Source organism: Mogibacterium sp. CM50 (genome assembly GCF_000293155.1).
Classification (GTDB): domain Bacteria; phylum Bacillota; class Clostridia; order Peptostreptococcales; family Anaerovoracaceae; genus Mogibacterium; species Mogibacterium timidum.
In genome coordinates this window covers 1-57,671 of the sequence record NZ_ALNL01000035.1, presented here as the reverse complement: position 1 = coordinate 57,671, position 57,671 = coordinate 1, and the positions used below count along the sequence as shown (strand labels likewise).

Sequence of the window (57,671 nt, the reverse complement as noted above, 5' to 3'; positions counted from 1 at the left end):
AGCGACTTCCTCTTCCAGCACCACAGATTCACATTCGATGCCGTATTTAGCCGCCCTCTTGATTATTGCTCCCTCGTAATATTTCTCTCCGTCGTCCTCGCCAATTCTAAAAGTGGCAATCTTAGGCACATTGCCGGACTTCTTCAATGAATCTACCCTTGATATGATATCCCGGTCGATGGCGTCCCTTACGGGCGCGCCTTTTAGTAGTGTGTGCATATCTAATGTATCCTCCATTTTTGACGCATAAAGCGTTTATCATTATATCATAACGACAAAAGAATTAGTACATTCTTTAAGCTTACCGACAAAAACGTTACAACATAAAATTATGTGATAACACTTTTATGTTTAGCGATTTACACTCTGTTTTAACATTTAGTACAGCAATCATACTATAGTCATGAATTTATTTTTCCATATTGTTCTCCGCCTGAACAAATTCTATTTGTCCAAGGCTGCCTTTGCTAAAGCATCTGCCAGGTCATTGTATCTATCACCGGAATGTCCCTTAACCTTGATAAATCTGATGCTCATCGACTGTCTTGCCTTCCGGATATACGCCTTGTAAGCTCTGGTCATCTCGAGATTAGCCTTCCACTCGTCATCGGCCCACTTCCCGACACCCATATAATCGTGGTATATCGTCACGCTGTCAATTCCGTGTTCACGGCAGTACTCGATTGCAAGCTCTGCGCCTTTGATCTCGCCTGCAACGTTTCTAAGCTTGCCGCCTGCTTCATCAGTGTAGAGCTTGCTAAGCTCTACCTTCTCATCTCCGGTCAGAATTACAGCTCCGGATGCATAATATCCGGTTGCTACATCATAGCTGCCATCAACATAGGCGATTACGCCATCATTAACGGAAGCACGTGAAGGGGAGTTCCCAGTCGCCGATGAGTTTGAACGAGAAGTTCCCATAGCAGTCAATATTTCGCTGCCGACAAAGGCTTCTGCCTCCGACAGCCGTGCAAAGCCCTTATACTCTGCGCCGGAATATCCGTCTACCTGAGCCTTACATTCATCCCACGTGCTGTATATACCGGGAACTCTTCCTGTCCTTACTGCGTAAAACTGCTTCTTGCCCACCTTGCTTCCCTCGCTCGCTTCAAATTTTCTAAGAAAAGACTTCCTATGAATCGGGGACAGTCCGACACTGCGCAAGCCTTCGTAATGAGCAGCTGTTCCATATCCCTTGTTGCTGGCAAAAGCATAGCCGGGATATTTCTCGTCCATCTCCCTCATATATGAATCCCTCGCTACCTTGGCAACGATCGAAGCAGCTGCAATAGAATAGCAGGTCGCATCTCCCCTTATGATAGCCTTCTCCGGTATGCCCTCTTCCTTTAGGTCGACAGCATCAACCAGCAGCATATCAATTTTCTCGTCTTCTGCCAGCTTCGACTTGACCTCGATGATAGCCCTGTGCATCGCCAGCTTAGTGGCGTTTAGGATGTTGAGATCGTCGATTTCTCGTGCAGTTGCAGTCCCTATACCATAAGACTTTGCAGACTCACGAATCAGCCTGTCGAGCTTCTCGCGCTGCTTTTCTGAGACCTTTTTGGAATCATCTATCCCGGGTACATTGAACTCTTCAGGCAGCACCACGCAGGCTGCATACACAGGGCCTGCGAGGGGACCCCTTCCCACCTCATCGATTCCCGCGATATTTTTTATACCCGATGCATGGAGTTCATCTTCTATCTGCTTGAGCTCCTTCATTCTCTGCAGCTTCCGTTCTTCTCGTTCTTGCTTAGTCATATAAACTCACCAGCTATCCGTATCTATCTGTGTTCAGGCCTCTCGAGAGAGATTTTGCCAATCAGTCCCGCTCGAAATTCATCGAGTACGGCCCGTCCGGTTCTCTCGTAGTCAATGCGTCCACCGGAAAGCATGAATCCGCGCTTCTTGGCTATTGCCTCCATATCGGCCAAAACGGGATTTATCGGCTCCCCATATTCGTCATATTTCTCTTCATCGTCATCCATCAAGCCATCCAGCTTATATCTCGCGATTAGCTCGTCAGGATAATTCGCTCTCAACACCTTGAGAAGCTCAAAGGCAAGATCCTGCACGTTGAGAATCTCATCCTTTATGCTTCCGCAGAATGCCAGATTGAGTCCAACGCCGGGCTCTTCAAACTTAGGCCAGAGAATTCCCGGCGTGTCGAGCAGCTGCATTCCGTTGGCAAGCGTTACCCACTGTTTGCCTTTTGTAACACCCGGTCTATCGCCGGTCTTTGCACTCTTCCTACCTATCAGGCGATTGATAAAAGATGATTTACCGACATTCGGAACCCCGACAATCATCATGCGCAGCGGTCTCTTGAGAGCACGTTCCCTGTCTCTCTCCTGTTGATATTTATCCAGTATCGTATAAAATGCTTTTATATTATCACCGTTTCTGGAATCCACTGGCAGTGCGATGATACCGTTTCGACCCAAAAACGCTTTCCACTCCATCGTTACGCTTTCATCGGCCAAGTCGAACTTACCGAGGATCACGACACGCTTTTTACCCGCTACGAGCTCCTCAATAATGGGATTGCGGCTCGATAAAGGGATTCTGCTATCCACGATTTCAACCACAAGGTCCACTGTTTTGAGATTCTCCTGTATGAGCTCGCGAGTCTTCTTCATGTGACCCGGATACCAGTTGATGTTTCTAATCATGTTATCACCTAAGATGTTTTCATTTAAGAAAAATGCACACCGCAGCATCTGCCGAGGTATGCATCGTTATCCCTGCTTGTAAAGCCCAAGCTACTTTGCTTTCTTGATTTTTGCAGCCTTACCTGTTCTCTCACGCATGTAATTAAGCTTAGCTCTTCTAACACGACCCTTCTTAACTACCTCGATCTTGTCAACCTTAGGTGAGTGCATCGGGAAAGTCTTCTCAACACCGATTCCCTGCGCAAGTCTTCTTACAGTAAATGTCTGCGAAATACCGCCGTTCTGCTTCTTGAGTACGTATCCCTCGAATACCTGAATTCTCTCTCTCTGGCCCTCGACAATCTTAACGTGTACTCTTACAGTATCACCGATGTTAAATTCAGGAACATCGTTCTTCTTATATTCCTGTGTAACCTGATCTAAAATGTTCATCGTTATTCCTCCTCCCTCTCAAAGACGTTCGTAGCGTGTCTCTTCTTCAAACGCAGCTCGTTACTTGCATCGCCAGAGGACCGTCCGTAATAACTTTTGTATGATACCACAGCCCTGCTTGTATTGCAAGGGTTAAAAGCCTTATACTCAAAAATGCAGGTGCCCGTACAGTTGCAGATACAATCGTAATAATTTGTAAAAATTTTAATACTTGCAAATGAAAGGTCATGCGTAACAAATATATTGCTGCTATGGTCATGACGTTTCAATGACCACAGCAGCTTTCTCCAACACTTCACAGCCTATAACTCTAAGTTATTGCTTATGATTAACTGAAGCTTTTAAACTTGATTGAATCAATAATGCATGTAACTTCATCATCATCTATGAACTTTTTAACATCTGTTTTTTTGTCCTTAGGGAGCACCTTAACCTGAAGCTTCTTATCACCATCGCCATGATGTATGTCAATGATATATAAATAGCCCAATAGCTTATCTTTTTCTTTCCCAACATACCCTCTCTCTTCAAACCTCACCGCCTTACGTCCACCAATTTTAACAAGCTTATAATCTTTTTTGCCCTTCTCTAATACTTTCAAATAGTCATCAAAGTTAGGATTATCTTTATCAAGGTCAGGGTATTCGTCCTGAAAATAAATGCTTGTATTGTACACATATGGCTCAATACTAAAATATAATTCTGCCTTATCGCCTTTTAGCGAAAAATCATAATGATAATCATACATCCCAAACGACTTCTTTTTATTATCATTAAACTTATAACCATGATCCTTTGGGACTTCCAGAGTCACCTTATAATTCTCATCATATGTGTGGGACATACTCTCCGTCTTTACCCCGCAGCCGGTGAGTATGATGGATATAGATAAAGCACACATTGCTATTGTGGCAAACAGTTTTTTATTTACTTTCATATTGGCACATCCTGCAATCCAGCCTAAATATCAAGGAGAGCGATCATTGCCAAGCACGCCTTTCGGCAGCATCAGCAGTCTCTGTATATTTTGAGCCATAATCTAGTGCAGTGGAAACTGCATCTTGAGTTTTCATCTTAAGATTCTCCTGAGCTTGACCTACTGCAGCAGAATCTTTTTGCAAGAACGACTTTGCTAATCCACCTAAAGCCTTAACCGTTTCTGCCTGTGCCTTCATGTCAGCTCTTTCCTGTCCTGTTCCCGTGAAAGCTTCCTTAATGCTGCCACCAAATGTTTCGCTAGGTCTTCCGAACAACTCATTTAGATGATCTTTTGCACGACCGGCAGCCAGAGCATCATCAGTATCTTTTTCGAAAGAAATACGTATAAGAGCAACATAAGGATGAACCTTGCCGCTTGGAGGAAGTGGATCCTTAAATCCATCAGCAGTGTATTCACTCTTTAGAAAAATATCGAGCCCCACCTCCGAATACTTTTTACCACTATCAGAATTATTTTTTACCTGATAATAAGCAAAGTCTTTAATCTGATCATACCTGAATAATTCTTTTTGATTTTTCTTGCTGTATTTCGGTGTAATTGCTTCGAACATATCTATTGAATCGATGAATATAATACCGTTATATGCATTGATGATCCTATTCACACCACCCTTACCGAGTGGCTCAACTTCAGATTTATAAAGCTTATCCTGTTTCTGCATATACTCCATATGCTCAGTCAGGAAGTCCTTTGTGTACCTGGAAACATCAATATATGCACTGCAATTTTTCTCACATTCACTACAGATATGATTTCCATCATTCAGCTTTTTGCCTTTGATAAAGCCAACTTCTTTTCCGCAAAAAGTGCAAGCATTCTTTGAAAAAAAGCTCATAACAAACTTCTTTCATAAGTTCTTTGTAATTTAGTGACACGCTCGTTAAGTTATATTCCACCATGATACTAAGCGTTGTTTATACCTAAGTTACAAGGATCTCGCACAGTTATCATTCTGTTATTAATCTCTCCATGGTCAAACTATGGTCAGAGAGGATCAGATTATTTAAAATCTGTAAAATCATCAACGTCGTCAATCATACCTTTTATTTTAGACACGCTCCCAACCACCGACGAAAGGCTATCAGCTTTTACACCAGGCAACAGGTCTTTGACATTACTGCCTTTTACCGAATTGTTGTTAACACCTTCTATGTATTCATCCTTAAGCCCTCGCCTATGCTCAGTAAATTCATCTACCATCGAAATATTGCTCATCTCCTTGACTGTTTCCTTCTCATAAGTGTGACGTGCACCTGCATTCCTATACCTTGAGTACATTGCAGCAAAGAAGATTGCACCCGGTAAGAGAAGCGCCCAGCGATAATCAGAATCCCATTTCACCAAGTCACTTCCGAGTAATATCGCCAAAACGCCTCCGAATAACTCAATTATTATCGACACTATCCACAGTTTAGTCATATTGATAGGAACACTTCCCATCGTCTCCTTCGTTCTGGCATTAACCGCAACATAGTGGAGTAAGTTCTTTTTACCCTTGACCTGCATATAGCTGTACAACCATACAGGTAGATATGCGGCATTCCATGACTCACCTTTTACCTCGAAATTATCAATGTCCCAGGCAACACCTCTGTCATATTTTTCCAGGGTGTCATTCGCAGCAAATCTGGCAATATCGTTAGATTGAGTTTTTACGAGTTGTCTAATATGATCGACATTGACATCACGCTTCTGCGACGTGTACCCACGGAGATAATTAGCATTATATTCAACGCACTTATCAGTATCAAAAGGCATAATCGAGTTTATGATATTAGTTGTCTTTTCATTTGAAGAAACATTCAGCTTATCGGCACTGGCCTCAACCGTAAGATCGTCTATTGTGATATCAAAATCACGCTCAACGTGATATGCATCAGCATCATAGCGGTCCTCTTCTCTATCACCGTTCTTTACAGTGTACTTTCTAACAAGCTTTTCTCCCGTACCCGAGAGATATGAGTGAGCGTTGACATCTATAATCATATAAGGGAAATATACTCCACAGATATTTTCGGAAGTAAACTCTTTGGTAAACTGCGGATGAGCAAAAAACTTTCGTTTCCCCACAAACTCATCAATTTTCGCCTGTGCATCGACTTTAGTCACATTGAAAGGAAGTACAACATCCGGAACTGCGCCATTAGGAATGGCAGAGTTAATCGATAGCATATTTCTGCACCAGTGACACCTGGCCTGCCCTGCAGAAGCTGTGTCTATAACGACCTCGGCACCGCAGCTTTCACACTTAAGGGTTAACACATCCTCTGCATCAGCTATAATATCTGATGCCCCCTTCGAGGTATGAATTCCTTCCAATTCAGCTATATTATCAGACTGCTCAATAACCTCAGGTTCAAATACATGCCTACAGAAGTTGCATCTAAGTTTTCCTGTAGTCGGGTTAAGCTCTATGTCAGTAGCTCCGCATTTAGGACACTTAATCTGACCGTCTTTTCGTTCTTCGCCTACCTGTTCCTCAGTAGTGTTATCTTGAGAAACAACTCCCTCATTTACTGTCTCTACAAAATCTTTATCATCTATCATCTTACTTGTCTCCCTGGTTCTCGTGACTGTATCGAAAAAACAACTTATTTAAGTAAATTTAAGTAAAATCCTCGATTCTTCACAGAGGAATCAATTCCGCTTGTGGCACAGGAGAAACACTACGGTTCCTCGGTTTAAGCAGCAGTATTAGTGTATCTCTTGCTATTAGTAATATGAATTATGAATATATTAACCTCCTGTTAACCGCTTTAACCACTTCATACGACACTATATATATCATAAGAATGCTATACCACAAGCGGAAATATTGTATCAATTATAGTTAAACGATATATGTTTACTTCTCTTCTTTAAACGCCTTCGTCGCAACGGCTACTATGCCGCCCACAACTATAACAATCGCGCCTATTAAGCCCACATAAAATCCCGGTCCATAGCTAAATTCCACTTTATATCCTTTAAACTCATCCTTAAATGTGGATGTAAGTAAAGCCCAAAGACCACATTGAAGAAGTCCGAATATTATTACAGGAATTCTTTTCTTAAGTAGCACAAACAAGGTTGCCAGAATAGGAGCTATCAGAAAGAGAAAAACTGTTCCCGTTCGTCCTTGGCTCTTATATGCATTGTAGATAGAGTCACTTACATTTTCACCTAAGAAAGATGCTTTATATAGTGTCAGGAATAAGGAAATAATCGTTAACACTAAACCGACGATTACAATCAGTTGCACTCTTTTATTCTTATCCATTTCTTGTTCCTCCTACATCATTAAAATAACTTCTTTTTCATAATTCATATACTTTATAACCCGAGAAGCTGCATCTTAATTCTATCGAATTCTTCCTGTGTGATTACACCTGCATCAAGAAGCTTCTTCATCTCGATCAGCTTTGCAGTAGGATCCACAGGTTGCTGTGGCTGTTGTCCATACATTTGATCATTCGGATGTTGTCCATGCATCTGATCATTCGGCTGCTGTGGCTGTTGTCCGAAGCCCGGCTGATATGTGCCCGGATTATTAGGCTGCTGCATTCCACCCATTACGTTTCCCGCAGCACCCATTCCCATGCCCATAAACGCCATGTTGGCACCACCGCCGGTTTCTCCTGCTGCCTGCATTCCTCTGGCAACAGACTGTTGCATAAATGAATTCCCACGGGTACCCGAGAGCGCATCTGCACGCTTTACATCCTTCATCATAAGCTTTGTATCTTCATCGTATTCGATGGACATAATAGCAGTTTTTACGATTTCCAGACCTCTATCCTGACGCCACTGATATCCATCATCTACAGCCTTCGAAAGAGCCTGGGCAAAGCCAATCTGATCGCCCTGAATCCTGCTCATTCTGTTTCCTTTAGAAGGATCGTTTGTATAATTCGAAAATGCGGCAGAAAGACTTCCTACTACCTCATTAAACAATTGTTCTCCTGCAGGATTATCCATATCAGCAAAGTCAAATTCAGGCGCACCCGGTGAGACAAATACCACAGGAACAAAATTCTTTATGAACAAAATCGGATCCGCTATCTTAAGTGTATATGTCCCCCTTGTAACAGCTCCAACCTGTGTTCCGAAATATGCGTCATCCCAATAGATTTCGGATTGCGTTCCAAATCTATTATTGGGAATCTCTTTCATATTTACATAGAATATCAGCTGTTGTGTTCCCGGAACACCACCAAACTTAAATCTCTCCCACGACTGCTTTACGAGCGCATCCACGGGACTATCCCCGGCAAATATAGACTTAGCGTTAGGATTGTCATTCGTATATTCATAGCCACCGGCCTCAGTTATAATTCCTGTGATTGCGCCATCTTGAATAGTTACCAGCGCCGTACCCTCGGGAACTACTATCTTGCTGCCGTTAGTTATAATGTTTTCATTACCCTTGTAGTTAGCACCTCTGCCGTTGTTTGTTCCCATCGGAACACCGGGAAACACCCCTGCCGTTGCCGATACATTTGACTTAGGACCATAGAAGTCCTTCCACTGATCTGCCAGAGATCCTCCTATAGAGCCCTTGACTGCTTGAATAAAACCCATGGTGTACCTCCTTTTCCTTTTAAATATGCCTATCATCACGTTATGGCAAGCAAGAAACTATCTTAAGTCTATTAGAGCGTAGCTACCTCGACCTTCAGCTTCTTCATTCATACCTCTATCTTCTGCTGTATGTAACTACTCGACATATCTATTTATCTAGAGTTTAACAAAAGGAAATTCACTTGTCCACCGTAAAAATACGGGGATTTTGCAGTATACTGAAAATCCCTAATAATAAGGTCGGCGTATCTGCCTGTATCATTGAGTAGCCTGTTTAATAGAATAAGAGCAGTCATTCGTTATACGAATAGCTGCTCTTGAATATTGTTTTATTACATGTCTATTACTATATATTACTGCACCTCAATCATTCGGTGCTTTTGTTTCTTTAATCGGAAACAAATTCCCCTTTGCTGCCTGTATCGCTAATGCAGTACGGTTGAAAGGCCTGTCTTAAAAAAAACCGCTTCTGCGGGCTTTTATTACGCTCTTGGGTGTGTTCGACTATATACATCTTTGATTCTAATATTGGTTACCGATAGATAAGCAATTCCTACAGACATATCGTCAAAGCCCATCAGTTCCTGAAGAGTCTTAAGATCCCCTCCATTCTGCAAGATATGTACAGCGAAGCTGTTTCTAAGAATCTGAGGAGTCATGCGGTCTTCAATACCTATCATAGCACCATACTCCTTGAGCATCTTCCAGATACCCTGCCTTGTCAGCGGCTGCCCTCTAAAATTAATAAACACGAAGCTATCGTCTGTCACCTCCGTACGTGACAAACCCGAATACGCAGTATCCTTGTACTTGCGCAGAGCCCTCTGAGCATATGAGCCAAGTGGAACAATTCTGCTTTCACCTTCCCCATCACGCAGTGTGACGAAATTCATCTTAAGGTTGATATCCTCAAATTTGAGGCGAACTACTTCCGTAACTCTGGCACCGGTCCCGTACATGAACTCAAAAAGAGCTGTGTCTCTGATACCTTTAACTGTCTGATCCGGAAGCGCAAGCAGCTTCTCCACCTCATCTATTGACAGAAACTCAATCTGCCTCTTGTCATTCTTTGCTGATTTAATCTTGGCAAACGGGTTCTCGGCAAGCGCGCCTGCCTCAATTTCGAAATCGTAGAATGTTCTTAATGAAGAAAGCTTGCGGTTGATAGTGGCCTTGGACTTGCTATCATTATTTAAATCCAGTATGTATGCGATTGAATCGCTTTCTTTGCACTCTGCCAGTTCTCTTCCACTGTGATTTTTTAGAAACTTCTCGAATGAAATAACATCCCTTCTGTAAGCCACCAACGTATTATCGGCTTTTCCCTTTGTATCCCTGAGATACGTAATGAACTCGTTTATCATAACCTAATCCTCACTATCAAATATATGCTCATAATCTAAATAATGCCCGCATTTCTGGCAAACAGCACTCCTGCAATTGTTTTGCCATCTTCAATCTTTCCGGCCATTATTTGTCCGACAACATCTTCGGGAGTCATCTTAACAATATCAATATCTTCCGTCTCATCTAAATCGGGGTCACCCCGGTTGAGATTATGACAAGCATATATCTCCAAAATTTCTTCTGAATATCCCACACTCGGTGCTAATCTCAAAAGCTTTTTCATCCGTCCCGCAGAGTAGCCTGTTTCTTCCTTGAGTTCACGTACTGCCGCTTCCTCAAACGATTCTCCGGGATCGACCTTACCCGCCGGCAGTTCAATCACCTGTTTCTTAAGCGCCTGACGCCATTGTCTCACGAGAATAATCTTACCATCGTCAGTTATCGGTATAAGTACGGCGGCTCCACCGTGTACAACAATGTCTCTGTACGACACCTTTTCATTAACCGCCAACACCTTATCCCGTCTGATATTGAAAATCTTGCCCTCGTATACAATGTTCGACTCTAACGTCTTTTCTTCGTAAGCCATAAATATTCTTAATAATCCTCCCATTTACTAATATAATTTTATCATAAAGGATTAAACAACTCGCTCTTCGTACTAAAAAAATACAAAATGCATAAATTTTAAGCTTGGTATTATTCAAAAATGGAAATATACCCCCGCAATTGTTCGACAAAAGCAGGAGTATACCTAAATAATTGATTGTGTGTCGCTCTCTTTCACATGCGCTTCTGCGCCAGTAATAAGATACAAATAGATAGTATCATCTCCAAAATTCCCTTCAGCACAATTGTTCAGTATAGGCCTAGGTTAGCAGCGAAGGCCTGCATAAATCTGGTCTTCCATTTCTTCCAAGTATTGGCGTGAGCAAATTCATCAAAACCGCCGCCACGCACCTTGACGCTTTCAATAATCCCCTTTCTATAATAATCAGGGATTTCCTCAAGCGCCCTGTTGAGACAGTCTATCTTGACAATGGCATCGTCGATTCTGTCATCAGGTCCGGCATCTGAATCCGAACTTTCAACGAGGCTTTTGAGACGCTCCATATCCCGAATCATCCACACACATTGGTAATAAACTTCTCTAGGCAAGCTCGCGCTGCCTTTTATACGGTATTGGTATTCTTTCATATACAGCTCCTCCTTTACAACACCAGTGTACGATGAACCGCGAAAAAAATAAATGGGCCTGAGCAAACAGGTCCAATACAGTCGTTAAAAGTTATTTATATTTATGATTTTATAAACATGTATGCTTAGTTTTCCTCCGGCTGAAGATAGCTGATGTAAGGGAGTCCTCTGTACTTCTGATCGAAGTCCAGTCCGTATCCGATAATGAACAAATCATCAACAGTAAACCCGATATAGTCGGCTACGAAGCCGGTCGTGCGGCGAGATGGCTTGTCGAGCATCGTACACACCTTGATAGTTTTAGGATTTCTCTCCTTGAGCTTTTCAATAAGGAAGGTCAGCGTCGTTCCGGTATCTACGATATCCTCGATGATCAGGATATTCTTCCGGTACAGATTCATATCTGTATCCATCTTGATTTTGACAACTCCTGAGCTCGTTGTGCCGGAGCCATAACTGCTAGCTTTGATAAAGTCAATGCTGGTATCCAGCTTGAGTTCCTTGAGCAGATCACACATCCAAAGTATAGATCCCTTGAGTGTACCGATTACAATTAACTCCTCACCTTCAAAATCATTCGATATCCGCTCTGCGAGCTCCTTGGCACGCTCTCTAATCTGCTCTTCAGTGTACAGAACCTTTCCGAAGATTCCGCTCTCAGATGCCTTAATGTTAGCCATTTGTTTTCCTCCGCATAATTAGTGATCATACTCATCCAGCAGCTTCTCAAGCTCATCTAACAGCTCTTCATACCCTGTTCTCTTGAGAGCACTCACTGGAATTACCTTGTCCCCCCTGGCCATACCGAGCGTCCTGCGAATCTCCGCAAGGCTCTTGCTCCTCTGGTTTCCGGACACCTTGTCAGCCTTAGTAGCAACAACTATACCGTCCAGATTGTAGTACTTGAGATACTCGTACATCTGAACATCCTGAGTTGACGGTTTGTGCCGTATGTCTACCAGCTGTATGACTTTGAGCAAGCATTCTCTGTTCTCAAGATAGCCCTCTATCATCGTACCCCACTTCTCGGATTCAGACTTAGAAACCCTCGCATAACCGTACCCGGGAAGGTCAACTATTCTAAACTCATCATTTATCCTATAGAAGTTGATTGTCCTCGTCTTACCGGGGCTGCCACTGACTCTCGCAAGACTTTTGCGTCTCGTCAGCAAGTTGAGCAATGACGATTTGCCTACATTGGATCTTCCCGCAAAGGCAATCTCCGGAACACCCTCATCCGGATATTGAGCGGCCTTAACTGCGACAGCCTCTATTTCGGCTCTGCTAATCTGCATCTCTTAACCTCTTATCTGTTTGTTAGCTGCTTCAGCCTTCCCTGCCTTCTCTGAACAATCAAGAATAATCTCCTTAAATGCATCCTCTGCAGTCTCAAGGAACACAAACTCAAGCTTCTTGCGCACTGATGCCGGAATTTCCTCGGTATCGCGCTTGTTAGCTGCCGGAAGCAGTATTTTTCTGATGCCCTGTCTATACGCAGCCAGTACCTTTTCCTTGATCCCTCCGACCGGCAGTATTCTGCCTCTAAGCGTTATCTCTCCGGTCATTGCTACATCTCTTCTGACCTGTTTGCCAGACAGTGTTGAGAACAGAGCGGAGCACATCGTCACACCTGCAGACGGACCGTCCTTAGGAGTTGCACCCTCAGGTATGTGAACTTGTATATCGTTGTCCTTGAATACGTTATCAGGAATGTCGTACTTTGAAGCGACCGATCTGATATATCCAAGAGCAGCCTGCGCCGACTCCTTCATGACATCTCCCATCTGTCCTGTCAGTATGAGTTTGCCCGTGCCGGGCATCTTGATAGTCTCTATTTCAAGCGTCACGCCGCCGACAGCTGTCCAAGCCATCCCTGTCGTTACACCAACCTCAGGCTTGAGATCGTCGAGGTCTTCTCTAAATATCTTCTTACCTAAATACTTCTCTAGATTACGAGATGTAATCAGATACTTGTGCTTCTTATCCGTAACGATTTTTTTAGCCACCTTACGGCAGATTGCACCGATAGCACGCTCCAGATTACGAACACCGGCTTCTCTCGTATAGTAGTTGATTATATCTCTGATTGCCGACTCGGAGAACGACAGCTGAGTCCTGCGAATTGCATGCTCCTTGAGCTGCTTTGGCACCAAATATTCCTGAGCAATGTTCAGTTTCTCCTCCTCGATATAGCTGGAGAGTTCGATAACCTCCATCCTGTCGAGGAGCGGCCTTGGAATAGTCTGGACGCTATTTGCAGTAGTGATAAACATCGCCCTGGACAGATCAAAGGGAACCTCCAGATAGTGGTCCGTGAACGATTTATTCTGCTCCGGATCGAGCACCTCGAGCAGCGCAGACGCAGGATCACCCCTGAAATCATTTCCAATCTTATCTATCTCATCAAGCAGAAATAGCGGATTGTTGGTTCCAACCTCGATAAAGCTGTTGATCACTCTACCGGGAATTGCTCCAACGTAAGTCCGTCTATGACCTCTTATCTCCGCTTCATCACGAACTCCGCCCAGAGACATTCTGACAAATTCTCTGTTCGTCGCGTGCGCAATCGAACGAGCGATGGAAGTCTTGCCAACTCCCGGAGGCCCTACGAGACAGATAATCGGACCTTTTGCACCCTTTGTAAGGTGCATTACAGCCAGCTGCTCGATAATCCTCTCCTTGACCTTGGTTAGGCCATAGTGCTCTTTGTTGAGAATCTTCTCGGCTTTACGGATGTTGGTATTGGTCTTGGACTCGCTGTTCCAAGGCAGCTCCAGTACAGTCTCAATGTAAGTCCTGCTCACGTTTGCGTCAGGGCTCATCATGTTCATCTTGCGGAACTTGTTGATTTCCTTGCGAAGCTTCTCGTCTATTTTCTCATCGAGTTTAAGCTCATCCAGCTTTTCAAGCCAAGCCCTGCTCTCATCCTCAGCGTCATCATCTGTCTCACCGAGCTCTTCCTTGATAACATTGAGCTGCTCACGCAGATAGTACTCGCGCTGACCCTTGCTCATGTTCTTCATCACTCTGTTGTTGATGCGTTTAGTCAGCGCAAGCACCTGATTCTCTCTGCTGAGAGCTTCTACAAGCTGCTCTATCAGGTCGCTTACAGAGTCCAGCTCCAGCAATCCCTGTAGCACATCGTAAGTTGCATCCAGCTCACCGGCAATTATGTTGGCCAGAGCTGCAGGGTCATCCACACCGTCAATCAGCGCACGAGCTGCTGCTTCTCCGGCATTGCTCATCTCAACGTATTTATAATATGTCTGCTTGAGAACTCGGGTAAGAGCTGCGAGATTGATTTCGTCATTCTCATCTACGACTGCATCTGCCATTTCACAGTCGCAATACAGTGTATCATCCTCATCATATATTGCTGAAATTTTGACGCGATTCTCGCACTCCGCGAGCACCCGCACGTATTCCTCATGGCGCTTTACAACCTGCTTAACGCGGATAAGCACGCCTGTCATGTATATGTCTTCTTCCTTTGGGGCATTTATAGAAACGTCCTTCTGGGTCGCAACTACTAGATATTTATCTTCATTCATCGCTGCGTCTAACGACTTAAGTGACTTATCTCTTCCAATATCAAATCCCACTATTGTGTTTGGAAAGAATGTCTGTCCCCTTAGCGGTATGAACGGTATTCTCACTTTCATACTCTCCTCCTGTGTCCCTATACCACAAGACGGCATCAATACTAATGCCGCCCTGAGATGTCATTTGAAATTTTATGCATCCTTTTCTTTAACCTCAGAATCAGTTACCAGAACAGGCATCGTGCCCTTTTCTACAGTATCCTTGGTGACGATGCACTTACGCACATCATTCCTCGACGGCAATTCGTACATGACGTCTGTCATCATGCTCTCAAATATGCCGCGAAGTCCTCTGGCGCCGGTTTTAAGTTCTATCGCCTTGTTGGCAATCGCCGATACGGCATCTTCCTCAACCTCAAGCTCAATATCATCCATTGCCAACATAGTTGTGTATTGCTTGATAAGAGAATTGCGCGGCTCTCTCATGATCTTGCTGAGCGCTTCTTCGCTCAGCTCATCGAGCGCTACGATTACCGGAAGTCTTCCGATAAGCTCCGGAATAATTCCGAACTTGAGAAGATCCTCGGGCTCCACAAGCGATAGAATCTCTCGTTCGTCGATGTCATGCGCACTATTGTTAGCGGAATTGAATCCGATGATCTTGTTGCCAAGCCTACGCTTGATTATTGTTGCAAGTCCGGCGAATGCACCTCCGCAGATGAACAGTACATCCTTGGTGTTAAAATGTATGAACTCCTGCATCGGATGCTTTCTACCACCTTGTGGCGGAACGTTGGCGACAGTCCCCTCGATAATCTTGAGCAACGCCTGCTGCACGCCTTCTCCGCTAACATCTCTTGTGATTGATGTGTTCTCTGACTTGCGTGCTATCTTGTCAATCTCATCGATGTAGATAATTCCTTTTTGGGCTCTCTCCAAATCACCGTCTGCAGCCTGATACAGCCTGAGCAGGATGTTCTCCACATCCTCTCCTACATATCCGGCCTCTGTGAGCGATGTAGCATCCACAATCGCAAACGGAACATCCAGTATATGCGCCATAGTCTGTGCCAGCAGCGTCTTGCCGCTCCCCGTCGGTCCAAGCATAAGCACATTGCTCTTCTGCAGCTCCACTGCAGCCTTACCGCTGTCTGCCGAATTGTTCTCTAAATATTTTATTCTCTTATAGTGATTGTAAACGGCAACCGCCAGGCTTTTCTTAGCCTCATCCTGCTCGATTACATATTCTCCTAATTCTGCTGCAATCTCCTTCGGAGTTGGTAAAGAAGTCAGTGTCTCGTGCGCCTCCCCGGTAATTCCATCCTCCTTGAGGAGCTCGGAACACAGTTCAATACACTCGTTACAAATATTTACATCCTGACCTACTATAATTCGCCTTACCTGAGAGCTTGTCTTGCCGCAGAAGGAGCACACCAACTCATTGGGTTTATAGTTATTCTCCAAGTCCGCCTCCCGTTATTTGCCCGATTCTTCCTTTGTCAGTACCTTATCGACTAAACCGTACTCAACCGCCTCGGAAGCAGACATGAAGTTATCACGGTCTGTATCCCTGACTATAGTCTCATAAGGCTGTCCGGTTGCCTCTGACAAGATGGTGTTTAGCTTTTCCTTAGTCTTCTGCATCCATTCCGCCTGAATCTTGATATCAGACGCCTGTCCCTTGGCTCCTCCGAGCGGCTGATGAATCATAATCTCAGCGCTAGGAAGCGCAAAGCGCTTACCCTTTGTACCGGCTGCCAGGAGAACCGCGCCCATGCTGGCAGCCATGCCGAAGCAGATGGTAGCAATATCAGGCTTAACATAATTCATAGTATCGTAGATACCCGTGCCTGCCGTTACGGAGCCGCCCGGTGAATTGATATAGATATTTATATCCTTCTCGGGATCTTCGGCTTCGAGAAATAATAGCTGTGCAACAACCACGCTGGCGAGATGATCATCTATCTCCTGATCTATAAAGATAATTCTATCCTTGAGCAATCGGGAATAGATGTCATAGCTGCGTTCACCGCCGCATGTCTGCTCAACTACGTAAGGTATTAAACTCACTATATTCTCCTCCTTGTGGCAGATCTATCACAGAGGACAGCTTACTTGCTCTCCTCTTCTGCCTTCTCTTCCTTCTTTTCAACCAGCTTAGCATTATCGAACATGAAGTCGATTGCCTTGCGAGTCTTAACGTCCTCAGCGAAGAACTTCATGTTGTCCTCGCCCATTACCTTCTTAACCTGCTCAACAGTCTGGCCGTACTGTTCAGCGAACTTCCTGAGCTCATCCTCAAGTTCAGCCTCTGTTGCTTCGATGCCTTCCTTAGCTACGACTGCTCTGATGAGAATTCTCATTGCAACTCTCTTATTGGCATCCACTCTGGCTCCCTCTCTTACATCCTTCATAGTCTGTCCGAGAATCTGCATGTACTGATCGAGTGACATGCCCTGATAAGCTAGCTGCTGATTCATCTCGTTTAGCATTCTGTCTATCTCATCCTCAACCATTGAAGCCGGAACATCAACCTCGTTAGTCTCACAGAGCTTATCGAGAAGCTCATTCTTCATCTGAGTCTCGTCTCCGTCCCTGGCATTCTTCTCGAGATTCTTCTTGACGTCAGCCTTGAGCTCAGCGAGTGTCTCAAACTCACTTACGTCACTTGCAAGGTCGTCATCAATCTCCGGTAGTACCTCAACCTTGATCTCATGAATCTTAGTCTCAAATAGAGCATCCTTTCCGGCAAGATCCTTAGCGTTGTAATTTTCAGGGAATGTAACCTTAACATCTACAGTTTCTCCTGCATCCTTTCCGATTAACTGTTCTTCAAATCCCGGGATGAACTGTCCGGAACCGAGCTTGAGCTCAAAGTTTTCAGCATTACCACCGTCGAAGTGCTTTCCGTCGATTGAACCATCGAAGTCGATAACTACAGTATCTCCATCCTGAGTCTTGCGACCTTCTACAGTCTCAAGCCTGGCCTGGCTCTGTTGAATCCTCTTCAGGTCTGCATCAACGTCGGCATCTGTAACCTCCGAAGCAACCTTTGTCACCTCCAGGCCCTTGTAATTCTTAACCTCTATCTCAGGGAAGAGCTGCACAGTCGCTATTACTGTAACTTCATCGCCCTTCTTAATCTCACCAATCTCAAGCTGAGGGTTAGCAACAACCTCTAAATCGAGTTCAACCACTGCTTCAGGATATGCCTTGTTGAGCAAGCCGTTAAGAGCCTCATCGTAGAATATGTCATTTCCATAGTTGCTCTCGATGATCTTTCTTGGAGCTTTACCCTTGCGGAAACCGTCGATTGAGAACTTATCCTTGTTCTTTTTGTACGCGTCTACAATCGCATCCTCGAACTCATCAGCTGTGAAGACGACAGTGAATTTTGCGATGTTGTCTTCCTTGGAAATAAGGTTAGTGTTCATTATATAGCCTCCTAAATTTTGTTTCTAAATAATTAATGTCGATATTATGTTGTGTATATGGTTCTGCGTTGCAGTTAATCGGCAAATCCCTTCTGTAGCTTGGAAATGTTCTCCGGATTAAGATTGTACTTCTCCGCAAGCTTTCTCGCTATGTACTTGAAATCATCTTCGCTGCCGTGATACCACTCCAACTCCATTTCTGAAATCGGGACCTCACCGGATTCGCCATAAATTGTTCCAATGTCAAACGACAGTGCGCTTATCGAATCGCCCGTGTCGATTTTGAGAAGCCTTCTAATAAAATCCATCTTGACTACTTCGTGCAGCTTCTTCTTGCCTGCGGCCTTGATAAGTACGTCATACGCATCGCTTGACTCGAATGCGTCGATGTCCGGTTCAAGAGCGAATCGCTCGTCGTTGATAACCAGATTGAACTCTTCTCTCGAATGAAGCCCGGCTTCAACCCTATTGTCCCACTTTATTGTCGCGGTAATTCGGTCATTTTCATATCTGACCCTGTAGGCAATCCCTGCCTTGCGAAGATCCAAATTATCTGTGTCAAAATAAATCGCCTTCATGCTGATTTCTTCCAGGGTATTACGGTCAACGTAATCATCCAGCATAGAGTCCCCCAAAATCTTGTCAACAAGAGACGAATCATCGATGCGAAATTTAAACTCTGTTTCCATATATACTCCCAATAGCCGCCACTACGGCATTCTTCATAATATCAATTGATTCTACATAAAAGTGCTGATTTTGTCAATGCGATAGGCTGTTTGGCACATAGTTTTGAGCTTTTTTACACACTTTTAACATAAAAAATACCGCTTTCGCGGTACTATTCGTCTAGTTTCTTTAATTTAATTTTTGTATCGTACCCTTCAAATAGCGTATCTGTCATCCTCAGGAAGCTTTCCGACAGATCGCTGGCGTAAAATCTGTCCGGAAATTCGTTTTCCGATGCCAGCAGCTCACCCTCTGTTAGGATTTTTACCACATCACTGATAACCTCCGCAGATGAATTATAAAGCTTTATGTCCGGATAAAGCTTCTCGATATTGCTTGCTATCAGCGGATAATGTGTACATCCGAGGATAAGACTGTTGATTTGATTTTTCTTTACGAAGTCATCCATATAGTACCTGACCGTGAGATCCATAATCTCGTTGTCAATAATCCCATCTTCAATCAACGGTACAAGCGCCGGACACGCCAGGCTATGTGTTCTGATGCCGGGATTAAGTTCATGAATCCTCTCGGCATATACTCCGCTCCCAATCGTGACCTTGGTTCCGATGATACCGACATTATCTACTCCGTCAGCTGCAACGTGCCTGGCCGTCGGCTCTATTACTCCAACTATCGGAACATCCGGATGCAGATCCCTCAGCATGTCTAGCGCCATAGCAGTAACAGTGTTGCAGGCTATCACAATCAACTTTACATTTTTGCTAACCAGATAGTCTACAATCTGCGCGGAGAACTTGCGCACAGTTTCCGGCGACTTGGATCCGTATGGTGTCCTCGCAGTATCTCCAAAATACAAGACTTTTTCATTTGGAAGAGTTTTCTTGAGAACAGGTATGCTAGTCAGTCCGCCTAATCCCGAATCAAAGAACCCTATAGCTCTGTTGTCCATATCCTTCTCCTTGAAAAAAGAACCCTTGCCTGAGCAAGGGTAGCCTGGTGCGGATGGAGGGACTCGAACCCTCATGACTGGTGGTCACACGGACCTGAACCGTGCGCGTCTGCCAATTCCGCCACATCCGCTCATTTAATCAATAATTCAAATAGACAGGTGACATTATACAATAATATCCGCACCTTGTAAACATTAAATAATCACAGTAAAACCGCGCCGAAGCACTCAGCGCGGTAAACAATATCTAATCTATAGCAGCATATACTATTCATCTACCTCAGACATTGCTGCTTCGAAAGCCTTTACTGCGTTGTTGAATTCATCCTCGTCATCGATGTCAACGATATCAAATGTTTCAGGATCTATATCCTTGTAGCCGTAGATGTACACGTCGTCTGTACCGTCGATTGGTGCAAGTGCTATATACTCCTTCGAATCGGCCTCGAATGTTCCTAAAACATCACAATCAACTGCAGTTCCGTCATCAAACTCAAGAGTGATAATATCCTCTTCCTCTTCAATCATGTTGCGTTCTTCCTGAGACATGGTTACTCTCCTTTTCTCTATCACTGTGAGGTTAATATAACATTATTATGTTCATTTATCAATGTATTTCCGCTATTTCTTGCCAAAGTATTCAAGAATGTTTTCAGCCGCCTTACTGCTGATGGAATCGCACTCCAGCAGCTCATCGTAGCTTGCGCGCTTAATCGATTCGATATTTTTAAAATGTCTGAGCAATTCTTTTCGTCTGGCAGGACCGATCCCCGGTATTTCCTCAAGCGCAGACTTTGTCATCTCCGATGTCCGTCTGCCCCGCTGGAAGGTTATTGCAAACCTATGCACCTCTTCCTGTATTCTGCCGCAATAGCTATACAGCATCGGCTCGTCCCTGAGCTCAATCTCAGTTCCATCACCGAATATAATCGCTCTAGTTCTGTGTACGTCATCCTTCGCAAGACCGACAACCGGTATCGACATACGAAATGCAGCGACAACATTTTGTACCGCATGCACCTGTCCGAGGCCTCCATCTATGAAAAATATGTCCGGATACCTGTTGAACCCCGCATCGTTATCCTTAGCTCGCTTCAGCCTCCTATATATGACCTCCTGCAGTGAAGCGTAGTCATCACCCTCTGCGTCGGCACTCTTTATCTTGAATTTCCTGTAATCATTCCTGACAGGCTTTGCTCCCTCATACACGACCATTGCTCCTACAGTATCAAGCCCATTCATGTTGGATATATCATACGCTTCGATGCGATACTCTCTATCATCTCCATCTTCTATTATGTATGGGACAGAGCCTTCAATATCTGACGCGCGCTTAATAAGCTTGGTTATCTCATTTCTCAGATTGTCCCTCTTCTCCGCGTCCCGTTCAGCTCTTTCATCAAGCCCTTTGACAACCTGCAGAGAGTCGCTGATTGCGAGATCGAGAATAGCCTTTTTCTCGCCGCGCTCAGGAACTGTAATCTTGGTACGGTGTGCCGTATCACTCTTTGCCTTGGCATTTTCGGCGTTGGTGTTATCGAGAAGTCCCTTGACAAGGTCCTCTTCATCAATATGCTCGGTCAGCAAAATTTCCTTTGGCAGCTTTGCACTTCCCGTATAGTACTGCTTGATAAACGCCTCAATCAATTCATTCCCGGAGCCCCCGAGCTCCGGATCCGCCTCATCCATATAGTGTATTTCCCTGCCGAGGAGCTTCCCCTCTCTCACCTTGTATTGCGCAACTATCTGACTATTCTGAGCAGCAAGCGGCAGCAGGACATCCACATCCCTATCACTCGCCATAGTGGCACGCTGTGTCTCGCCAAGCGCCTTAAAAGCATTTATGTAATCTCTGTACTTTGCCGCCTCTTCATATTCAAGCTTATCGGATGCCTCCAGCATTTTCCCCTTCAAGTCTTTTATCAGCTTTGCATCCTTGCCATTCAAAATCTTGAGTATGCTCTCTATCATCTCATCATACTCGGATTTGTCTGCGGCATTAATGCAGATACCTTTGCACTTACCGATATAGTAGTTTAGGCACGGACGGACATTTGCAGGGAACTCCTTGGTCTTGCACTTCTTGACGGGATAAATCTCGTCAATCAGCTTAATTATCCTGCTTACCGCTCCGCTATCCGAATACGGTCCGAAATATTTGTTGCCGTCTCTCTTCACCTCTCGGGTTCTGACTACACGCGGGAACTCTTCGCTTACCGTAACCTCAATGTACGGATACGTCTTGCCGTCCTTAAGCAGGATGTTATACTTAGGCATGTATTTCTTGATGAGATTGCACTCCAAGATGAGTGCCTCCATCTCCGTGGCGCACGTGATATAATCAAACTCCGCAATATTCTCGACCATCGCCAGCACCTTTGGAGTGTGCTGCGAATTTTTGTGGAAATATTGCGAAACCCTGTTCCTTAACTTAATAGCCTTGCCAACGTAAATTACGTTACCAAGGCTATCCTTATGCATATAGACTCCCGGTGAAAGCGGAAGCTTTTTCAGTTCCTCTTCGATGTTAAACATTGCTTGATATTTCTAAAATCTCCAGTATATACATAGTCTATTTGTAATTCCAGTTACGCCTTTTTCTGTCTTCCTCAATCTCCAGACGCTGCCGGGCAATCTCGCGAATCTTCTCCTTGTGCTTTCTCGCTCTCATGCGCTTTCTACGACGTTTTATATTCCCGGCGCGAACAATCAGCAACACAATTATCAGCAGAATTACGCAGATTATGACAGTCATCGTATTTGAAATGTATATATACGATGGAAGCCACCCAAGGCTGACATCTTCCTTGACGACGAGATCAACAGTACCGGTTAGCTCATCAGCCACGTATATCCTGTATTCACCGACCTTGTCTCCTGCCTTTATCGGAGCTTCCACGTTGTCGAAAATAACCGATTCCGTCTTTACAAGAGAATCACTGCCCTCCGGCGGAATATATACGTAGCCCTTGCCCGAGGTATACGCCGCCAGTCTGGTCTTTGCTCCGTGCTTAATCCTGACCTTACCGATCTTGACATCCTTTTTGATTATCACCTTTTGAGTTGCCTTTTGGAACCCATAGTCGAGAAGTTTGGTCGCATCTGTAGTCGATTTACCCGGAGCTTCATCAAACAACACGACAATCAGGTTCATATCGTTCCTAATGGCACTGGCAAGGAAAACCTCCTTAGAATCCGGTTCGCTTAGCTTCGAATAGCTTCCTCCCTTAAAGCCCTTATAGGAAGAGCTGCCGGACATGAACGGATGAGTATTTTCAATAGTTTTATCCCCGTTACCGTCTGTGACCTTTACCGAGTGACGATCTTCGCCGGACATCCGCTTAATCACACCGTACTGGTTTGCAGCTTTCGCAATCTTGGCAGTATCTTCAACTGTGGAAAACTGGTCCGTATTATACGCACCAGTTGAATTTGTATATCTGGTATTGACGAGCCCCAGCTGTTGAGCCTTGGAATTCATCTGGTCGACAAAATTCGACTCAGTTCCTGCAGAATATGTGGCCAATGCCTTGGCAGACTCCACATCTCCCGACATGAGCATCGTGTACATCAAATCCTCTACCTTGACGCTCGAACCCACGGGATAAGTCGTGCCGGCGCTGTACATATCTTCAGTTATCTGGACGCTGTTCTTATATTCCTTATCATCGTGCATATTATCGATGACTACCATAGCCACCATCAGCTGCACTGTGCTCCCCGGTGGAAGCTTTCTATCCCTATGAGATGAAAATACCACCTCATTTGTAGACGCCGAAAGGACGATCGCCGACTGCGCCTGTATCTCCGGAGCAGTAACATCGCTCGTCTTAGCTTTTGCCTTTTTCTTAGATGCTGCAAAGCTTGTATTAATATTGATGGTGACCATCAATGACGACACCAAAATCATCGCCAAGACGGCCACCATAATTCTCACAAGACTTTTATTAATATTTTTTGAATTAATAATCCTGTTATTTGTTCTCATTCTCAAACTTTTCCATGTAAGCAACGAGAGTCTCAACGCCTTCCTTAGGCATTGCGTTATATATGCTTGCTCTCATTCCGCCGACAGATCTGTGACCTGCAAGGTTGATCATGCCCGCCTCCCTTGCGCCGGCAATGAACTTCTTGTCTAGGTCTGCATCGCCGGTTACAAACGTGATATTCATTAGCGATCTGTCCTCCTTAGCAACGGACGGCTTGAACATCTCGCTCTTGTCGAGATAATCGTAGAGAATCTTTGCCTTCTCAACGTCTCTCTCGTGAGTTGCCTTGACACCGCCATTTCTAAGAAGATACTTAAACACCTCGCCTGCTACATAGATTGGATAGCAAGGTGGAGTGTTGTACATCGAACCCTTCTTAGCGTGTGTTGCATAATCGAGATAGATCGGAGTATTCGCTGGAGCGTGTCCTACGAGATCCTTTCTTACTATAACGATTGTAACACCAGCTGGAGCAACATTCTTTTGAGCACCTGCGTAGATGAGACCGAATTTGGTTACATCAATCTCTTCAGATAAAATGCACGAAGACATATCCGCAACAAGCATGTGATCTCCTACGTTAGGAATCTCGTTGCAGTGTGTTCCGTAAATAGTGTTGTTGTAGCATACGTATACGTAGTCTACATCGGGTCTGATATCCTCAGGTGTAATCTTAGGGATGTATGAATACAGATCATCCTCAGAGCTTGCAACAACCTTAACATCACCAAACTTAGTAGCCTCTTCATAAGCCTTCTTAGCCCAGTTGCCGGTTACAAGGTAATCAGCCTTCCCGCTTCCTGTCATCAGGTTAATCGGTACCATCGAGAACTGTAGAGTTCCACCACCCTGAAGGAACAGAACATAATAATCATCAGGAATGTTCATAAGCTCTCTCAGGTTCTTCTCAGCATCGTCGATAATCTGCTGGAATTCTGCGGATCTGTGGCTCATCTCCATTACAGACTCACCGGTTCCCTCATAGTTCAACATCTCAGCAGCAGCCTTTTCCAGTACCTCAACAGGGAGAGTAGAAGGACCTGCAGAAAAGTTGAATACGCGTTCATTTGTAGCCATCTAAATACCTCCAAATTTGTTTCAAACTTACACGAGAATTGTAGCACTTTCAACATTGAATGTAAAGAATAATAATGCTATACTTGATTACGTAAATAGCGCATTTTTCAACACTTGCGGCACTGTTCACGCCGTAACTGTGCACGATAAATGAACTATTGAGATTGATTTGTTTTTCAGCATTATGACCACACCGTTCCCGAACGGGTGGCAAGAGGAGGTACTTAAGAATGGACAAATTTTATATCGGTACGCTCAACAACATCTCCGAGGCAGGGCTCGGCAGACTCACTGATAAGTATGAGTTGACAGAAGATATAGACAAGGCAAACGGGATCGTTGTTCGCAGCTACAAGATGCACGAGATGGATTTCTCCGACAACCTTATGGCTATAGGAAGAGCCGGCGCCGGCGTCAACAACATTCCTCTGGACAGATGTGCAGAGGACGGCATCGTTGTATTCAACGCACCCGGAGCGAATTCCAACGCGGTTAAGGAGCTGGTTATCTCAGCAATGATCATGGGAGCTAGAAATATGTACGAGGGAGTCGCTTGGGCAAATACCCTCGAGGGCGATGTTGCCGGACAGGTTGAAAAGGGCAAAAAACAGTTCGCCGGTACAGAGATTTCCGGCAAGACACTCGGAATTATCGGCCTCGGTGCAATCGGTGCAAAGGTTGCAAACGCAGCACACGCACTCGGTATGAACATCGTTGGTAATTCTGTAGTCGTTCATCCTATTCTCAGTGCTCCATGCGAGATGTATGATGATGTAGCTGAAATGGTTAAAGTTTGCGACTACATTTCTATCCACGTTCCTTCACTTCCGGAGACTAAGGGCATGATCAATAAGGATCTCATCGCCAACATGAAGGAAGGAGTAATCATTCTCAACTTTGCCAGACCTGATCTGGCCGTAAACGCAGATATTCTGGCTGGAATTGAATCCGGTAAGATCAGAAAGTACCTCACAGATGTTCCTAACGAGGAGCTTGTAGGTAAGGCCGGCGTAATCACCACACCACACCTCGGAGCTTCCACAGCAGAGGCTGAAGAAAACTGTGCTTCTATGGCTGTTGATGAGCTTATGGCTTACCTCGAGGAAGGAACCATCAAGAACTCTGTTAACTTCCCAGGCGTTGAGCTTGCAGGTAAGGCCGGCTTCAAAAAGGTATGCGTTCTGTACAAGGGCGAGATCGATATCGAGGCTGCTATCAAGGCTGCTTACGGAGATGTTGCGGATGTATGCGTTGGCAGGAGCCGCACTGAATACGGTGCTGCAATCGCTCTCGTTGCTGCTGATGCAGCCGGTGAGCTTGCAGGCGAGGGCATCCTAAAGGTTCGCGAGCTATAAGGTATAAGCTGCGCCTATGGTTTGATCGACATAGCTCGGTTGAATTTCTATATTTGCAAAGCAGCGAAACACCGAGATGGCGTATCATTAAACATATGACATAATCCGGCAGGATGCGAAGCATCATTGCCGGATTTCTGATTTCTCTTATTTGATTGAATATCAAGTATGTTTTTAAGCGTTACTTGATAATTGCTGCGCCGGACTAAACTCGCTATCCCCGCCAATGTATGCTAAACGAGTATATCGATAGCATCGCAAACGGTATCGATATTGATTACACTTGCGCCGGGCTCATACTCCCCATCCAAGGTCCAAGGAATAGCTTCGCTCATCTCAAACCTTACCGTCTTGGCACTGTAAAAGGCAATGTCTTTAGTGTCCAGATCGTTTGCCAGAATAGATCTGGCAATAGAATTCAGATCCAGCAGGTTCCTGGGTGACTTGATCAGCAAGATCTCCATCAAGCCATCATTCATGTCAACCTTGAAGGAGTCGAGCTTAATCATACCTCCGACTGAAGTCGAATTACATACTGCACCAAAGATCAAATTTTCCTCGATAACTCTCTCACCTGCCATGCCTTCATCGGTGATGACTTTGACATGATGTGACTTGATATTGACGATATCCTTGATCCCTTGCATTACATATGCGGTATGTCCCAGAATATTTTTGAGGTTCTGCGGCACTGAATATGCCGTACTCGTAAATGCTCCGAAGGAAGCGACATACGAGAAGAATCGTCCGTTAAACGAACCAACATCAAGCGTAATAGCCTCGCCGTTTGCAATGGAATTTGCAGCCTCAATGATGTTTTTGGACAGACCGATGCTCGCACCGAAATCGTTGGTACTTCCTGCCGGTATATAACCTATCCTGCACTTAGCCCCAGATGAAATAACACCATCGATCATCTCGTTGAATGTTCCGTCTCCTCCGGCACAGGCCATGACATCACAGTCATTCGCGTACCGGACAGCAAACTCACGCGCATCTCCGGACTTCGCAGTAATCAGCACACTTGTTATGAATCCGGCATCAGAAAAGGTCTGAAGAATATCTACCATATACTTATTGGCCTGCATAGTGCCTGCACGCGGATTTAAGATAAATACAAGCTTTTTCCTATCAATTCTTTCGCTATTTACGTTAGTTTCTTTCATGTATTCCCTCGCTATAGATGGCGGCGTGCCTTCTTCTGTTTCTCCTTACGGAGCTCTTCCTCGTAACCCTTGACGAATTTGCGGCTCATCTTAACTGCAAGAGTCTCGGTACCGTAGTCGTCATCTCCCGTAATAAAGTATTTCTTATATAGATCTTCACCTAACAAATTAGACTGTTTTTCAATATACTCGATCATCCTGTCGTGACTGAGCCTGTCGCGTTCCATGACTTCATCCCAAGCCTTGTTAAACATCATACCTATGCAGAGAATCCATGAAATAATATAGAACCACAGCATCAGAGCGACAATGGATGAGAATGCGCCATACAGGATATCGTAATTGGTAGCATATCCGATATAATACGCGTAAATGCTCGTCGCGATCAGAATTCCGAGTGAAGAGAATACGGCTCCGGGCAGTATCGCACGCAGCGGAACCCTCACGAGCGGTAAGATATAATAATTCAGCGTAATCATAGCGAAAAATGACCCGGCTACGATTGGTAGTCTAAGTCCGAGCAACACCTGCGAAAAGATGCTGCCTTTGAACAGCTTGGAGAATATCTCTTCACCGTATACAAATACGACAAGTGTAAAAGCGACGGCAAATATCGTAAGAGCTGCCGTCGGAACCGCTTTAATCCTCTCCTTGAAAAAGTTGAATTTATATGCACCGTCGGTTAACGTATAACTGGTCAATCTGGAAAGCGAGAATTCCAAGGCCGAAGCCGCCCAAAGTGCCAGGAAAATCAGCACAAAGTTGCCGAGTCTAACCGAAGAAGCCGAAAACAGTCCCATGACGAAGCTGCTCAACGTAGAATCGACATTGTGGTCCAGCCAGTTTTTGATGATATCCAGAGACAAATCAAAGACGCCCAGCAGCTGCGACAGCACGATGAGCGTCGGAACGCTGGCCATGAAAAAGAAATATGCAATCTGCGCAGCGAAGCCGGCATAATACTGGTCGTCAAACTGCCGAAAAATGTGAAAGCCGATTCTAACCAGATTGTCCTTGGTAAGACGGACCTTTTCATTCTCACCCTCTCCAATATTCTCCGTATTTAAATTTGAAGCATTATTTATCTCTTTGCTCACGAATTAATTCCTCTAGCTTGTGAAGAGACTTAGCTCTGTGGCTTATCTTGTTCTTGAGCTCAACAGAAAGCTCTCCAAAAGTCTTATCATAACCTTTAGGGATGAATAACGGATCATAGCCAAAGCCATGGTCTCCACGTATTTCCTCAGCAATAGAGCCCTCACACTCACCTCGAGCCACGAGCTTCTTGCCGTCCGGGTAGATGAGTGTGATGACGGAGACAAATTTAGCGCCTCTCTCATCTGCAGGGATTCCATCCATCAGCTGAAGTAACTTTACGTTATTATCGTGAGGAGTGCAACCTTCTCCTGCAAATCTTGCGGAATACACTCCCGGCTTTCCGCCGATGCAGTCGACGGCAATTCCACTATCATCTGCAACTACTATTCCGTCGCACTGCTTGGCGATTGTAGAGGCTTTGATATATGAGTTTTCTTCAAAAGTGGTGCCGGTCTCCTCAATATCGTCCTTGGGAAGCCCCATCTCATCGCGTGATACTACATCCATCCCGAACTTCGAGAATATCTCACGCATTTCGTCAATTTTCCCTTTGTTCTGTGTCGCCAGAATTACTTTATTCATTACTATATATCTCCTTATCCATTACCCTTTTTGTTACAGATTATTTAATAATCATGCTCGCGATATGTAATATTTCTCTTTAGTCTCAAAATGTCCGAATTAATTATACCATATCACATTTGTTATTTAATGATTTTATACAAGCTTATGGATTGTGCCGGTGTTGGTTTCATGAATTTAACCATTATAAACCACTGCACAGGCTTTACAATGAAGGATCAGTATGAAATCACAGCGCTAGCGCCCGGCAATCTCTCAATTCCGAGCTCCTCCTCCGCGACCTTGAGCATGAGTGCGCACTCGATTCTTTTTTTGTGCAGCTCACATCCGAAATCATACACCTTGTTGATATCGCCATTTGCATGATAGTTGTTCGCTGCGCAACCTCCCGAGCAGTAGAGCTTGGCGAAGCAGCCACGACATTTATCACGTGTGTAAACGTTATTGTTATTTCTAAAGCCGTCAATAACATCACCATTGATGATACCGTCGTACACATTTCCTACCTTGAAATCGTCGTCGCCTACAAACTGATGGCACGGATACAAATCTCCTGCGGGTGTTACTGCCAGATATTCAGTTCCTACACCGCATCCGCTGACGCGCTTATAGATGCACGGGCCACCGGTCAGATCAACTGTATAGTGATAGAAATTGAAGCCTTCGTCTCGCTTCTCGCGCTCAAGCATCTCGCTTGCGAGCTTCTCATACTGCTCCTTGAGCATTGGCAGGTCTTCATCGTGAAGAGCATAATCCGTGTTCGAATCGCCCACTACCGGTTCAATGCTGGTCTCCTTGAATCCGAGGTCAGCCATAGCGAGAACGTCAGCTGCAAAATCCTTGTTGTAAGCTGTATATGTACCACGCATATAATACTGTTTCTGACCCCTCACATCTGCAAGCTTCTTGAACTTCTCAACTATTCTGTCGTAAGTGCCCTTACCATCCTTGCTAGTGCGCATGAAATCATGAGTCTGTCTACGGCCGTCCATACTGAGCACGACATTGCTGCATTCCTTATCGACAAACTCTATAACATCGTCATCAATCAGCACGCCATTTGTCGTGAGAGTAAAGTTGAAGTGCTTGTTGTGCTTCTTCTCCAGCTCTCTGCCGTAAGCAACAAGCTCCTTGCAGACATCCCAGTTGAGTAACGGCTCACCGCCAAAGAAATCCACTTCGAGATTCTTGCGAGCACCCGAATTCTCAACCAAAAAATCCAGCGCCTGTTTTCCAACCTCAAGAGACATGATTCCTGCCTTGCCGCTGTATTCTCCCTTACCTGCAAAGCAGTATTTGCAGTCCATATTGCAGCCGTGAGCGACGTGAAGGCATATAGCCTTGAGTACCGACTGTTTCGCCTTGAGCTTCCCTGCAATATCTTCAAAGGGATCCTCTGAAAAAAGCAGTTTTTCTTCCTTCAGTGTCTCGATATCCGCCAATGTCTCATCTATATCACTCACTGAAATGTCCTCGTACTTGTTTCTAATCTCATTCGTAATCTCAGCTCTTGACTTTCCCTCATCATAGAGATCGATAATGTCATAAGCCACATCGTCTACAGAATGCACGGCTCCGCTGTTTACGTCCATTATAATGTTATATCCGTTTAGTTTATACTGATGTATCATGTATTCCTGTCACCATACCTTATATATTTTGTTCATCTGTGTTAAGCGGACTTAACACAGAGCGGCAATAAAAAAGCGCTGCCATCAGCAGCACCTTCAATTACCGGTTGTTCTTAGCCTGCTCGCAGTGTTGATTAGCAACGCTGCATGAAGTCTTGCTCGCGGACTGGCAGGATGTCTGGCACTCACCACATCCGCCGGAAAGGGTTGACTTAGCCATGTTTCTGGTTGAAATTGTCTTGATTCTGCTCATCGTGTTATCCTCCTAATTACTCGTTATAGAATATCAAATAGTCCTATCTGTGTCAACGTGCTCTCTGATTACATATCAGCTTCGCTGTCCTCATGAGTCTCATTAAAATCAACAGTTTCGTGTGAATCTGTGACTGTATCGGTATCCGCCGTCGCAGCTTCATCTGCTTTCTGCACATCGTCATTTTCCGGCTCAGTGTTATCGCTCATCACCATTGAATTATCATCCTTCGTCGTCATATTTACACTAGCTTGTGCAGCCTTATTATCCGCATCGGAAGCCGCATCACCCTTATCGGCTGTAATCTCGTAGCTGAATACCGCCTCAGTCTTCATGTTTCGATTGAGAATTCTGATTCTGTCAGCCATCTTGCCAACACCGGTTGCGTTGACATGAATAGCAACCTTCTCCCCGGCTTCAATCTCATAGATTTCCTGCTGTCCGTTACTTGGCGGCAAATCCCACTCCTTTGTCACACCGTTGAACGACCTGTGTATGAATCTAACTCTACCTCTTTTAACTTCGATGTTGTAGATTACATCACCCTTGACACTCGGAATTAGGCACTCACTCTGCTTTAGGCTCAGCTGCCCACGAAGTGCAACTGTGCCCTTAGCTCTCTTAAATACAGCGCCCCTATAGCCTTCGACCTTCTTGCTCTCAGTCTCCTTAACAATCATCACATCACACTGAGCGTGGCGTATAATATATGATGCAGTAAGACCTATACTGCTGCCGGATCCCGGCTTGGTGGATTTGGTCATGACAATCATCTCTACACCACATTCCTTGGCCGCCTCTATAACTCTAGCTCCGGCCCTTCCGATTGCAGATCTGGTTATAACTTTATAGTTATCGATTGTTTTGGCAATAGATGTGAGCCTCTTGTCGAGCTCCTCGCGAATCTCCGCCTCTTCAGCCATTGTGAGCGCATATCCAGTATTCTCACGCACCATAACAAGCACAACCTCAAACGCCTTAGGCGAGAAGGTATTTTTTAGCTGTTCCAGCGCTATTAAACTCCTAGGTGAACCATCAACCGGCACAAGGATTCTCTTCATCAAAGCCTCCTTATTTATTGAACCGCTTACGCAGTATTAAATATACACAGCTATTATACATTTTGGAAGCAGTAAAATCAATCGAACCTATTTCATCAGGCTACTTCAACCACTTGTTCTTGGTCATTATGAACTCCTGAATTGCCATATACAATAGCAAAAAATCGTCATCCAGGCTACAAATTAAGCTATTCTCTGTGAGATTGTTTCCTTCAAAAACAATCCTCGCATTACCCGCAATTACCGCTTTGCGAACTCCATCTATCGTAATGATATAGTTACAGCTGAGGTTAGCTTTGCGAACAGCACGAAAACCTTCCACGTGAACGCGACCATCATTTGTGTCTATATAGTATGAATCGCTGCCGCTGTCAGAATCGCGGTACAGCGTGCCGTACTCCTCGCCGGACATGTAGAACTTGAATCCGCTCTTCTCATCCTTGGCGGATCCGGTTACCTCTGCCAGCACCTCGCCGGATTCCTCTATAGCATCGTCCCCGTCCGGTATGTCATAAATCTTGACATTCAGTGGATCATTCTGAGTTCTAACGTAAGTGTATACGTTGTCATCCTCATCCTTGTACAGGCAGTCTATGCTGTTGGCGTAGTAAAATTTGAATTTGCCGAGCTCTCCACTCTTAACCTCTCCACTCTCCTTGAGAGCCTTAACGATCTCGGTCAGATCGTCCACCAGAACGGTAGTCATCAGCTTCCAGCTTGCAAAATTAGAGTATGCTTCAGGCGTGACCTTCATACTCTTGGTGTCGAGGAGCTCTTTAAAATAAGCTTCGCTCGCTTTGTCTCGCACCAAGTGCTCAAGCTCTGTACTGCTCTTAAGTATGATATTTTTCTTATCCTTATATATCGTGATGAAATCCTTGAAAGGGCTAGGTCCAAAGTTAATTGCCGCATCCTTGGTGAAAGTATTGTGACCCATCCAAGGTCGTCCTAGGCATGTATCGAGATTCTTAAGTCGTTCGTATATGTGCTCGATAGTGATTGCCTCGCTATCCTCAACGATTTTGTCATATATGTTACGATCATTGTAGTGCTTGCCGCCAGTCGTCAGCCATACAGCAACGGCGAGACCGATAAAAATACCGCCAAGAATAAATTTCCCCACAGTTAATCCCATGATGCCCATTGCCAGGCACAATATCATCAGCAGCCTGAATAGTTTGTCTCCGTTCATACTCATCCCTTTTAAAGGTGATGCAGGGGTGTTATCCGCATCTCTGCATCGCCCATCTCAATTTACGCAATAACGATGATGCCTTTTGATTAAATATTCTTAATCAGCTGTTCCTTCTTGTTCATGATATGACTATATCTCCTGAGTGCAACCATTGCATTTACAGCCTGCTCAGGTGTTGAGTAGGCAGGAATACCGCTGTCTCTCAGCTTCATGATAGCATTTCTGCACTCATTTCCACCCTGGCACTCCATGATAAAAGGCTTTCCAAGATTCTTGTACTGCCTGTAAATATTAATTACGGTCTCTGTAATTGCCTCGACGTCCGTTACAGCTGTCGGGCAGACTGAAATCATGATTCCATCCACATTCTCATCCCTGTATGCAGTCTTGAGCGCGCCGCCATACATATCAGAAGTAGCAGTTCCGCTGATATCAACAGGGTTGAGTGGCGATCCGAACGCCGGCATGTAGCTTCTGATATTATCGCGCAGCTCCGGTGAAATCTCTTTAAGCTCCTTGATCGGCATCCCCAGTCTCTCAAAATGGTCTGCAGCAAGAAGCCCGGCGCCTCCTCCATTAGTTATAATCACAACATTGTCGCCTCTCAAAGGAGGGCAGTTTCCAAGCGCAAGAGAAGTATCGAGGAATTCCTGCCAGGTGTTCTCACGTAGAACTCCGGACTCTTCAAACAACTGATCGTACTCTGCATTTGAATGGCCCCTATTTTCAGATGCGGTGTGTGCAAATGCAGCCTTAACTCCAATCTTAGAAGCTCCGACCTTGACAGCAGTTATTGGTTTCTCACACTCCAGGCAGGCTTTTTTGAAAGCTTCGGGGCTGTCCAGCGCCTCTATGTAAACGGCTATGCACTTGGTGTTAGGTTCATTATCTGCATACTTAATCATCTCACAGAAGTCGACGTCTGCCTTGTTGCCAAGTCCTACGAACATGCTGATGCCGAAATGATCCAGCTGCGAAGCTCCAAGTGCTGCGAGAAGATTGGATCCCGACTGTGAGATAAGTGCTACAGGACCCTTATTGGGAAGATATGGAATAAATCCACAGTTGAAATCGTGATATGGAGTTCCTATTCCTACAAGATTAGGGCCAATCAGCGGCAACTCGTGTTCGCGGCAGAAGTCAGTAATCTCATTCTGCAAATCCCCGTTTCCAACCTCCTTAAATCCGGATGATGACACTACCGCAATCTTGACTTTTTTCTCGACACAATCCTTAAGTGCATCAAATACACCCGTTGCCGGCAGCGATATAAACGCTAAATCTACATCTTCAGGAACATCATTGATATTTTTGTAAGCAGGGATTCCTGCAACCTCAGTTGCCTTGATGTTGATAGGATATAGCTCGCCTTCGTATCCGCACTTTCTGAGCCCTTGAATCACCTTGAAACCAACTTTAGTCTCGTTGCGGCTTGCCCCAATCACAGCGATTGAATCAGGCTTAAATGCATACTCCAATCTGTCTACGACATATTGCCTTGCTTCCTTTACTTCCATAGTCAAATAATCTCCTTAAACTAATCTATTATCCATATTTACCTTTGCTGTTTACGGTCAATATCGTCAGGTATCGATACCGTATGGCTTGATAGTTACTGCATCTATTCCAGCCTTGCCATATATGCGAGAGTTCTGATCAGCTGGCTCACATAGCTCATCTCATTATCATACCAAGCCACTACTCTGACCTCATAGATATGAGTTCCGCACTTCTGAGCGAGTGTCTGAGTTGCATCAAACAGAGAACCCCAGCTCATACCGATCACGTCAGCCGAAACAATCTCATCCTCATTGTATCCAAACGACTGATCCTGTGCTGCCCTCATCGCTGCATTGATTCCATCTACACTTACGGAATCGGTCTCATCCTTAAGGGTTGCATCCAGGATGGTGATTGAGCCTGTTGCAACCGGAACTCTCTGTGCCGATCCAATTAGCTTGCCGGCGAGCTCCGGGATTACGTTACCGATTGCCTGTGCCGCTCCTGTACTAGTAGGAACGATGTTGATGGCAGCAGCTCTTGACCGCCTGTACTTCAAGCTCTTGTCAGGGGCATCGAGCAGCTTCTGATTACCGGTGTATGCATGAATGGTGGTCATGAAGCCTGTACGCAGCTCTCTATAGCCGGCAAGTGCCTTTGCCATAGGCGCCAGACAGTTAGTAGTGCAGGATGCTCCCGAAACAATCTTGTCATCCGCTGTCAGAGTCTCGTGGTTGACTCCGTAAACGACAGTCTTGAGATCATTGCCTGCCGGTGCAGAGATCAGAACCTTTTTGGCGCCTGCGTCGATGTGGGCCTGCGACTTCTCCTTGGAAGTGTATAATCCGGTGCACTCGAGCACAACGTCGATATTGAGCTCCTCCCAGGGAAGCCTGTGAGCATCCGCTTCCTTGTAAATGGTTATCCTTTTGCCGTCGACAGTAATCGACTCCTCATCGTGCTCAACAGTGTGACCTAGGTACGAGCCCTGCACGCTGTCATACTTCAGCAGATAAGCGAGCATAGAGGGCGAGGTCAAATCGTTTATCGCGACAACCTTAAAGCCATCCGTCTCCATTACGCGTCTGAATGCAAGTCTGCCGATACGACCGAATCCGTTAATAGCTAACCTAATCATCCAGCCTCCTTTTACCTTTCTTCAACAACTTTTCAAATATCTCTATTCAAACGGGAATTTAAAATTAATGCCGAGCGAGTCACGAACCTCGATAAACTCGCGCTGTACAGCTTCTCCCATCGGAACACCTTTGTCTTTGCGGAATTCTTTGATATCCCATTCCTTCTCACCTGCAGTATAGATTCTTTCCTCACCGGGCGCCTTCTGCGAAGCTCTGAGCGCTCTCAAAATGTCTCCGGCAGTCTTTTCGCAGACTTCTCTGCCTATCATCGCCTCCGGGTCGATGACAATGAAGAAATGGCCAAGATGATATGGTCTGAGCTCGCCATTCTCATTGAAGCAAGTCAGATTCTTGAGGAAGAGTCCGCCGGATAGAGCTGCCGACAGCAGCTCAACCGCTGTCGCGTAGCTGTAGCCCTTATATCCGCCCATTTCCTCACCGATTCCGCCAAGCGGGGCGAGGGCAGCCTCTCCGGAATTTAGAGCCTTGAGAATATACGACGTATCTGTCAATGCAGATCCGTCTCTACCGATTACCATTCCTGCCGGTGTATCCTTACCTGTGCGTTCATAGAATTCCAACTTACCTCTCTGCGTAATTGAAGTCGCACAGTCGATGAGAAACGGATTTCCCTCGTCTGTCGGAATTCCGATTGTCAGCGGGTTGGTTCCCAGCATATTTTCGACGCCGAAGGTCGGTGCGATGGATGGTCTGGCATTGGTTCCGGTAATTCCGATCATTCCCACATCTGTAGCCATCGATGACCAATAGCCTGCAATTCCATAATGCGAGGAGTTTCTAACAGCAACGCACGCAGTGCCGTATTTCCCGGCCTTCTCGACAGCCATATCCATTGCCATCTTGCCGGCTACCATACCTATGCCGTCATTAGCATCCAGCACAGCAGTAGTTGGAGACTCTCTGATGATATCTACCTTGGTGACAGGGTTGAGTATCCCTTTGTTGATACGATCTACATAGATCGGCTTAAATCTATTGACCCCGTGACTCTCGATACCTCTTCTGTCACTCTCCATGAGGACATCCGCACAGATAGCAGCGTCAGCTTCGGGAACTCCAAGCTGAATAAACGCCTTGACCATAAAATCCTGTACGATATCCCAAGCGATATACGGACGTGTTTCTTTATCCATCAAGCACCTCCAAAATGAATAAATCTGTGTCTATGAATATAACTATCTATAGAAACAATTCGTGAACTGATTACCGATCAACTCCGAATTGAATTCTGTGTCCTATTCCACCCCTTGTAATCTCCACGCTCTGTAACGGTTCTGTATCCTATCTTGGCGAGTTTGCCATCGAGCAGCTTACGTCCTGCCTCCGCCTCATCATCGACTCCTGCCTTGCCATCATAGATCAGGTATTTCCCCCTAATATCATCCGGCGAAAGGCTTGGCATGATTACGTTTGCCCCCGCGAGCACGCCCTTCTCCCTGCCTTTCTCATCTATAGTGCCGAGCGCTGTTGTAGCCGGTAAGAGCACCTCTGGAAACATGATGCGCAATATGCTGAGACAGTATAGTGTCATCTCCACTGTCCCATCCGGCTCGTCCCTAAAAGGCGTATCATAGTGGTGAATAAACGGCCCAATTCCTATCATATGCGGATTGAGACTGTGAAGATACTCGAAGTCGCTTGCCACAGTATCATAGGTCTGTCCGGGTGATCCGACCATAAAACCGGCTCCTACCTGGTAGCCGATATCCTTGAGCGTATTTAGACATTTCATACGATGCTCCAACGACAGTGTTTCGGGATGCAATTTGCTGTAGTGATCAGCATCTGCGGTCTCATGTCTGAGTAGGAATCTATCTGCACCTGCTTCAAAGTAACGCTCGTAGCTCTCTCTTTCCTTCTCTCCTATCGAAAGCGTGATAGCGCAATCCGGGTATTTTGATTTTATTCCTCTAATAAGCTCGCACATGCGGTCATCCGTAAAATATGGATCCTCTCCCCCCTGAAGCACAAATGTGCGAAGGCCAATGCGGTAACCAATCTCACAGCAGTGTAAAATCCGATCCGGGTTCAACCTGTATCTGTCAACCTTACCGTTACTCTTCCTAATGCCACAGTAATAACAATCATTTCTGCATGTATTTGTAAACTCGATGATGCCTCTGAGAAATATATCATGACCATAGTTTTCAATCGCAATTTCCTGCGCGGTGCTGCGGAGGTACTCACGTACTTTGTCGTTCCTGTTTGCGAGTAGCCTTGCATATTCATCGTGTTCAAGATACCCCCGCTTCACAAGCTTGCGGGCAATTTTCATCACTTCGCTCATCTCTCTACTCCCACTTTTAATATTCTAACACAATGCTTCGTTAAGACAACAAAAGAAAATGACTGTTTTTTTGAATGTTTGCATAAATAATTATTGACACTTTAATGCAACTAATATAAACTAAATTTAATTGTATACAACAAGATATTCCGAGAGAGTATGTTGTATACAGTGTCTGAACAATTAGGAGGAAGACTGATGAACAAATATGACAACCTGAAGCTAGATAAACAGCTATGCTTTCCGCTGTATGCGTGCTCAAAGGAGATCACTCGCAGATACAAGCCATTCCTAAGCAAGCTGGATCTTACATATACCCAGTACATCACAATGATGGTGCTCTGGGAATTCCGAGAACTCAGTGTTAAGGAGCTTGGAGACAAGCTCTTTCTGGATTCCGGAACGCTGACTCCACTGCTCAAGAAGCTTGAATCTAAGGGATATCTAACCAGAACTCGTTCTGTAAAGGATGAACGCAATCTCATCATCAAGGTTACAGACAAGGGAATGGCTCTTCGCGAAGAGGCACTGTCTGTACCGCAGGAGATTCGCGCTTGCGTAAGCCTGACGGATGACGAGGCTGCCACGCTGTTTAGGCTGCTGCGCAGATTTATGAACACAATCGAACAGTAGAAAATAACAATACCGACATCAAATGAAATTAAACGCACATCAACGAAAACAGACCGGAACCGATTGGCTCCGGTCTGTTTTCGTTGTATCGCAGCTTTGTTTTACATATGCACCTTGCTTCGATTGGCAATGCCTTCATACAGCTGCCCTTAGTAAACAAGCGAGGCCGCATCCCAATTCATGGTATAGTTTAGTTCTACAGGAATAGACACAATGCTCTAGCTGTCCAGCCCTGCGTATTTAGCAGCCACAAGTCCCTTTCTATAAAGATTCTTGAGCATATCAAGATCCTTGGTCAGAGTCTTGAGCTTACCGATGCTATCAGGAGCGATAATCGTCGCCTTGCCCTGAGCCTCAAGTAAATTGACCGCATCCAGCTGTTCATTGTATAGCTCTGCTCTGTTTTCCAGCAGCTCTGCCGCCTTTGGATACTGTCTCGCCAGCACCTGTGCTATTCTCTTGTCCTTGGCATTATCACGACGTCCGTTCCTAGGTCTGGTGAGAATGATTACAAATTCATCGCAGCCGTCCTCTAACGCTTTCTTATATGGAATGGGATCAGCCAACCCGCCGTCAAAATATTCAACGTCATTTATCTCGTATGGCTTGTTAACTACAGGCACACAGCTTGAAGCGTTGAGCGGCGCATAGTTATTCTTGCTTATATCATCCTTCGTGAAGTACTTCGTTTCTCCGGTCTTAGCCTCTGTAGCCACCAGTATAAACTCTGCGGGATTCTCCTTAAAAGCCTCGTAGTCTAACGGATACTCGCCATAGCTGTTTGATAGAGTTCCATAGACATAATCGAGGTCTACATACGAGCCGGTCTTGATGAAATTATCAAAGCTCATGTACTCCTTGCGCATCGCATACTCAGTATAAAACTCATAGTTTCTGAACTGCTGTCCGGCAATAAACGATGCGATATTGGCACCCCCCGCCGACACTCCGTAGCATCTGTCAAATGTCACTCCGTGCTCAAGGAAATAATCGAATACTCCGGCCCCGAAGATGTCCCTGGTGCCTCCGCCAACGTCAATTACTGCTCTCATGTCTTACTCCCTTCTGCATGTGATTTATATATAATACAAATTTTAACTATATCATCGCCGAAGATTGTCTAAACTGCCGCGGCATATCCTGACAATTGTTATTTGATACAGCTGTCAGTCGCTATCTGCAGATCATCTCTTATCTTCATCTCCCGGTCATCAATGTCAATCACCGTCACATTGCAATTCCCGACGTGCTCAGTCCAGAGCTCGCTCAATGACATACCTCTAAGGTATAACAGAATCATGTGGATCGCAGTTCCGTGTGAGACTGCCAGCACATTGCCTTCACACTCTTCATCGCGCATCCTCTCCAGAAAATGCTTCATGCGGTTGAGCAGCGACTCGAGTGATTCACCCCCCTCAGGAGGCAGATATGTCTCCGGTGATAGAAAGATGTTGCCTGATGCACCCTGCAGTTCATCGTACTTGCGACCCTCGTTGATACCAAAATCAATCTCAGTCAGATTATGGTCTATGACGAATCTTTCTCTTGAGACGCCTGTTGCAATTTCCCCTGTCCTAATCGCCCTCTCGAGTGGACTGCTATATATCCTATCGAACTTTATACCCTTGTCATTCAGTATCGAGGCAACCATCTCAGCCTGCGCTATACCGACATCATTGAGTTCAGTCTGCATATGCCCCTGCAATCTACGCTCACTGTTCAGCTGTGTCTGACCATGTCTAAGAACATAAAGTCTCATATCCTGCCTTTCTTAAGCTACATGATAATTATAGCCTCTATAAATACTGCAATGCAATTTTTAAGCTAGTTCTTGAGGTGGAAATAATCCTTGACCCCGTCAACAAACTGTTCCAGCTCGTGAAGAACCGGGAACGAGCTCTTGTCCTGTTCCGGCTTCTCACGCGGCTGCGATGCATACGGGCCCTCCGCACGAAGTCTCTTGATTCTCTCCAAAATCTCAGGATACTTGTTTTTAAGAATTTCCCTGTGCCTTGCCCGTTCCTCAGCGAATGCGTGATACGCCGCCGGGAACCTGCTCTTAAACTGCTCCTCACGAACCATTCTCGTCTTGATGATCTTATCCAGCTCATCTGAGTTTCTGTCGTTAATCTGCGAATCGAGCTTAGCATGATACAGCAGTATTTTTTCGCGCACGCGCTGGAACTTATCGGGGTCAATTTTGCCCAATTCCAACAGATGAGCTAACTGAAATTCCAGGAAATCGAGGAACTTTTCCTCATCAATCTCACTCCAGTTACTGCCAAGAGCGTTGCGTTCAACCTCACGAATCATCTCATCATCAACCGTCTCAAGCGTAATCAGCTTATCAGCGAGTGAATTTGCAACCTCTTCCATACGAGCTTCAGCCTGGTCACCATATGCCCACTCGAATTCAGCAATCTGCGAGCTCCCCGCCGAGCCGCTTATAGGCAGGTAACATATATCTCCCTCGCAGTCGCCGAGCTCATACGGTTTGGTGATCCCTACGGATTTTAACGCCTGATAGATATGTGGCACTATCGCGTAATCCTTAAACATCTGCTCTGCACCGAATGCACGCAGCTGATCGTTGAGGTTACCCGAATGCTCAGTCAGGAACAGCTTGACACCACGCTCCTTGTACTTGTTGTAGAGGATCATTAACCTCTCCACTGCGGTGACATCAATGCTGGTGATACCGCTGGCCTCAATTATGACAGCCTTAATATCATCGGTAACCAGGTCATCTATCTCTTCCTTGATGGTATTGGCATTTGCAAAGAACAGTGCTCCGCCAAATCTATATATCAATGCTCCTTTGATTTCCCTCGTCCCGGTAGTTCTATCTACCGGATAGAACTGATCCTTTTCCTGAATATATCCAAGCCTGCTCCTAGGAGGATTTGAAGCCCTGATGATAACTGTGACGAACGACATGATGATGCCGACCAACACTCCGTAGATGGTCCCGAAGATCAGCACGGTGAACATTACGACATAGAAAATCTTCCATTCGGTCTTATCAACCTTGTGCAGCGTAGCTGCGAGACTGAACTCTGTGCTGCTGATCAGCGCCGAGATGACGATGCCGGTGAGCACCGGAACCGGCAGCAGGTGGATGAAGCCCGTTCCAAATAGCAGAATAAGCATCATCGTAGCGGCCGCGGATATGGACATCACCTGAGACTTTACACCAAATTGATCGGCAATGTTGCTCCTCGACACACTGCCGTTTACCGGACAGCATCCGACTAGTGCCCCCGCAAGATTTCCGACTGCATACGCAATTATCTCCCTGTTGTTATCTATCCTGTCATCGTATTTGAGTGCAAAATTATTCGTAGCCAGCAATGTCTCAGAGATGATTACAATTGCAATAATCAACGTCTGCAGCATCATCGTTCTGACGTTGCCATGCAGAAGCGACAGATCCGGTATCGCAAGCGAGGGTAACCCTGAACGCACCGAAGGCAGCAGCTTTACTCCATAGCTCTCAAGGTGCATCACATAAGTAATCCCTGCCCCGATGAACATCATTACCGCACTCATCGGAACGGCCGGTATGAATTTTCTGGAGATCATTATGACTGCAATTGTTCCGGCCCCCAAAATCAGCGAAGGGATGTGGACGTTAGTCACCATAGTATTGTAAATGTGAATCATCAGTTCATACAGCTCGCCACGTCCCGAGTCTCCGCCATACAGTTTAGGTATCTGCATAAGGATAATCGTACAGCATATTCCGGTGATAAATCCACCCATAACCGGCGAGGATATAAACCTTACCAGTTTGCCGAGTCCTATCAGTCTGGCGATCAAAATCCAAGCTGCCGTCAACAGCGTGATCACCGGTACGAGCCTGATTGCATCATCCGACTGAAAGGCAACGCCCATTGAATACAGCATCCCACCGACCAGTGCGGCAGGTGCCGCATCCACGCCAAAGACGAATCTCGGTGAACTGGTGATGAGTCCATATGCGAGAATCGGCAGCAATGATCCATACAGGCCATATACCGGAGGTAACCCCGCAACAAGCGAATATCCGATAGAAATCGGAATAGACACCAATGCTATTATAATTCCGGTAGGAATATCTTTTTTAAGGAATTGCAAATTATACCCTTTTAACGACATCAAACTCCCCTGTAGTTCCAATATATTTAAATAAAATCAGACACGCTAATGAAGTCAAACTTAACGTGTATTATACATTAATTGCGTGTTAAAATCATAATATGAACAGAATTAGATTAGGAAATACAAATATACACGTATCACCCGTAGGAATGGGGACCCTCACCATGGGCTTTTCACAAAAGAACCTGTCGCTTGATGAAGGTGCTCGGCTCATCGTGTATGCGGTGCGAAGCGGCATAAATTTTCTCGATACAGCGCAGTACTATGATACGTATAGATATCTGCGCCCTGCCCTGGATGAGATAAAAACCGACAGCTCTCTTGAGCTTCCTGTGATATGCAGCAAGACGCTGGAGCCAGGATATGACGGAGCTTCAGCTGCGGTCGATGAGTGTCTCGAAAAGCTGGGGCTGGAGCAGATAGACATATTTCTGCTGCATGAGGTGCGTGGGATTAATGATCTCCGGGCTCGCGCCGATGCATGGCAGGCTCTCCGGGACAAAAAAGCCGCGGGTCTTATCAAGGCTATAGGTATCTCAACCCATCATATTGACGCCTGCATTGCAATGGCAGATATACCTTCCTGCGATGTGGTCTTTCCACTCATCAACAAATCCGGCATGGGTATCAGAAATGGCGAAGAATCAGGAACCAGGGAGCAGATGGCGAAGGCCATTAACAAATGCTCTAAGCTGGGAATTGGCGTGTTTACGATGAAGGCATTTGGTGGTGGAAACCTAATCGAGAACTACGTGGACTGTCTGGATTACGTGACCTCACTCGAGGGGGTAGAAGCAGTGATGATCGGCATGGGCAGCTATGATGAGGTTGATACAGCGGTCGAGTACTTTGAGAGTAGACTGGATATAGCCTATCACCCTGACATCAGCCGTAAACGCATGATGGTAGACCAGAGTGACTGCGAAGGATGCGGAACATGCAAAGCCAGATGTGTCAGCGAGGCGATATTCTGGAATAAAAACGGTCTGGCCGAAATCAACGTAGACAAGTGTGTGCGCTGCGGTTACTGCGCGCCGGTGTGTCCTGTCCGTGCCATTGTATTTTTATAATACTTAATAAATAAACTTCATTATCCGTCTTGTACTAGTTGTGCAAAATTGATATCATTAGTCCATGTATGGACTTGAAAGGAGAATTATATGGAATACTTAAGATATTATGATGAGATTGTATCTCGCCGCCAGTCGTGCCGCGATTTCGCTGATACAGATGTTGACACGGCTGCGCTAACAGAGATTACGGAATACAACGAACTGGTTCCAAGACTGCTTCCCGATGTCGCTACAGAGCTTCACATACTAGAGGGCAGCGTAGCTGAAGCTGTTGGCAAGAGTGTCGGCTACAACGGCTTCACGGTTCAGGCCCCTAGATACCTGGCTCTCTTCTCAGAGGAAGCTCCTCACTATCTGGAGAACGCAGGATTTATCGCTCAGGGTCTTACGCTCAAGCTGACTCAGCTAGGTCTCGATGCCTGCTGGCTGACAGTCAACGATGCAGAGGCAGCTGCACAGGGAATCGGAGTGGAGACCGATAAGAAGCTGGCAGTATTTATTGCGTTTGGACATGGCAACAAGGCTGTCAAGGACGTTCGCCTCGATATCAAGAGCCCATCAAACGTCAAGATGGTAACTCGCGAGAACAAGGCTGCTCCTAAGATCAGCATGAACGACCTTCTCTTCTCCAAGGTGTATGGTGAGCCTGTTAACATGGAGCTTCTGTATACAGAGCTTGAGGATGCGCTGCTGTCAATCGCTGTAGCCCAGTCGTTCTTCAACCGTCAGCCATACAGAGTAATTGTCGATGATGATATTATATCGTTAATCGGACTCAAGGACGAGCTGACAACTGCTGAGGACGCACTTCTCAACTACGGAATTGCGATGTTCAACTTCTATGCAGTTCTCGATTCTACTAGAGCAAACGTCAGGATGTGGAGCTTTGAGGATGCAGGAAGAGATCTCAAGCTGCCCGGAAATGCTCGCTACGTAGCTAAGATCAGAATCTAGTTTAGAACAAATATAATCCGAATATATAAAATGGCAGAGTTATTGCTCCGCCATTTTATATATCATGCTATTTATCCGGCTGACGCCTAAAGTCACACCTCTTACCTCGTGCTTCACCCATCTATGATGCCTCCACTTCGTCAAACTGCGAGTTGTACAAATCCGCATATGCACCGTTCCGAGCCAATAGCTCGTCGTGTGTGCCCTGCTCGATGATATCTCCGTGGTTCATCACCAGTATGAGGTCAGCGTTTCTAATAGTCGAAAGTCTGTGCGCTATTACAAATGTTGTGCGCCCCTTCATGAGATTGTCCATCGCTTCCTGAATTCTCACCTCAGTACGTGTATCGACTGAAGACGTGGCCTCGTCGAGTATTAGCAGCTTGCGGTCTGCAAGAATTGCCCTGGCAATTGTGAGCAGCTGCTTCTGACCCTCTGAAATGTTGGTCGCATCTTCGTTGAGCTTCATGCTATAGCTGCCCGGCAATGTCTTGATGAAGCGATGCGCTCGCGCCGCCTTGGCAGCTGCGACAACCTCTTCATCTGTCGCATCGAGATTTCCATACCTGATATTCTCCATAATTGTGTCGGAGTATAGCCAAGTGTCCTGAAGCACCATTGCGACATTGTCTCTGAGACCGTGTCGGCTCATCCTGCGGATATCTTCGCCGTCGATTTTAATCGAACCTGAATTTACATCGTAGAACCTCATCAGCAGTTTAACTATTGTAGTCTTGCCGGCACCCGTAGGTCCGACAATAGCTATCTTCTGTCCGGGCTTAACGCTTGCGCTGAAGTCCTTAATGATGACCTGATCGGGGTTGTATCCAAATCTAACGTGATCGAACTCAACATATCCCTTCACATCTGTATCTTCGAGTGCATCAACGGGATCCGGAGACTCTTCTTCCTCTGCAAGGAACTCGAATACACGCTCGGCTGCAGCTCCCATTGATTGCACCTGATTCATTACCTGGGACACCTGCGACAGAGGTTGCGTCAGGTTGCGCACATACTGTATAAATGCCTGAATGTCTCCAATGCCAATCATATTTTTTACAGCCAGAAGTGCTCCGGATATAGCAACACCAACGTATCCGAGGTTTCCAACAAACATCATTACAGGCTGCATGATTCCGGATATGAACTGTGACTTCCACGCGGAGTCGTACAGCACATCGTTAGTATCGTTGAAGATCTTCTCAACGGAAGCTTCCTTGTTGAATGCCTTGATTACCAACTGGCCTGCAAAATTTTCTTCTACCTGTCCGTTGATGATTCCAAGGTACTTCTGCTGGGTCTTAAAATGCTTTTGCGACAGCTTGATGATGATTCCGAGCAGCACACCCGAAACCGGAATTGTAATAACTGCGATTAGAGTCATCAACGGTGAAATTGTGAGCATCATAACTATTACGCCGATAATCGTTGCAACGGAGGTGAGAATCATCGTAACGCTCTGGTTCAAGCCGGTCCCCAGCGTATCTACGTCATTGGTGATCCTCGACAGCACCTCACCGTACTGGTGACTCTCAAAATACTTCATGGGCATACGGTTGATTTTCTCGGAGATGTCTCGGCGCATGTTATATACGATTTTCTGTGTGACACCGGTCATAATCCAGCCCTGAATGAAGCTGCATAGTGCACTGATCCCATACAGAGCGGCTGTTATCGCCAGAATCTTCCAAATGCTGTCAAAATCGATACCACCCGTACCTTTGATCTTGTGCATCAAGCCTTCTGCCAGCACGGTCGTAGCACGCCCCATAACCTTAGGCCCTATAACCTGAAATACAGTTCCGGCAGCTGCAAACAGAATTACAATCATGATAGCAAACTTATATCTGCCGCTGTAAAGGATGATATCCTTCATCGACTTGCCGAGATTCTTTGGCTTTTCAAAAGACATATTGCCACCCGTACCATGCCCCCTTCTTTTTATTGGAGCCGGTCCCTGATTCTGCCTGTTATCTTCCATTATTCCACCTCCAATTCGCTCTTAGATAGCTGGGATTCAGCGATTTGCCTGTATACCTCACAGGTCTTGAGCAGATCCTTGTGTCTGCCCTTGCCCACGATCTCTCCTTCATCAAGTACGATAATCTGCTCAGCATCCATGATTGTGCCGACTCTCTGCGCGACGATAATCTTGGTAGCATCCTTTGCGTACTTGGCAAGCACTCTTCTGAGTTTGGCGTCAGTCTTCATATCGAGAGCTGAAAAGCTGTCATCAAAAACCATAATCTTCGGGTTCTTGACAATCGCTCTCGCGATGGATAGTCGCTGCTTCTGTCCTCCAGATACATTGGATCCGCCCTGTGCTATAGGGCTGTCAAATTTCTCTTCCTTCTCTTCGATAAACTCCATCGCCTGCGCAACTTCTGCCGCCTTCTCTACCTGTGCCGCTGTGGCTTTCTCATTACCAAATCTGATATTTGAATCGATAGTGCCCGAGAAAAGGATTCCCTTCTGCGGAACAAATCCAATTTGATCTCTCAGCGAATTGATTGTGATATCTCTAATGTCCCTGCCATCTAGACGAATTGCTCCTGATGTGACATCAAAGAATCTGGGTATCAGATTGACAATCGTGCTCTTGCCGGAACCGGTACTGCCGATGATTGCCGTCGTCTGCCCAGGCTCCGCAGTAAAGCTGATGCCTGACACTACATCATCCTCTGCATTTGCATATCTGAACGATACGTTATCGAACTCCAGCCTACCCTTACTCTCCCTTATATCTACAGCATCCTTTCGGTTCAGCACAGAGGACTTGGAATTTATGACCTCATCGATTCTGCCGGCCGCAACGCCTGCTCTAGGAAGGATGATAGACATAACTGTGATAATCATGAAGGCCATGACTATCATCATTGAGTATGCGAGAAACGCTGTCATAGCACCCACCTGCATATCACCTGTATCGATCCTATGGGAAGCAATCCAGATGATCGCTACCCCCAGTATATTCATAATCAGAACCATGATTGGCTGCATAAATGTCATAACTCTGTTAGTAAACAGCTGAGTTCTCTTTAGATCTACATTGGCCTTATCGAAACGCGCTTCGGCAGAACGCTCCCTGCCGAAAGCTCGTATGACCGGAATTCCGGTCAGTATAGAACGCGACACGCTATTTAGAGCATCTACCAGTTCCTGCATGATACGGAATTTGGGCAGAGCAATTATCATCAGCGTAACTACAAACACTATTACTATCGCCACGCCTACGGCGATCACGTAACTCATTTGAGCTCTTGTCTGCGCTACCTTGACTATACCCCAGCCCGCAAGCACCGGCGCGTACAGTACCATTCTCAACATAATCGTTGTCACCATCTGCACCTGCTGCACATCGTTGGTAGCTCTAGTAATCAGCGATGAAGTCCGGAAGCTGTCCATCTCGGTGTTGGAAAAGCTCATTACCTTCTTGAAAATATCATGTCTTAGTGTCTTGCCGACACCTGCTCCGACTCTCGATGCGATGTACGATGCCAGCGCAGCAGCGATCATCATGACGAGCGTCATCAACATCATCTTGAAGCCGGTCGTCCAAAGGTATGATCTCTGAATCTGATTGATATTAACTCCTGCTGACTCCGCAGCATTCGTCGCATAGGCAATGCCCATCGATTTGAGCGTCCTGTTTCCTACCGCAGAGATAGTCTCATCCATCCGTTTCTTGGAATCATTAATTTTAGCTGCATCCATCTGTCCGCTCTCGATCATCGACTGGATGACTGGACGCATATCGATGTATGTGTGTGTCTTGCCGTTCTGGTCCTTGGCCTCGAAGGATTTGATGTCCATATGCAGCAGCTTGGCAATCTCTTCTACCGACATATCGTCAATACGATCTGCAATCGCCTTCGTCCGCGGATTGGTCGTAAGCTGCTCCTTAGCTGTCTGCTTGAACTGCTTGACGGTCATGTGTCCCAGCTGATATGTGAGCACTATCGGTTTGAGCAGCTTATCGTCCAAATTCCCCAGCTTCTTGTCTCCCTTAATCTTGAGACTGTAGTTGTCGCCTGATTTTTCATACGCTCCCTGCCAGCTTTCCTTCTCGCTATCAGTCATAAATATCTGCGCTTCAATGTATTCGTCCGCAGTCATCTTGCTAGGCAGAATGTGTTCCACACCCCTGTTCTGCACACCCGTATCAATCATATCCTGCATATAGCTCGGAATCGAGATATCGCCAAACGCCTGAATTATCAGTGTAATCAGAAGCACTGTAACAGCAAGCTTATATGCCTTGAGATTCTTGATAAGCTTTCTCATCTATTTATCCTTCCTACCTTCTCTACCTACTTCTACGCATGATTCATCCAGGATCTTGTCGAGCTCCTCTTTGGCAACATCCGACAGCTCCTCGAGCAACGTCATAAGCTGTGTTGCCTTATCTTTTCCGAATTTCTCAAATACAGCATCCAGGTACTTGTCGAAGACATCCCTGTATTCCTTGGCCTTGTTAAATCCATTCTCGGTAAAAAACACCAGCGTATTCCTGCGATCATTCAGATCCACCCGCCTTTCGATGATACCGCGCTCCTCGAGGGATGCCAGCATCCTAGACACACCCGACATAGGTATATGAATGCTCCTTGCCAGCTCTGATACCTTGACGCCTTTCATGTCCGAAATCTTCAGATCAGCTATCTCACTGAAGCTCCCGCACTTGCCGGAATTCTGCCTGCCTGATTCGCATATACACAATGAATTAATAAGCATATGCTCACTTGGGCTCAGCTCCGGAACTAGTTTCCAGAATTTGACCTTACGAAAGCTGTGCATCTGCAGCAGCAATTTTGATTGATATTCCTTCACTCGATCTCCTCCACACGTGTAAAATTATTATCTACCTTAATATTTAACACTGTTAACAATTTATAACGTAAATCATTATAGCTGTCACAAGGTACAAAGTCAATCAGAAAAGATCCACCATTTGCAAATAGAAAAGTTTAATTTACAATGATACTGTATTAATTTTCTCTATGGTTATATTAAGAAGTATATAAATTTTATATAATAACATCTCAAAGGAAATCAGAAAGGAGAAGCACTGTGATATTTAAAATATCCGGTTTATTTATAGGATTGCTCTTTGGATTTCTGCTCAAAAGAGGACGCTTCTGTCCGACAGGAACTATACGAGATATTTACCTTGAAAAGAAATACTATAACGCTGTGCTAATCCTCGCAGTCATCGCAACCGAAGGTGTCTTATATCATCTGCTGGTTGGAAGCGGTGTAATTACAACGCCATTTTTCGGTTGTTACTCATTAATCGCAGTGCCAATAGGAGGCTTCATCTTTGGAATCGGTGCCGTGATGACGAACGGCTGCATCACAAGCACTCTCGTAAAGGTTGGTGATGGGCGAATAATCGGAATACTGTCTCTCATCGTATTTGCAATAACTGAGTTTTTTACAAATAAATGGGTTTTCAAACCATTTACTCAGAAGCTGATGGGATTCAAAGAAGTGTACGATATCGATCTCTTCGATATGCCAATCTCCCCTCTGATTGTTTTCGTGCCGCTTGTCGTCGTGCTCTATGTCGTCATGATCAGGCACTACAGAAGCCACAAGCCCAAATACAAGCTGCCACAGAGGTACGCGGGATTGCGTCATGTTTTCTGCGAGAAGATTTGGAGCCGCGAAGTTACCGTTGTGCTCATCGGAATTGTAATGGGAACCGCGTTTTATTTCAGCAACCTCACCGACAGAAATGGCGGAATCTCTATTTCAGATCCTGTTCTGTCGTGGTTCAACATGATTACGCACACGCATTCCGAGCCAATCGGATGAGTGGTTTATAACAGAACCGACGGTGTCGGTTGGGATAACCTGGTGATTATCGGAATCATCCTCGGGTCGTTTACTACTGCATTTATTAGCAAAGAGTTTTCGATAGTTAAGACAAATAAAAAAATCGTTATTCGCACCATTATCGGAAGCATGCTCATGGGTGTCGGAGCTGTCTGGGCTAAGGGTTGCCTTATAGGAAACGGTCTGGTGGCAACCTCGCAGCTGGCAACCCGGGCTTGGCTCGCTCTTCTATTCATCACGCTCGGCATATGGTTCGGAGCATGGCTCTTGTACGTACGAGGATCTCAAACCACAAGAAGCTAATAACAACTGCTTGAGTTGATATAGATATTTATTTACCAAGATTTTTTAGGAGGAACAATAATGGAAAATATTAAACTGGATACTAAGGGTATGGACTGCCCTCTTCCGCTCATGGAGCTTAAGAAGGCTCTTGGAGAAGCCGAATATGGACAGATTATCGAGGTTGAATTTACTTGTCCTGATGCTGTGGTAAATCTGCCAAGCTATTGCGAAGAGCATAACCACAAAGTACTCGAGTTCGACAAACAGGACAACAAGGCTTGGAAGATTACGGTAGAAAAGTAGCTGTTGTCGCCGTGATGGTTAGCTTCATTCTACGCCTAACCCTGATTAGCTTCTTCGACGTCTTTATATTCGTCCGAAACGACTACCTTACCCTTCCAGACCTTTAATCCGTCAAACTCATACACGTGAGTATATCCCTGTTTGACCATGCGCTTAGCAACTCTCTTGCTGAGACCGCCATAATCACAGTACAGGAGTATCGGTTGGTCCTTGTCAGGAAGCTCTTTGACCTCTCCCTTATCGAAATCCTCATACCAGATGGGAATCGACTTTGGAATATGACCCATTCCCCAAGCAACTTCGCCTCTTACATCGACAATCTTTGCATTGTTTTTATCTGCATTTTCGATAAATTCAGCAGCTTCCTTACCTGAAATATGCGTATATCCGTCTTTATTCTTCTTGTCATTTCCGTCCTTCTTGGAACAGCCTGCCAGCAGTGCTATGCTTATTGCCAGAATCATTATAGTCGGTAATATCTTTCTCTTCATCTTTTCACCTGTTCCAAATGAATCATGAAAGCGCTTTGATTATATCAACCAGGCTCTCTGCGAACACCAACTTACTCGAATCTTCGCTCGGCAGGAAGCCTGCCGCTACCATCTCGCTTATTAGATTTCTGAGCGGTTCATAAAATCCGTCGATATTATAAACGATGCAAGGTTTATCCACTCTGTTGAGCCTGCGTAGAGAGATAATCTCCGATATCTCCTCAAGAGTCCCCGGGCCACCCGGCAGCGCGATAAACGCATCTCCCAGGTTAATCATACGAGTTTTTCGTTCCGGCATAGATTTTACAACCTCCAGAATATAGAGGCCATCATGCCCCTTCTCCTGCTCCATTAGGAAGTCGGGAATAATGCCATAGACCTTGGCTCCTCCTTTGAGAACTGTATTTGCAACAGTCCCCATCAAACCGACGTTGCCACCGCCGTATACAAGGCTGTGCCCGTTTACTGCAATCCAGTGTCCAAGCTCAATAGCTCTATCTTTATAAACGGATTTCTCGCCAAAGCGAGATCCGCAATAAACCGTTATATTCATGTCTTTATTCTCCTTTACCGTATTGTATAATTTTAGTACCCTCGTCACCATCGGTCAATGATGTTTTTTATTTATATTTTTGTTAGTACACAATCGATTTTAAAAAAATTATAATTCCATCACTCAGATGATATACTGAATCCATACAAAATGTGTATAGTATAATATATTTTAGCTATTTCTAACAATAAACGAGGAGTATTGAAAAATATATGAATAAAAAATTACAAAATTACAAATTTGTTGCAATAACAGCAGTGATTCTTACACTCATACTATCATTTACAGGATGCAGCAAGGGCGATTCTAATCCAAAAGACAGCGGTTCAGATGCTAATCTCAGGAAGTTCAAAACTACTACACTCAGCGGAGAGAAATTCACACAGGATGACCTAAAGAGTTATGACATGACAGTAGTCAACGTATGGTCTACAACCTGCGGATACTGCATTGAGGAAATGCCTGCGCTGGAGAAGCTCAAGAGCCGACTGCCTGCCAATGTCCAGTTCGTAACCGTCTGCATAGACGGCGCAGTTTCTGCCGATACGGCGAAGGATATCGTAGCTCAGAAGGGCTTGACTGCAAAAGTGCTGGTCAACAGCGATTCTATAAACAAAAGCCTGTTGAAATACGTAAGCGGAACGCCTTCGACCTTCTTCTTTGACAAGGACGGTAAACTTGTCGGAAAACCTAAGGTAGGGACATTCAAGGCAAAGGACGACAACGAGATGGCTGAACTCTACATGAATGAAGTGAAAGCTCATCTCAAGAAGATTAATAAGTAAAGAACGCATATCAGCAGCTACAGATTGGAAATTCAAATGGTTAAGAGATACAGGAGATTGGTACCGGTCGCACTGATTGCGGCTGGTATCGTTATGTTAATAGTTGGAATCGGCAGAGACGAGGTCGTCAGTGTGGTGGGCAAGGCTGCAACCGTCTGCCTTGAATGCATCGGCATCGGTTAGGGGGGCGTGATAATGAAGACTAACAATATACGACGCCACCTCGTACAGCTGGTGTCGACTTTTATTACCAACCCGCATGTCACAAACTATGCAGGCGGCACGATATACAAGGGACAGTCCAAGCAACTCTGCACACCGGGACTCAACTGCTACTCATGCCCTGCGGCGGGGACAGCATGTCCTATCGGAGCGTTACAGGCTGTTGAAAACAGCAATAGATATCACATCTCGTACTACGTTATGGGATTTCTGCTCATCACAGGTGCATTTCTAGGCAGATTTGTATGCGGCTTTCTGTGTCCGTTCGGATTCTTTCAGGATCTGTTGCACAAGCTTCCTGTTCGCAAACGGAGCATACCCCGCAGGCCGGACAAAATACTTCGCTACACAAAATACCTGATACTCGCCGTATTCGTAATCGCGCTTCCAACAGCATTGATAAATGAGTTCGGAATCTCCGAGCCCTATTTCTGCAAGCTCATCTGTCCTGCTGGAACGATAGAAGCAGGCCTGCCGTTGGTTATCAAAAACGAATCTCTGCGTGCCGTGATTGGCATACTTTTCGACTGGAAGGTTATCCTGCTGGCGATCACAGTTATCCTATCCACTATGATTTATCGGCCTTTTTGTAAATACGTCTGCCCTCTCGGCGCTGTCTACTCGCTGTTCAACCGCTTCAGCGTGCTGCAGCTGGAGGTCGACGACAACAGCTGTATCAACTGCATGAAGTGCGAGACCAACTGCGATATGCAGGTCAATGTACCGGATAACATCAACAGCACAGAGTGCATCCGCTGCGGCAAGTGCAGGAGCATCTGCCCTACGGGCGCCATTAACTGGACTGTGAGCGGCAAAATCATCTTACATACAGGTGATGCTCCTCGAAATCAACCCCCTCATGCTTAAGCAGATATATCTTGCGATCCATACCACCTGCATACCCGGTTAGATTGCCATCCTTTCCAACTACACGGTGGCAAGGGACCAAGATAGAAAATTCGTTACTCCCTACAGCTCCGCCAACTGCTTGAGCTGACATGCGTTCCTTACCCAGACGGAGAGCGACATCCTTCGCTATATCACCGTAGGTCGTAAGTTCTCCATACGGAATCTCGAGCATTATCTGCGATACGGTCTGCCTGAATTTCGAGCCATGCAGCTGAAGCGGCGGCATACAATCAGGTATTTTACCGTCAAAATACTTATCTAGCCACGCTGCAGTCTGCTCTATTACGTCAGGACAATCATCCCTACCTACTGTCATGATATCATCGCCTTTCTCAGTCACGACGTCTATATACTCGGCTGCTTCAGCCTTATCCGACCAAATCCCGTGAAGCCTCGAGTCGTCTGCGCAAAGATACAGCGATCCCATCGGCGAATCATATACGTATGAAAATATGCGCATTCTCATGCACCTCCTATCCCCGCTATCCCGGATTCATCTCCACCTATCATATCATAGATATGTGTCGGAGGCTCTACCTCTTAATATCGGAAAAGTGTAATAAACGGTTGAATTATGTCGTTTATTTGATTTAGAATAATCAGATAGGCAACAAAATATATAATTTACGAAATGAGGATTTGTATGGGAGAAAACAAGCTTCAATACGGGCTGAGAGTACTAAAGAAAGCGAGCTTCAAGAAATTCATCGACTGCGTCAACGAGGCGCACCGCATCTCGGGCAAGAGCAAGCTCGGCTGCGCAACTGAAATCATTCACTGTATGAGAAAATTTGACGCCGGTTATTACGATTACGTCATCTTCCAGTTTTGGGACAAGACGGACGCACAGCGCGATACGTATCTGACGAGATTCAGGAGCAAGAAGCTCGTGTCACAGCTCAATGACCCGGCTTATGCTCATTTCTTCGACAACAAGGATGAATTCAACGAGAAGTTCAAGGATTATATCGGCCGTGATTTTATAGAGCTGGAGACAGCCACTAAAGATGAGGTCGAGACTTACTTCAATAGTAAGGACAAGGTTTTCTGCAAGATGAAGGATCTCGAGTGCGGTATCGGCTGTGAAAGACTGGTTACTTCTGATTTCGCGAACTTCGAGGAGTTCTATAAGTACATCAATGAGAAAGGCTTTGGCACTCTCGAAGGTGTGATCGAAAATCACCCTGCCCTCAACAAGGTGTATTCGGGCAGCGCCAACACAATGCGTATGATTACCATGATTGGAGATGATGGACAGCCTAACCTGATATACGCAGTTCAAAAATTTGGAATCAACGGCAGAGTTGTAGATAACTACGGCGTTCACGGCCCTGTTGATCTGGAAACAGGTGAATTCCTCTTTCCTGCACACTCCGGTGACACCAAGGCCGAAGGACTTTACACTGAGCACCCTAACTCACACGAGAAGCTCGTCGGCTTCAAAATTCCGCTGTTTAAGGAAGCCAAGGAAATGATTCTCAAAGCTTCACTCGAAGTGCCACAGATTAGATACGTTGGCTGGGATGTTGCTGTAACTCCTAATGGACCGGCAATTATCGAGGGTAACGTTTACTGTGCACATGATTTCTGGCAGCTGCCCGGTCAGACACCTGACGGCATCGGAATCATCCCAACGATTAAGAAAATCGTGCCAAGCTTCCAGTATTAATACGGTAAATATAATGCGCATCACATAAATTTACCGAGATTAACAACCAACACGTTGTCCTATAAGCCTAACCTTTTAACTAAACATAAACAGGTCGGATACTCTGTTAAGCTTCCGACCTGTTTTATTATGGATATATGATTCTCTGCATTGAGTTTAATTTGTTGGTTCATCAACCATCAACCGGGTTACGTTGTTCGGTTTATTCTAAAACTTCACGCTCCACTGTCCTACACTGTCGCCATGCGCGTCTTACGAGCCTTGAGTACTGCCTTACGTAGCCTCAGTACTACATAGCTGCCGTATATAGCCGTGTAAACTATTATGCCGGTGAGGTGTGACCTCACATCTGCCGAGTACAGCACCATTACGTGCACATATATACCAATAAAGAATGGATATGCAAGGCGTTGAACATTCTTCCACGTCTTACCGCTCATTCTACGGCGAACCGACTTGAATGAGGTGATAAAGAGCGGAATCAGCATCGCCAGAAGGCACAAAGTGATAATCGAAGCTATCATCTGTCTGGTAGGCATTGCCTTTGGATTTGTGAACAACATCGGGAAATACTGCACACCGAACACCACGTTGTGGCTCAACACGATCAAGCTACCCATGATAGAGATTTCACCACGAACGCCCATCAGCTTGCGCGAGAGCTTGTTGTGCTTGGTGATGGTTCCGAGGAACATGACAACCATGAATGTCGCTGTCGAGAATATTCCTCTCGAAAATATATTCATGAAATATTCGTTAAACCACGTTGGGAAACTCTTGTCGTACCCCATATTGAAGTACAGCACAACCGCTCCACACCATATGTATATGCCCAGATAAAAAGCCCCTGGGTGTTTCTTAATTGCATCTGCTGTCAAGATATAAAATATGACAGTTACTGCGATTCCAATTATTAAGTTCACGATACCGTCCTTTCCGTCTCAGCTCCAGTTGAGTTTTCTGCAGTTTCGTTGCCCTCAGCCGGCTTCTGTACGCCTTCTTTCTTATTAACCTTACCGCTCTCTGAATGCTCTACGCTTGCAGGCATCGAGATTGCAGCTACTGCGGCGCTTCTTGTGCTAGCTGTACTGTTTGTAACAGCTGCAGTTGTTGCACTTGCCACAGGAGTCTTCACATTTACCATTACGATCGCCTTGCTCTTCTTGTCGATTCCGTCTACGGAGAACTCGAGCACTGCCTTAGTCATACCCTTCTTTGAAAGGTCAGGCTTCTGAACTAGAGTCACCTTTACAGAACCATCATTTGGAATATTGCTGAACTTAGCCTTGTAGTCATCGAGAGTTGGCTCCTTGCCATCCACTTCGATTGGCTGTGCATTCACTCTCTGAGGTGTAAATGCTACGCCACCATCCTCGTCATCGTCCGCAATTCCGTCGTGATCCTTATCTCTGTAGATCCAGTACTTGTACTTTCTTACTAGAGTCTTGCCGTTTTTCTTAGCCTTGAACTTCATGGTTACAGTTTTAAACATACCATCATCGCCGTCCCAGTTGTCATCGTCAACTACCGGTGTACCAGTGATGGTTGTGCCATCGAAGCTTAATCCCTTAGGGAGTCCCTCGATTGTTGTCTCCATCTGAGCATCCTTGTCCAGACTCTTAACCGTCGCAGGCTT

The 57,671-nt window shown here is 45.5% G+C and carries 55 protein-coding genes, 1 tRNA gene and 1 pseudogene (1 of these 57 running past the window's edge); 10 read left to right on the top strand and 47 right to left on the bottom strand.

Annotation, left to right across the window (positions count from 1 at the left end):
• The 25 genes from HMPREF1152_RS05095 to serC all read right to left on the bottom strand — a co-directional run.
• A protein-coding gene (locus tag HMPREF1152_RS05095) for a bifunctional 5,10-methylenetetrahydrofolate dehydrogenase/5,10-methenyltetrahydrofolate cyclohydrolase (protein WP_009644080.1) crosses the window boundary here: on the bottom strand, positions 1 to 219 show its 5' end (the start). It extends 648 nt beyond the left edge of the window; 219 of the gene's 867 nt are visible here — the first part of the coding sequence; its start codon is at positions 217 to 219; its stop codon lies off the left edge, out of view.
• A 225-nt stretch (positions 220 to 444) separates the two neighbouring features.
• Positions 445 to 1,761, bottom strand: a complete 1,317-nt coding sequence (locus HMPREF1152_RS09875) for a ribonuclease HII (protein ID WP_009644062.1) — start codon at positions 1,759 to 1,761, stop codon at positions 445 to 447.
• 23 nt (positions 1,762 to 1,784) lie between these two features.
• Positions 1,785 to 2,672 carry a ribosome biogenesis GTPase YlqF gene (gene ylqF, locus HMPREF1152_RS05080; protein WP_009644094.1) on the bottom strand — a complete coding sequence of 296 codons (888 nt, stop codon included), beginning with the start codon at positions 2,670 to 2,672 and terminating at the stop codon, positions 1,785 to 1,787.
• A 90-nt stretch (positions 2,673 to 2,762) separates the two neighbouring features.
• Positions 2,763 to 3,104, bottom strand: a complete 342-nt coding sequence (gene rplS, locus HMPREF1152_RS05075; RefSeq protein WP_009644059.1) for a 50S ribosomal protein L19 — start codon at positions 3,102 to 3,104, stop codon at positions 2,763 to 2,765.
• A 328-nt stretch (positions 3,105 to 3,432) separates the two neighbouring features.
• Positions 3,433 to 4,041, bottom strand: a complete 609-nt coding sequence (locus HMPREF1152_RS05070) for a hypothetical protein (RefSeq protein ID WP_009644047.1) — start codon at positions 4,039 to 4,041, stop codon at positions 3,433 to 3,435.
• 43 nt (positions 4,042 to 4,084) lie between these two features.
• Positions 4,085 to 4,939 (bottom strand): hypothetical protein, encoded by an 855-nt coding sequence (locus HMPREF1152_RS05065; RefSeq protein ID WP_009644126.1) that lies wholly within the window; start codon positions 4,937 to 4,939, stop codon positions 4,085 to 4,087.
• Positions 4,940 to 5,103: 164 nt separating this feature from the next.
• Complete coding sequence (locus HMPREF1152_RS05060; RefSeq protein WP_009644124.1) at positions 5,104 to 6,651, bottom strand: TFIIB-type zinc ribbon-containing protein; 1,548 nt, start codon at positions 6,649 to 6,651, stop codon at positions 5,104 to 5,106.
• A gap of 298 nt (positions 6,652 to 6,949) precedes the next feature.
• Positions 6,950 to 7,363: a hypothetical protein gene (locus HMPREF1152_RS05055; RefSeq protein ID WP_009644064.1), complete on the bottom strand. Its 414-nt coding sequence runs from the start codon at positions 7,361 to 7,363 to the stop codon at positions 6,950 to 6,952.
• 53 nt (positions 7,364 to 7,416) lie between these two features.
• The gene (locus HMPREF1152_RS05050) at positions 7,417 to 8,664 is read right to left on the bottom strand and encodes an SPFH domain-containing protein (protein WP_009644072.1); all 1,248 of its coding nucleotides are present in this window, start codon (positions 8,662 to 8,664) and stop codon (positions 7,417 to 7,419) included.
• 482 nt (positions 8,665 to 9,146) lie between these two features.
• The gene (locus tag HMPREF1152_RS05045; RefSeq protein ID WP_009644151.1) at positions 9,147 to 10,028 is read right to left on the bottom strand and encodes a tyrosine-type recombinase/integrase; all 882 of its coding nucleotides are present in this window, start codon (positions 10,026 to 10,028) and stop codon (positions 9,147 to 9,149) included.
• A gap of 35 nt (positions 10,029 to 10,063) precedes the next feature.
• Positions 10,064 to 10,600 carry an NUDIX hydrolase gene (locus tag HMPREF1152_RS05040; RefSeq protein ID WP_036379660.1) on the bottom strand — a complete coding sequence of 179 codons (537 nt, stop codon included), beginning with the start codon at positions 10,598 to 10,600 and terminating at the stop codon, positions 10,064 to 10,066.
• A 269-nt stretch (positions 10,601 to 10,869) separates the two neighbouring features.
• Positions 10,870 to 11,208, bottom strand: coding sequence for a hypothetical protein (locus HMPREF1152_RS05035; RefSeq protein WP_009644089.1), 339 nt, complete (start codon positions 11,206 to 11,208; stop codon positions 10,870 to 10,872).
• Between the two features lie 125 nt (positions 11,209 to 11,333).
• Positions 11,334 to 11,888, bottom strand: a complete 555-nt coding sequence (hpt, locus tag HMPREF1152_RS05030; RefSeq protein WP_009644084.1) for a hypoxanthine phosphoribosyltransferase — start codon at positions 11,886 to 11,888, stop codon at positions 11,334 to 11,336.
• A gap of 18 nt (positions 11,889 to 11,906) precedes the next feature.
• Positions 11,907 to 12,503 carry a ribosome biogenesis GTP-binding protein YihA/YsxC gene (yihA, locus tag HMPREF1152_RS05025; RefSeq protein WP_009644095.1) on the bottom strand — a complete coding sequence of 199 codons (597 nt, stop codon included), beginning with the start codon at positions 12,501 to 12,503 and terminating at the stop codon, positions 11,907 to 11,909.
• A gap of 3 nt (positions 12,504 to 12,506) precedes the next feature.
• Positions 12,507 to 14,870 carry an endopeptidase La gene (lon, locus tag HMPREF1152_RS05020; protein WP_009644057.1) on the bottom strand — a complete coding sequence of 788 codons (2,364 nt, stop codon included), beginning with the start codon at positions 14,868 to 14,870 and terminating at the stop codon, positions 12,507 to 12,509.
• Positions 14,871 to 14,942: 72 nt separating this feature from the next.
• Positions 14,943 to 16,214, bottom strand: coding sequence for an ATP-dependent protease ATP-binding subunit ClpX (gene clpX, locus HMPREF1152_RS05015; RefSeq protein ID WP_009644063.1), 1,272 nt, complete (start codon positions 16,212 to 16,214; stop codon positions 14,943 to 14,945).
• Positions 16,215 to 16,226: 12 nt separating this feature from the next.
• Positions 16,227 to 16,820 carry an ATP-dependent Clp endopeptidase proteolytic subunit ClpP gene (gene clpP, locus HMPREF1152_RS05010; RefSeq protein WP_009644075.1) on the bottom strand — a complete coding sequence of 198 codons (594 nt, stop codon included), beginning with the start codon at positions 16,818 to 16,820 and terminating at the stop codon, positions 16,227 to 16,229.
• A 41-nt stretch (positions 16,821 to 16,861) separates the two neighbouring features.
• Entirely contained in the window at positions 16,862 to 18,184 is a 1,323-nt protein-coding gene (tig, locus tag HMPREF1152_RS05005) for a trigger factor (RefSeq protein ID WP_009644048.1), read from the bottom strand.
• Between the two features lie 74 nt (positions 18,185 to 18,258).
• The gene (locus HMPREF1152_RS05000; protein WP_009644150.1) at positions 18,259 to 18,873 is read right to left on the bottom strand and encodes a CYTH domain-containing protein; all 615 of its coding nucleotides are present in this window, start codon (positions 18,871 to 18,873) and stop codon (positions 18,259 to 18,261) included.
• 152 nt (positions 18,874 to 19,025) lie between these two features.
• Positions 19,026 to 19,826, bottom strand: a complete 801-nt coding sequence (murI, locus tag HMPREF1152_RS04995; protein WP_009644070.1) for a glutamate racemase — start codon at positions 19,824 to 19,826, stop codon at positions 19,026 to 19,028.
• Positions 19,827 to 19,871: 45 nt separating this feature from the next.
• A tRNA-Leu gene (locus HMPREF1152_RS04990) sits at positions 19,872 to 19,957 on the bottom strand.
• Between the two features lie 136 nt (positions 19,958 to 20,093).
• On the bottom strand, positions 20,094 to 20,375 hold the full coding sequence (locus HMPREF1152_RS04985; protein WP_009644159.1) for a DUF1292 domain-containing protein: 282 nt from the start codon (positions 20,373 to 20,375) through the stop codon (positions 20,094 to 20,096).
• Between the two features lie 72 nt (positions 20,376 to 20,447).
• Positions 20,448 to 22,361: an excinuclease ABC subunit UvrC gene (gene uvrC, locus HMPREF1152_RS04980; protein ID WP_009644112.1), complete on the bottom strand. Its 1,914-nt coding sequence runs from the start codon at positions 22,359 to 22,361 to the stop codon at positions 20,448 to 20,450.
• 37 nt (positions 22,362 to 22,398) lie between these two features.
• Positions 22,399 to 23,754 (bottom strand): D-alanyl-D-alanine carboxypeptidase family protein, encoded by a 1,356-nt coding sequence (locus HMPREF1152_RS04975; protein WP_242822282.1) that lies wholly within the window; start codon positions 23,752 to 23,754, stop codon positions 22,399 to 22,401.
• Between the two features lie 46 nt (positions 23,755 to 23,800).
• On the bottom strand, positions 23,801 to 24,892 hold the full coding sequence (gene serC / locus HMPREF1152_RS04970; RefSeq protein WP_009644111.1) for a 3-phosphoserine/phosphohydroxythreonine transaminase: 1,092 nt from the start codon (positions 24,890 to 24,892) through the stop codon (positions 23,801 to 23,803).
• 230 nt (positions 24,893 to 25,122) lie between these two features.
• Here serC and HMPREF1152_RS04965 point away from each other — a divergent pair, with 230 nt between their 5' ends.
• Positions 25,123 to 26,247, top strand: a complete 1,125-nt coding sequence (locus tag HMPREF1152_RS04965; RefSeq protein WP_009644110.1) for a 3-phosphoglycerate dehydrogenase — start codon at positions 25,123 to 25,125, stop codon at positions 26,245 to 26,247.
• Between the two features lie 233 nt (positions 26,248 to 26,480).
• Here HMPREF1152_RS04965 and HMPREF1152_RS04960 read toward each other — a convergent pair whose 3' ends face one another.
• The 11 genes from HMPREF1152_RS04960 to hydE all read right to left on the bottom strand — a co-directional run bounded on the left by HMPREF1152_RS04960 (position 26,481) and on the right by hydE (position 38,180).
• Entirely contained in the window at positions 26,481 to 27,413 is a 933-nt protein-coding gene (locus HMPREF1152_RS04960) for a diacylglycerol/lipid kinase family protein (RefSeq protein WP_009644049.1), read from the bottom strand.
• Between the two features lie 11 nt (positions 27,414 to 27,424).
• Positions 27,425 to 28,510, bottom strand: a complete 1,086-nt coding sequence (locus HMPREF1152_RS04955; RefSeq protein WP_009644109.1) for a YihY/virulence factor BrkB family protein — start codon at positions 28,508 to 28,510, stop codon at positions 27,425 to 27,427.
• Entirely contained in the window at positions 28,491 to 29,093 is a 603-nt protein-coding gene (locus HMPREF1152_RS04950; protein WP_009644085.1) for an XTP/dITP diphosphatase, read from the bottom strand. The genes HMPREF1152_RS04955 and HMPREF1152_RS04950 overlap by 20 nt, the downstream gene beginning before the upstream one ends.
• A 218-nt stretch (positions 29,094 to 29,311) precedes the next feature.
• The gene (gene scfB / locus HMPREF1152_RS04945) at positions 29,312 to 30,724 is read right to left on the bottom strand and encodes a thioether cross-link-forming SCIFF peptide maturase (protein ID WP_050992639.1); all 1,413 of its coding nucleotides are present in this window, start codon (positions 30,722 to 30,724) and stop codon (positions 29,312 to 29,314) included.
• A 100-nt stretch (positions 30,725 to 30,824) separates the two neighbouring features.
• Positions 30,825 to 30,977 carry a six-cysteine ranthipeptide SCIFF gene (gene scfA / locus HMPREF1152_RS04940; RefSeq protein WP_009644054.1) on the bottom strand — a complete coding sequence of 51 codons (153 nt, stop codon included), beginning with the start codon at positions 30,975 to 30,977 and terminating at the stop codon, positions 30,825 to 30,827.
• A 68-nt stretch (positions 30,978 to 31,045) separates the two neighbouring features.
• Positions 31,046 to 32,038: a universal stress protein gene (locus HMPREF1152_RS04935; RefSeq protein ID WP_009644098.1), complete on the bottom strand. Its 993-nt coding sequence runs from the start codon at positions 32,036 to 32,038 to the stop codon at positions 31,046 to 31,048.
• A 100-nt stretch (positions 32,039 to 32,138) separates the two neighbouring features.
• On the bottom strand, positions 32,139 to 33,230 hold the full coding sequence (locus tag HMPREF1152_RS04930; RefSeq protein ID WP_009644157.1) for a hypothetical protein: 1,092 nt from the start codon (positions 33,228 to 33,230) through the stop codon (positions 32,139 to 32,141).
• An 89-nt stretch (positions 33,231 to 33,319) separates the two neighbouring features.
• Positions 33,320 to 34,750, bottom strand: coding sequence for an acetate--CoA ligase family protein (locus tag HMPREF1152_RS04925; protein WP_009644101.1), 1,431 nt, complete (start codon positions 34,748 to 34,750; stop codon positions 33,320 to 33,322).
• Between the two features lie 104 nt (positions 34,751 to 34,854).
• Positions 34,855 to 35,871 (bottom strand): type I glyceraldehyde-3-phosphate dehydrogenase, encoded by a 1,017-nt coding sequence (gene gap / locus HMPREF1152_RS04920; protein ID WP_009644050.1) that lies wholly within the window; start codon positions 35,869 to 35,871, stop codon positions 34,855 to 34,857.
• Positions 35,872 to 35,913: 42 nt separating this feature from the next.
• Positions 35,914 to 37,026, bottom strand: a complete 1,113-nt coding sequence (locus HMPREF1152_RS04915; protein ID WP_009644061.1) for an Ldh family oxidoreductase — start codon at positions 37,024 to 37,026, stop codon at positions 35,914 to 35,916.
• Between the two features lie 77 nt (positions 37,027 to 37,103).
• On the bottom strand, positions 37,104 to 38,180 hold the full coding sequence (gene hydE / locus HMPREF1152_RS04910; RefSeq protein WP_009644129.1) for a [FeFe] hydrogenase H-cluster radical SAM maturase HydE: 1,077 nt from the start codon (positions 38,178 to 38,180) through the stop codon (positions 37,104 to 37,106).
• Between the two features lie 198 nt (positions 38,181 to 38,378).
• On the opposite strand from hydE, the gene HMPREF1152_RS04905 reads away from it, so the two are divergent.
• Positions 38,379 to 38,813: a MarR family winged helix-turn-helix transcriptional regulator gene (locus HMPREF1152_RS04905; protein ID WP_009644125.1), complete on the top strand. Its 435-nt coding sequence runs from the start codon at positions 38,379 to 38,381 to the stop codon at positions 38,811 to 38,813.
• Between the two features lie 218 nt (positions 38,814 to 39,031).
• On the opposite strand, the gene HMPREF1152_RS04900 is transcribed toward HMPREF1152_RS04905, so the two are convergent.
• The 3 genes from HMPREF1152_RS04900 to HMPREF1152_RS04890 all read right to left on the bottom strand — a co-directional run bounded on the left by HMPREF1152_RS04900 (position 39,032) and on the right by HMPREF1152_RS04890 (position 42,950).
• A complete protein-coding gene (locus HMPREF1152_RS04900) occupies positions 39,032 to 39,865 on the bottom strand; it encodes a patatin-like phospholipase family protein (RefSeq protein ID WP_009644092.1) in 834 nt (277 codons plus the stop codon).
• Between the two features lie 98 nt (positions 39,866 to 39,963).
• A complete protein-coding gene (locus HMPREF1152_RS09020) occupies positions 39,964 to 40,572 on the bottom strand; it encodes a histidine phosphatase family protein (RefSeq protein ID WP_050992637.1) in 609 nt (202 codons plus the stop codon).
• Between the two features lie 65 nt (positions 40,573 to 40,637).
• Positions 40,638 to 42,950: a SulP family inorganic anion transporter gene (locus HMPREF1152_RS04890; protein ID WP_009644158.1), complete on the bottom strand. Its 2,313-nt coding sequence runs from the start codon at positions 42,948 to 42,950 to the stop codon at positions 40,638 to 40,640.
• 101 nt (positions 42,951 to 43,051) lie between these two features.
• Here HMPREF1152_RS04890 and HMPREF1152_RS04885 point away from each other — a divergent pair, with 101 nt between their 5' ends.
• Together HMPREF1152_RS04885 and HMPREF1152_RS04880 are read left to right on the top strand one after the other, a co-directional pair.
• Positions 43,052 to 44,023 (top strand): aldo/keto reductase, encoded by a 972-nt coding sequence (locus tag HMPREF1152_RS04885; RefSeq protein WP_039883611.1) that lies wholly within the window; start codon positions 43,052 to 43,054, stop codon positions 44,021 to 44,023.
• 90 nt (positions 44,024 to 44,113) lie between these two features.
• Positions 44,114 to 44,980: a nitroreductase family protein gene (locus HMPREF1152_RS04880; RefSeq protein WP_009644138.1), complete on the top strand. Its 867-nt coding sequence runs from the start codon at positions 44,114 to 44,116 to the stop codon at positions 44,978 to 44,980.
• A 121-nt stretch (positions 44,981 to 45,101) separates the two neighbouring features.
• On the opposite strand, the gene HMPREF1152_RS04875 is transcribed toward HMPREF1152_RS04880, so the two are convergent.
• From HMPREF1152_RS04875 to HMPREF1152_RS09015, 3 genes are read right to left on the bottom strand one after another with little or no spacing between them, the layout of a single operon-like run.
• The gene (locus tag HMPREF1152_RS04875; protein ID WP_009644113.1) at positions 45,102 to 46,961 is read right to left on the bottom strand and encodes an ABC transporter ATP-binding protein; all 1,860 of its coding nucleotides are present in this window, start codon (positions 46,959 to 46,961) and stop codon (positions 45,102 to 45,104) included.
• A complete protein-coding gene (locus HMPREF1152_RS04870) occupies positions 46,961 to 49,264 on the bottom strand; it encodes an ABC transporter ATP-binding protein (protein ID WP_009644146.1) in 2,304 nt (767 codons plus the stop codon). The genes HMPREF1152_RS04875 and HMPREF1152_RS04870 overlap by 1 nt, the downstream gene beginning before the upstream one ends.
• A complete protein-coding gene (locus HMPREF1152_RS09015; RefSeq protein ID WP_009644136.1) occupies positions 49,265 to 49,810 on the bottom strand; it encodes a MarR family winged helix-turn-helix transcriptional regulator in 546 nt (181 codons plus the stop codon).
• 240 nt (positions 49,811 to 50,050) lie between these two features.
• Between HMPREF1152_RS09015 and HMPREF1152_RS04860 the strand changes: the two are divergent.
• Both HMPREF1152_RS04860 and HMPREF1152_RS04850 read left to right on the top strand, forming a co-directional pair.
• Positions 50,051 to 51,121, top strand: a pseudogene (locus HMPREF1152_RS04860) (YeeE/YedE family protein).
• A gap of 60 nt (positions 51,122 to 51,181) precedes the next feature.
• Entirely contained in the window at positions 51,182 to 51,406 is a 225-nt protein-coding gene (locus HMPREF1152_RS04850; protein ID WP_009644087.1) for a sulfurtransferase TusA family protein, read from the top strand.
• Positions 51,407 to 51,441: 35 nt separating this feature from the next.
• Here the strand turns inward: HMPREF1152_RS04850 and HMPREF1152_RS04845 are convergent, their stop codons facing one another.
• On the bottom strand, positions 51,442 to 51,897 hold the full coding sequence (locus HMPREF1152_RS04845; protein WP_009644060.1) for a rhodanese-like domain-containing protein: 456 nt from the start codon (positions 51,895 to 51,897) through the stop codon (positions 51,442 to 51,444).
• A 22-nt stretch (positions 51,898 to 51,919) separates the two neighbouring features.
• Positions 51,920 to 52,450, bottom strand: coding sequence for a TIGR00730 family Rossman fold protein (locus HMPREF1152_RS04840; RefSeq protein ID WP_009644051.1), 531 nt, complete (start codon positions 52,448 to 52,450; stop codon positions 51,920 to 51,922).
• 212 nt (positions 52,451 to 52,662) lie between these two features.
• Between HMPREF1152_RS04840 and HMPREF1152_RS09010 the strand changes: the two genes are divergently transcribed.
• Genes HMPREF1152_RS09010 through HMPREF1152_RS04830 form a run of 3 tightly spaced genes read left to right on the top strand, consistent with a single transcriptional unit; the run spans position 52,663 to position 54,324 of the window.
• Positions 52,663 to 53,235, top strand: a complete 573-nt coding sequence (locus HMPREF1152_RS09010; protein WP_009644078.1) for a TlpA family protein disulfide reductase — start codon at positions 52,663 to 52,665, stop codon at positions 53,233 to 53,235.
• Positions 53,236 to 53,259: 24 nt separating this feature from the next.
• A complete protein-coding gene (locus HMPREF1152_RS09570; RefSeq protein ID WP_156791965.1) occupies positions 53,260 to 53,418 on the top strand; it encodes a CD1871A family CXXC motif-containing protein in 159 nt (52 codons plus the stop codon).
• 12 nt (positions 53,419 to 53,430) lie between these two features.
• On the top strand, positions 53,431 to 54,324 hold the full coding sequence (locus tag HMPREF1152_RS04830; protein ID WP_009644128.1) for a 4Fe-4S binding protein: 894 nt from the start codon (positions 53,431 to 53,433) through the stop codon (positions 54,322 to 54,324).
• Here the strand turns inward: HMPREF1152_RS04830 and HMPREF1152_RS04825 are convergent.
• Entirely contained in the window at positions 54,275 to 54,826 is a 552-nt protein-coding gene (locus HMPREF1152_RS04825; protein ID WP_009644153.1) for a methylated-DNA--[protein]-cysteine S-methyltransferase, read from the bottom strand. The two genes, HMPREF1152_RS04830 and HMPREF1152_RS04825, sit on opposite strands and share 50 nt — an antisense overlap.
• A gap of 183 nt (positions 54,827 to 55,009) precedes the next feature.
• Between HMPREF1152_RS04825 and HMPREF1152_RS04820 the strand changes: the two genes are divergently transcribed.
• The gene (locus HMPREF1152_RS04820) at positions 55,010 to 56,035 is read left to right on the top strand and encodes a sugar-transfer associated ATP-grasp domain-containing protein (protein ID WP_009644147.1); all 1,026 of its coding nucleotides are present in this window, start codon (positions 55,010 to 55,012) and stop codon (positions 56,033 to 56,035) included.
• 230 nt (positions 56,036 to 56,265) lie between these two features.
• Here the strand turns inward: HMPREF1152_RS04820 and HMPREF1152_RS04815 are convergent, their stop codons facing one another.
• On the bottom strand, positions 56,266 to 56,958 hold the full coding sequence (locus tag HMPREF1152_RS04815; protein WP_009644143.1) for a ferric reductase-like transmembrane domain-containing protein: 693 nt from the start codon (positions 56,956 to 56,958) through the stop codon (positions 56,266 to 56,268).
• Positions 56,955 to 57,671, bottom strand: a 717-nt coding sequence (locus tag HMPREF1152_RS09745) for a hypothetical protein (RefSeq protein ID WP_039883609.1), incomplete at its 5' end; no start/stop codon positions are given. The genes HMPREF1152_RS09745 and HMPREF1152_RS04815, both read right to left, overlap by 4 nt.

Bases quoted from the DNA above. Each gene is read 5' to 3' on its own strand.
- HMPREF1152_RS09875 (WP_009644062.1), bottom strand. From the start codon at position 1,761: ATGACTAAGCAAGAACGAGAAGAACGGAAGCTGCAGAGAATGAAGGAG.
- ylqF (WP_009644094.1), bottom strand. From the start codon at position 2,672: ATGATTAGAAACATCAACTGGTATCCGGGTCACATGAAGAAGACTCGC.
- rplS (WP_009644059.1), bottom strand. From the start codon at position 3,104: ATGAACATTTTAGATCAGGTTACACAGGAATATAAGAAGAACGATGTT.
- HMPREF1152_RS05070 (WP_009644047.1), bottom strand. From the start codon at position 4,041: ATGAAAGTAAATAAAAAACTGTTTGCCACAATAGCAATGTGTGCTTTA.
- HMPREF1152_RS05065 (WP_009644126.1), bottom strand. From the start codon at position 4,939: ATGAGCTTTTTTTCAAAGAATGCTTGCACTTTTTGCGGAAAAGAAGTT.
- HMPREF1152_RS05060 (WP_009644124.1), bottom strand. From the start codon at position 6,651: ATGATAGATGATAAAGATTTTGTAGAGACAGTAAATGAGGGAGTTGTT.
- HMPREF1152_RS05055 (WP_009644064.1), bottom strand. From the start codon at position 7,363: ATGGATAAGAATAAAAGAGTGCAACTGATTGTAATCGTCGGTTTAGTG.
- HMPREF1152_RS05050 (WP_009644072.1), bottom strand. From the start codon at position 8,664: ATGGGTTTTATTCAAGCAGTCAAGGGCTCTATAGGAGGATCTCTGGCA.
- HMPREF1152_RS05045 (WP_009644151.1), bottom strand. From the start codon at position 10,028: ATGATAAACGAGTTCATTACGTATCTCAGGGATACAAAGGGAAAAGCC.
- HMPREF1152_RS05040 (WP_036379660.1), bottom strand. From the start codon at position 10,600: ATGGCTTACGAAGAAAAGACGTTAGAGTCGAACATTGTATACGAGGGC.
- HMPREF1152_RS05035 (WP_009644089.1), bottom strand. From the start codon at position 11,208: ATGAAAGAATACCAATACCGTATAAAAGGCAGCGCGAGCTTGCCTAGA.
- hpt (WP_009644084.1), bottom strand. From the start codon at position 11,888: ATGGCTAACATTAAGGCATCTGAGAGCGGAATCTTCGGAAAGGTTCTG.
- yihA (WP_009644095.1), bottom strand. From the start codon at position 12,503: ATGCAGATTAGCAGAGCCGAAATAGAGGCTGTCGCAGTTAAGGCCGCT.
- lon (WP_009644057.1), bottom strand. From the start codon at position 14,870: ATGAAAGTGAGAATACCGTTCATACCGCTAAGGGGACAGACATTCTTT.
- tig (WP_009644048.1), bottom strand. From the start codon at position 18,184: ATGAACACTAACCTTATTTCCAAGGAAGACAACATCGCAAAATTCACT.
- HMPREF1152_RS05000 (WP_009644150.1), bottom strand. From the start codon at position 18,873: ATGGAAACAGAGTTTAAATTTCGCATCGATGATTCGTCTCTTGTTGAC.
- murI (WP_009644070.1), bottom strand. From the start codon at position 19,826: ATGGACAACAGAGCTATAGGGTTCTTTGATTCGGGATTAGGCGGACTG.
- HMPREF1152_RS04985 (WP_009644159.1), bottom strand. From the start codon at position 20,375: ATGTCTCAGGAAGAACGCAACATGATTGAAGAGGAAGAGGATATTATC.
- uvrC (WP_009644112.1), bottom strand. From the start codon at position 22,361: ATGTTTAACATCGAAGAGGAACTGAAAAAGCTTCCGCTTTCACCGGGA.
- HMPREF1152_RS04975 (WP_242822282.1), bottom strand. From the start codon at position 23,754: ATGGTGGCCGTCTTGGCGATGATTTTGGTGTCGTCATTGATGGTCACC.
- serC (WP_009644111.1), bottom strand. From the start codon at position 24,892: ATGGCTACAAATGAACGCGTATTCAACTTTTCTGCAGGTCCTTCTACT.
- HMPREF1152_RS04965 (WP_009644110.1), top strand. From the start codon at position 25,123: ATGGACAAATTTTATATCGGTACGCTCAACAACATCTCCGAGGCAGGG.
- HMPREF1152_RS04960 (WP_009644049.1), bottom strand. From the start codon at position 27,413: ATGAAAGAAACTAACGTAAATAGCGAAAGAATTGATAGGAAAAAGCTT.
- HMPREF1152_RS04950 (WP_009644085.1), bottom strand. From the start codon at position 29,093: ATGAATAAAGTAATTCTGGCGACACAGAACAAAGGGAAAATTGACGAA.
- scfB (WP_050992639.1), bottom strand. From the start codon at position 30,724: ATGATACATCAGTATAAACTAAACGGATATAACATTATAATGGACGTA.
- scfA (WP_009644054.1), bottom strand. From the start codon at position 30,977: ATGAGCAGAATCAAGACAATTTCAACCAGAAACATGGCTAAGTCAACC.
- HMPREF1152_RS04935 (WP_009644098.1), bottom strand. From the start codon at position 32,038: ATGAAGAGAATCCTTGTGCCGGTTGATGGTTCACCTAGGAGTTTAATA.
- HMPREF1152_RS04930 (WP_009644157.1), bottom strand. From the start codon at position 33,230: ATGAACGGAGACAAACTATTCAGGCTGCTGATGATATTGTGCCTGGCA.
- HMPREF1152_RS04925 (WP_009644101.1), bottom strand. From the start codon at position 34,750: ATGGAAGTAAAGGAAGCAAGGCAATATGTCGTAGACAGATTGGAGTAT.
- gap (WP_009644050.1), bottom strand. From the start codon at position 35,871: ATGATTAGGTTAGCTATTAACGGATTCGGTCGTATCGGCAGACTTGCA.
- HMPREF1152_RS04915 (WP_009644061.1), bottom strand. From the start codon at position 37,026: ATGGATAAAGAAACACGTCCGTATATCGCTTGGGATATCGTACAGGAT.
- hydE (WP_009644129.1), bottom strand. From the start codon at position 38,180: ATGAGCGAAGTGATGAAAATTGCCCGCAAGCTTGTGAAGCGGGGGTAT.
- HMPREF1152_RS04905 (WP_009644125.1), top strand. From the start codon at position 38,379: ATGAACAAATATGACAACCTGAAGCTAGATAAACAGCTATGCTTTCCG.
- HMPREF1152_RS04900 (WP_009644092.1), bottom strand. From the start codon at position 39,865: ATGAGAGCAGTAATTGACGTTGGCGGAGGCACCAGGGACATCTTCGGG.
- HMPREF1152_RS09020 (WP_050992637.1), bottom strand. From the start codon at position 40,572: ATGAGACTTTATGTTCTTAGACATGGTCAGACACAGCTGAACAGTGAG.
- HMPREF1152_RS04890 (WP_009644158.1), bottom strand. From the start codon at position 42,950: ATGTCGTTAAAAGGGTATAATTTGCAATTCCTTAAAAAAGATATTCCT.
- HMPREF1152_RS04885 (WP_039883611.1), top strand. From the start codon at position 43,052: ATGAACAGAATTAGATTAGGAAATACAAATATACACGTATCACCCGTA.
- HMPREF1152_RS04880 (WP_009644138.1), top strand. From the start codon at position 44,114: ATGGAATACTTAAGATATTATGATGAGATTGTATCTCGCCGCCAGTCG.
- HMPREF1152_RS04875 (WP_009644113.1), bottom strand. From the start codon at position 46,961: ATGGAAGATAACAGGCAGAATCAGGGACCGGCTCCAATAAAAAGAAGG.
- HMPREF1152_RS04870 (WP_009644146.1), bottom strand. From the start codon at position 49,264: ATGAGAAAGCTTATCAAGAATCTCAAGGCATATAAGCTTGCTGTTACA.
- HMPREF1152_RS04850 (WP_009644087.1), top strand. From the start codon at position 51,182: ATGGAAAATATTAAACTGGATACTAAGGGTATGGACTGCCCTCTTCCG.
- HMPREF1152_RS04845 (WP_009644060.1), bottom strand. From the start codon at position 51,897: ATGAAGAGAAAGATATTACCGACTATAATGATTCTGGCAATAAGCATA.
- HMPREF1152_RS04840 (WP_009644051.1), bottom strand. From the start codon at position 52,450: ATGAATATAACGGTTTATTGCGGATCTCGCTTTGGCGAGAAATCCGTT.
- HMPREF1152_RS09010 (WP_009644078.1), top strand. From the start codon at position 52,663: ATGAATAAAAAATTACAAAATTACAAATTTGTTGCAATAACAGCAGTG.
- HMPREF1152_RS04830 (WP_009644128.1), top strand. From the start codon at position 53,431: ATGAAGACTAACAATATACGACGCCACCTCGTACAGCTGGTGTCGACT.
- HMPREF1152_RS04825 (WP_009644153.1), bottom strand. From the start codon at position 54,826: ATGCGCATATTTTCATACGTATATGATTCGCCGATGGGATCGCTGTAT.
- HMPREF1152_RS04820 (WP_009644147.1), top strand. From the start codon at position 55,010: ATGGGAGAAAACAAGCTTCAATACGGGCTGAGAGTACTAAAGAAAGCG.